Here is a 57671-nt window from a genome sequence, read left to right as displayed (position 1 = left end):
CCATTACATAGTCACCTTTTTTGGTGCCCAGGCCGCCGTGACCGCCCGCCATGACCAGCACATATTGAGTGCCGTCCTTGCCGGTGTAGGTCATCGGGGTGGTCTGGCCGCCAGCAGGCAGGCGACCTTCCCACAGTACTTTACCGTTGCTTACGTCGTAAGCACGCAGGTACTGGTCAAGGGTACCGCTCAGGAAGGCCACACCACCTGCGGTGGTGAAGGTCCCGCCCAGGCTTGGAACACCCATGGACAACGGGATCGGTACCGGCGAGCTGTCACGCACGGTGCCGTTTTTGTGTTTCCAGATCACTTCGTTGTTGGTCAGGTCGACTGCAGCAACATAACCCCACGCCGGTGCCTGGCAAGGCAGGCCCAGTGGCGACAACAGTGGCTCCAGGATCACGCCGTAAGGTGCGCCTTTGTTCGGTTGAACGCCGGAGGTTTCGCCTTTGCGCGGGCCCATTGCAGCCACGTCGGCCTGCGGAACCAGCTTGGAGGTGAACGCCATGTAGCTCGGGTTCAGGAAGGCAATCTGGCGAACCGGGTCAACCGAAATGCCACCCCAGTCAAACACGCCGAAGTTGCCTGGATACACGATCGAGCCTTGCAGCGATGGCGGGGTGTACATGCCGTCATAGCGCAGGGACTTGAAGTTGATCCGGCACAGCATCTGGTCGAATGGGGTTACGCCCCACATGTCGCGTTCGGTCAAGACCGGAGGAATCATGTTCAGGTCAGAACGTGGCTGTGTCGGTGCAGTGTGGTCACCTTCAACAGCGCCGCCCGGGGCCGGAACCTCGGTGATCGGCACAATGGCTTCGCCAGTGCGACGGTCCATCACGTAGATGCTGCCTTGTTTGGTGGAAGCCAGCAGGGCCGGTTTCACGCCATCGGCGGTTTTCAGGTCCATCAGGGTTGGTTGACCACCTACGTCCATGTCCCACAGGTCATGGTGAGTAAGCGGACGGTACCAGCGGACTTTACCGGTGTTGATGTCCAGGGCGGTGATGCCAGCGGCATAACGCTCGGAATCTTCGGTACGGTCGCCACCATATTGGTCAGGCGTCTGGTTGCCCATCGGCAGGTACAGCATGCCGAGGTCTTCGTCGACAGCGAACATCGACCACATGTTTGGCGAGTTACGGGTGTAGGTTTCGCCTTCAGCAATCGGAGTGGTTTTCTCCGGGTTGCCGCTGTCCCAGTTCCATACCAGCTTGCCGGTACGTACGTCGTACGCACGGATCACGCCCGATGGCTCGTCGTTGGAAATGTTGTCGGTCACGTGGCCGCCAATCACGACCAGATCTTTGGTCACGGCAGGTGGCGAGGTGGAGTAGTAACCACCCGGAGCAAAGGTACCGATGTTATGACGCAGGTCTACCGCGCCATTGGTGCCGAAGTCTTCGCACACTTTACCGGTGTCGGCGTTCAGGGCGATCAGACGGGTGTCGGCAGTCGGCAGGAACAGGCGGCGCGGGCACGAGTTGCTGGATGTAGCAGCAGGCTCGGCAGCGCTTTGTTCAGTGCTGACTTTGGCGTAGGCGTTTTCGTCGTGATAAGTCACGCCGCGGCAGGTCATGTGTGCCCAGCCTTTGAAGTTTTCAGCGTTCTGAGTGCTGATCTTCGGATCGTAACGCCAGATTTCCTTACCGGTATCCGGGTCAAGGGCTATGACCTGGCTGTGCGGGGTACACACATACAGCATGCCGTTGACTTTCAGCGGGGTGTTCTCGGCGGTTGTTTCGCCGGGATCGCCTTCGCCAGGGATGTCACCGGTGCGGAATGTCCAGGCTGGTACCAGCTTGTGGGCATTTTGCGGGGTGATTTCTTTCAGCGGCGAGTAACGGTCACCAAAGGCGGTACGACCGTAGGACTGCCAGTCACCATCGGGCATGGCCGGTGCAGCGTTGGTCATGCCAGGTACGGCATCACGGTCCAGTTGGCCTTTGATTTCACCCGGGCTGGTGAACTGGCTGGCCAGTGCAGCCAGACCGGCCAGCACTACGGCAACGCTCAGTGCGCCGGTGGCAACCGGTGCCGACTGACCGCGCAGGACCGGGCGACGGAACCATGGCAGCAGCAGGACGATACCGATGGCGAACCACATGGCCAGACGTGGCACCAGTTGCCACCAGTCCAGACCGACTTCCATCAGTGCCCATACGGTGCTGGCGAACAGTACCAGTGCGTACAGGGTCAGTGCTGCGCGGCGCCCGGCAATCAGCAGTGCGCCCGACAAGCCAAAACCGATCCCGGCCAGCAGGTAGTACCACGACCCGCCCAGCGTGACCAGTTTGATACCCCCGGCCAACATGGCCAGGCCCATTAGCAGCAGCAAGATACCGAGAAGGCTCGGTAGCAGGCGGCTTCGACTGAAAGCACCTTCAGTGCTCATAGTGTGGTTCTCCGTTGCGTTTGAGGTGTTCCCGCGAGGGTGGGGTCTTTAAGGGACGAACCGACGCGGGAGTGAATCAGCTAAATAGGTGTTCGATCACAACCTTCAAGGTTGTTGTCGCAGTCCGTTTGTCAGAACGCACTTTGAATTTTCAGACCGCCAATCAGTGCGTCATCCAGCTGGCTGACGCCGCCCGGGTGGCGGATGTACTGCAGGTTCGGTCGAACGGTCAGCCAGTTGGTGACGTGGATGCCGTAGTACAGCTCGGCGCTGTATTCAGTGTCCTGGGGAGGCAGGTAGTCCGGGTTGTCGAAATCGTAGATGGCGCGGGCCTGGTTAGTGGCCTGGGCGTTCTTGCGATAAGCCGGGTTGACGTGAACGCGCGCCATGGCAAAGCCGATATCGTCCTTGGGACGGGCATCGAACACGCCTTTGTAGACGACGCCAGCCTGGACGTAGTTGTCCACGGCGTTGGTTTTCTTGTCGTGCATGGTGGCATTGGCAAACACACTCAAGCCCCTCGACTGGTCGCTGGCGCGGGTAGTGAGCTGTTGTTGCACACCCAGCCACATCCCGTGTTTGCTTGAACTGCTGCGATACGCTTCACCGGTCAAGGCTGCTGGCTGGCCGTTGGCATCTTTGTAAGCATCTGTTGCCTTGGCATTACTGTAGTAGTAACCCGCGCGGTATTCCCCTGGCAGGCCATTAATTTTTGGCGTCCACACCAGTTCGATCGGCAGTACTGCGCCCTGGGTGCCGCTGCCGCTGAGCTTGAAGCCGTTGCCGCGATCCAGGTTGGACGGGTTTTGCTCATAGGCACCGACCTGTGCGTACAACTCGGGGGTCAGGTGATACTTGACCCGCAGGGCCCACTGGCTGACGGGCCAGTTGTACCAGATGCTGCCGGCCCAGTTGCCCACCTGTGAACCGCAGAACGCCAGGTTCTGGAAATCGCAAGGGAACGAGTTGAAATCTTCGCCCTGACCAAAGCGGCCGACTTTGATGTCGAGCTTCTGGTCAAAGAATTTCTGCTGGTACCACATTTGCGTCAGGCGCGTGGTCTGGCCACGGCCCCAGACTTCCTGGGCCGAAGTGAAACCGCCCACCCGTGGATCGTTGATGCGGTCATTGCTGATGTTGTTGCCGCTGCGATGGGTGATGGTCAGCTGAAATTCAGCGTCGTCCCAGCCCAGGATCTTTTGCAGGTCCAGGTGCGTGCCCAGGCCGAACTGGTCGCTGTAGCGCGCCGTGCGGTCATGGTCATAGCCGCCGTGCAGGTTGGAGCCGACTTCGCCTACATAGTCGAGGGAAAAGGAGTAACCCTGCTTTTCCAGTTCGCTACGGGTACCACCCCAATCGCCGAGCATCCACTTGGAGTCAGCGTCAAAGGCGGGGGCCGCCTGCACGCAAGTAGCCAGGCCCAGAGCGGTAATGCCGCCGATCAAAGCCAGAGCTTTTTGCCCGGCAACAGGAAGCAGCGCGCTGTGTTTGCGCATATTCAGGAATGTGGACATAGGTCGAGATGCGAGTCTTTATAGGTATGGCTGTGGCAGTGGGTAGCGCTGTCTTTGAGGGCAGGGCTGACACTTCAGAGTTAAGGGCAGAATGAATCGTTTCAGCCCTTTATGCGGAAATGATAAAGCCCCGAAACGTTTAGAAACAGCACTTTAAGTGACATGGATCATTTCTGATTCAGTAACAGTGTGCTGCGACGGTTCGTCCCAGGGCTCTTTTGTCGCGCCCCGACTTGATTGGAGGCCGTGTATTTACTGCTGTGCAGCTTAGAACGTGGTGCGCAGGCCTACCTCGATACCGCGCCCCGGTGCGGGGGCGATGTCACGTAAAATAGAACTGGCATAACGCACGGTCTGGTTGGTCAGGTTGTCGCCTTTGACAAACGCCAGCCACTGGCTGCTGCCCACATCGAAGTGATAACCGGCACTGGCGCCCAGAGTGGTGTAGCCATCAGTGCCCGATTCGTTGGCCGGCACACGGCCCTGATTGCTGGCATGTTCGACGTCAACCCGCGCTTGCCAGCGGTCCATTTCCCACAGCAAGCCGCTGCTCAGGCGCAGCGGGGCAATCCGCGGCAAGGCTTCGCCGGTGTCGAGGTTGGTGGCGCGGGTGTAGTCGCCCGACAGTTCCAGTGCAAACTTGCCATAGGCACTTTCTCCGAGCTTCCAGTGATCCTTGGCCTCAAAGCCGGTGAAACGCGCCCTAACCCCGGAATAGGTGTATTCCGGAATGCCGTCGGCGTCTGGCTCGCCTTCGTCGTTCAGTGTACGACCTGTACCCAGCAGACCGATGTAATTGGAGAAGTGGCTGTAGAACACCCCGATGCTGCCATTGTGGGTGTCATTGTCGAAGCGCAGGGCCAGGTCGCTGGATACGGCTTTTTCCTTCGACAGATTGGCGTTACCTACTTCATAGGTGCCGGTAGCGACGTGGGCGCCATTGGCGTACAGCTCGTAGAACGTTGGTGCGCGTTCGGTATAGCCCAGGGTGGCCGCCAGCGACCAGATCGGGGTGAGGGTGAACACGGCGCCTGAAGACAGGCTGCCCGCCGTGAAGCTCCTTGAACGGTCCGCCGCGGCAAAGCGCTCATTGCCCTTGGCGTCCGGGTCGACCACGGTGCGCTCAAGGCGCCCGCCGAGGCTCAGTTTGAGGCGCTCGGTGGCCTGCAGTTCTTCAAGCACAAACAGGGCGCCGCTGTTGGTGTCGGTTTGCGGTACGAAAGCTTCTTCACCAAGGGCCGAAAATTCGTTGCGATTGACCTGTGCGCCAATGACACCCTCAACCGGGCCGATCGGTACATGGCGGGCTTCAACGCGGGCTTCGTAGCCCTTGTTCTTGAACGTGGTGCCGACTTCGCCGCCCTCGATTTCGCGGTGCTCGTAATCGGTGTAGCCGGCATCTATTTTCAGCGAGCTGAACGGGCCTTGCAGGTTGCGGATTTCGGAGGCAAAGGCGTAGTGATCCTGCTTCATGCGGATGCGTACGTCCTGCTCGGCCGGTGAGCCGTAGTTGGCGTCGTAAGTGCTGTACGACAAGCCTGCGTAACCATCTTCCCAGGTGTAGGAACCGCCCACGGCACCGCCGTCCTGCCGGCCATTGCTGTTACCCAGACGGCCTTTTTTCTCGTCACCGTCTTCGCTTTCGGGGGCATGACGGCTGCGGGCATAGCCGGGGATTTTCAGGTCGTTGAACTCGCGGGCGTTGGCATCCAGATGCAGGGCGAAGGTGCCATCACCGGCTTCCAGCTTGCCCGCGCTGCTGCGGGTGGTGTCGGCACCGCCGTAGCGCAGTTCGCCTGCCCCGTGAATGCCGTCGATGGCGGTAGTGGGGATACGGTTGTCGAAGGTGTTGACCACGCCGCCGATGGCGTTGCCGCCGTACAACAGGGCGGCAGGGCCGCGAACAATTTCGATTCGTTCGACGTTGACCGGGTCCAGCGGTACCGCGTGGTCATAAGACAGCGATGAGGCATCCAGAGCGCCGACGCCGTTGCGCAAGATGCGAATACGGTCGCCATCCAGGCCGCGAATGATCGGTCGGCTAGCGCCCGGGCCGAAGTAGGACGAAGACACGCCGGGTTGTTTGTTGAGGGTTTCGCCCAGGCTGCCTTGCTGATTAAGGGTCAGGTCGTCGCCTTCCAGTACCGTTGTGGGTGAGGCCAGCTGGGTGTTGCCCAAGGGGTTGCCGGTAATGACTTGCTGGGGCAGATCGAGGGCGTAGGCCGGGGAGGCGAGCAGCAGTGCGGTGGCGAGCGGCGTTAGACGAAGGCGACGCAAGTGACGCGGGAGTGCAGGGGAGGACATTACAAGTTCCTTGGCAGGGTGACGAAAGAAAGCGGCGCTGAGCGCTCTTTGACTGGACAGGTATAGTTACAATATAACATCACTTTAATCTGTCAAAGCGGAACTTTCATTTCTGCCCCGGGACACGGCTAGACTGGTTGCTTGGCGAATGCACTTCCCCCTGAGCAGGTGCTCGGCTAAGGTGCGCGGCTTTCTCTCTTTTGCTTTAAAGGCCCGGCATGACTGAACCCAACAACAACCCATTGCACGGCGTGACGCTGGAACAGATCCTCACTGCGCTGGTGGCGCATTACCAGTGGCAGGGGCTGGCCGAGCGCATTGATATTCGCTGCTTCAAGAGCGACCCGAGTATCAAGTCGAGTTTGACGTTCCTGCGCAAAACCCCTTGGGCGCGGGAAAAGGTCGAAAAGCTCTATGTGAAATACGCCCGTACCAAGCGCGAGCTTTGATCGGCACATGAGTGCGTTGTCCAGGCACAGGCTCTGCCTGCTGCTGGCGATCCTGGGCTGGAGCGGCCTGGCGATTCAGCTTGAGCTGGTACTGTTCGCCCGCTGGCAGAGCGGTGCGAGTGTGGTGGGTGGGCTGGTGAGCTATTTCAGTTTTTTCACCATTTTGACCAACACCCTGGCCGCCAGCGTACTGACCTGTGCAGCCGATACCCCCCCGTCAAAAGGCAGGGCGTTTTTCTTGCAACCGTGGGTTAGCAGCGGCATTGCTGTCAGCATTATCGTGGTGGGAGCGGCGTATAGCCTGTTGCTGCGCCAACTCTGGCAGCCTGAAGGTCTGCAATGGCTAGCCAATGAGATATTGCATGACGTGATGCCGGTGCTGTTTACGCTGTACTGGTGGTTTTACGTGCCCAAGGGATTGTTGCGCGTGAGCCATATCGGACTCTGGATGCTGTATCCGCTGCTGTATTTCGCCTACATCCTGTTGCGTGGGCACCTGCTGGGTGTGTACCCGTATCCGTTTGTCGATGTCGAAAAACTGGGCTATTGGCAGACGTTTATCAATGCTGGCGGAATTCTGGCGGGGTTTGTGGCGGTGGCATTGGGGGTGGTGGCGGTGGATCGTCTCAGGGGGCGCAAGTACTTGTAGCAGCTGCCGAAGGAACGAGGCTGCGTTCGGCTGCGAAGCAGTCGTATACACTGAGAACCGGGGTTAACTGGCTCAGCGTGGTGTCTGATATTGCGACGACTACGTCGCCGAACCCAGCCACGTTCCTTCGGCAGCTGCTACGGGGTGTAGGAGCAATTACTCTTCGGTACTGCCATCCAGGCGCCAGTAGCCCACAGCCTTGACGAATTCTTCGTTCAGGCCGTGGGTGTCCAGCAGCACTCGGCGCACTTTGCGCGACAGCGCGCTTTCGGTGGCCACCCAGGTGTACAGCGCACCTTCGGGGATGCTCAATGCTTCGACGGTTTTAAGCAGGTCCTCGCCCGGTACATCACGGTGTACCCAGATCACGTCAACCGCTGCGGCGCTGTGCAGGGGTTGTTCTTCAAGCGCGTTTTCGACCTCGATCACCACCAGGGCACGGCGGTTGGCAGGCAGCTCTTCAAGGCGCCGGGCAATGGCCGGCAGCGCGGTTTCGTCACCGATCAGCAGGTAGCTGTCAAAGATGTCCGGTACTACCATCGAACCGCGCGGCCCGCCGATATGCAGATACTGCCCGGGCGTGGCCTGGGCGGCCCAAGTGGCTGCCGGGCCGTCACCGTGCAGGACAAAATCGATGTCCAGCTCAAAGGTGTTCAAGTCAAAACGGCGTGGGGTGTAGTCGCGCATCGGCGGCATTCCACCTTTTTGCCCGGCGCTCAGTTCCAGGGTTTCCAGCGCTGCCTGTTCTTCGGCGGTCTGCGGAAAAAACAGCTTTACATGGTCATCGCTGCCCAGGCTGACAAACCCCGTCAGCTGTGGGCCTCCCACGGTAATTCGGCGCATGCGCGGGGTCAGGTCGACCACGCGCAGCACTTCGAGTTTACGACGTTTGATTTCATGCATGACCCGGTGAATGGTCTGGGGTGTGGCAGCATTCATTCAGCGTTCTCCTGCGCAGGCTGGGCAGATACAGGGCCATCGACGATGGCTTTGGCGGTGTTGTTGAGCAAGTCGCGTACCCGCAGGATTTCTGCCGGGCTCCAGCGACCGTGGTGCATTTGCAGGGCATGGCGCAGGTTGTGCACCGCCTCGTGAATCTCGGCCGGGCGATCATGGCCGCGCAGTGAGCGCTTGCTGACGTCGATGCGCATCCGCACGCCATCGAGTGCTACCGCCTGATCGGTCAGGTACTGGCGACCGGCATCGGTCACGGTATAGCGTTTTTTTCCGCCTTCGGCGTCGCCCTGAATCAGCTCGCTCTCTTCAAGGAAGGTCAGCGTGGGGTAGATCACGCCAGGGCTGGGGCTGTAGGCACCGTCGAACAAACCTTCGATCTGGCGGATCAGGTCGTAGCCGTGGCAGGGCTGCTCGGCGATCAGCGCCAACAGCAATAATTTCAGATCGCCCGGGGCAAAAACCCGGGGGGCGCGGCCACCGCGTTCGCGACCGGGGCGTTTCTCGAAGCCGTCTTGACCCGCGCCATGTTCGCGGTGATGGGGATGATGGTCTCTCATTGTCTTTTCGCTCTCTCATTAAGTTAGACATAACTTAAGATATATCTTAAGGAATGTAAAAACCCAGTCGACGAACGGTAATGATTCTCAATGGGAGCGCTCCCACAGCTTGGCTATTTCGCTGCGGTGTGTACTGGCGCAGGTGCCAGGCACAAGGTGTTGGTGCCTGGTTGCAGATACGGCGTAAGGATCGGTGCCATGCCCTTGAGCACTTGCACCGGCAGTGCCGAGGTGAATTTGAAAGCCTCGGCCGAGCGTCCGGGAACGAACGCAGTCAAGGTGCCGAAGTGATGCTCGCCGATATAAAACACGAAGGTCGCCGTGCGATTGATCGACTTGGAGCTAAGGATACGTCCGCCAGCACCCATGCTTTCGATGCGGTTGTCGCCGGTGCCGGTCTTGCCGCCCATGGCCAGGGGTGTGCCGTCGTCGAGCTTGAAACTGCCCGATACCCGTCGCGCCGTACCGGCATCCACCACTTGCGACAGGGCTTCGCGCAGTGCCGTGGCCACTTCGCTGGGCATGACCCTTACGCCTGCGTCAGGGTCGTTGACCAGGCGGGTTTCATAGGGAGTATCTGCGGCGAAATGCAGGGTATCAATGCGTAATACCGGCAAACGTACGCCATCGTTAAGGATAATGCCCATCAGCTCGGAAAGTGCCGCCGGGCGATCCCCCGAACTGCCCAGTGCGGTGGCGAGAGACGGCACCAGGTGGTCGAAGGGGTAGCCGACTTTTTGCCAGCGCTGATGGATATCAAGGAAGGCTTCGATCTCCAGCATGGTGCGGATGCGGCTGTCGCGGGCGCTCTTGTGCCTGCTTTTAAACAGCCAGCTGTAAACTTCCTGACGCTCATGTTCGCTGGCGTCGACAGCTTGCTGGAAGGTGGCCTGCGGGTTATTGAGCAAATACCCCAGTAACCACAGATCCAGCGGATGGACTTTGGCGATATAGCCTTGGTCAGGCAGGTTGTAAGCGCCGGGGCCATAGCCTTGGTACAACTTGTCCAGACGCTCGTCGGTGATCTTGTCGTTAGTCAGATGCGAGCGCACGAAGCGGTTGAAGGTAGCCTGATCGGCATGGGGGAACAGGTAACGATGCACTGCCGACATGCGAATGGCGGTGGGGTGCATGCTGTCCAAGAAGGTATCAAGGCGGGCCTTTGAGTCTTTCCCGCGGTATTTTTTCCAGAACTTAAGCATGAAGGTGGTGCCTTCGCGGTCGGCGAAACGACTGAGGTATTCCTGGCGCATCGGGTTGCTGTCGTCACTGAGCAGGTCCGCGTTATTGCTCGGCGACTGATAGCTGGTGTAGCGCACCACGTCGCGCATCAGGCGCACAAAGGGGAGGTTGATCGACTCACGGATCGAATCGCGCAGCGTCGCGATGCGGTTGTTGTCCTGGCTGCGAAAGTTGTGGAAGTGATGCATACCGCCACCGGTAAAAAAGCCTTCGCCGGGGTTGGCCGAGTACTGACGGTTGAGTGCGGCATCCAGCATGGGTGTCAGTTGTGCACCAGGATTTTCGATCAGGTACGCCAGTGCCCAGCGGGTCAGCGGATCCTGGTGGGTGATGGGGATTTTTTTCAGCGTCGTGCCAGGCTGGCCGCCGTAACGGTCATGCAGCTCGGCAATGATCTGCAGATAGGTGGTCAACACCCGCAGTTTGGCGGTGGAGCCCAGTTCCAGTTTGCTGCCTTCATTTATATCGAAGGGCTGGTCGGTGCTGTCGGTCTGTACCCGGGCGCGGGCGCCGTCCGGCGTAAGTTCAAACAGGGTGAAGCTGTAGCGCACTTGCGCGGTACTGGTGGGCGTTAGCAGGTAGGGGCCGAGCAGGCCGATTTTGCCGGCAAATGCCGGGTTTGCCAGCTGGCGCAGGTAGTCACTGACCTGGCCCTGCAAGTCGCCCTGCAAGGTGCTGGTGGCAGACAGGTCCAGGCGGTCGAGGTCATACAGCGGGCGTTTGAGCAGCACCGAAAGGCGGCTGCGGGCTACGCTGATGCCCTTGTTGGTTTCATTCGGTTGCAGGGTTGGCGCCTGCGCCCAGTCGCGGTAAGTCACGCGGCTGGCCAGCGCGGCGGCGGTCAGGGCCGGGTCGACCACATTGTTCTGCGCCAGCAGGCGGATATGGCTGTCGGTCAGTTGCGCGAGCTCATCACGGCCCTTGGCCAGGTAGTGTGAGGGCCGACGTTGGGCGATCATCAGCGACAGCACTTCACGCAGGGCCAGGCCTCTTGATGCGAGGCTTTTTGGGTCAGTGGCGGTACTGCTCAGTTGCTGGTTGATCTGATTGAAGTCGGCGCCGTACCACACCCGCAACCCTTCGGCCATGCCGTGAACCTCGCCGTGGCCAGGCACCGCCGACAGTGGCACGCTGTTGAGGTAATCACGCACCACCTTTTGCCGGGCTGGCAGGGTTTGCGGGCCGTTCTGATAGGCACGCACGCTGGCAGAAACCATCTGGCGCAATTTTTCGCCGCCTGAGAGCGTCAGCCCATCGGGAGAGTGCCGATACTTTTCCAGTTGGGTGGCCAGGGTACTGCCGCCCGCAGATTGCCCCGGCAAGTGCAGCAGTTTTGCAGCCTGGGAGTAGGCCGCCATGGCAAAGCGCGGCCAGTCCACGGCAGGGTTGGCCTGGGGTTCATCAGGGTTGAGCAGGTTGCGGTTTTCGATAAACAGCAAACTGTGAACCACCAGCGGGGGGATGCTTGCAAAGCTGGGATACAACTGTTGCGGGTACTTGTACTGATAAAGCGAACTGCCAGCGCAGTCGGTGATCGAGAGTCCGGTCTGAATTTTTTCTGAATAGGGTACGAAAAACCCTTTCTCGCTATAGCTCAAGAGCGCTGGTGAAAAGCGGCTTTGTTGAGTAATGACGTAATCACGTTTTTGAAGGCGTGCCAGAAAGTCGCCCAGTGCGCTGTAACCCAAGCGTTTATCGAAAGGGCCTGCGCCGGGATAAAGCATCGCGTTGCTGGGCCCTTCGTGCATCGAATAGCTGAGCGACGCAGCAAAACGGCTGAACTCGCGGGCTTGCAACTTGGAACTGCGCACCTCCTGGGCCATCACAAACCACAGCACAACCAGGACGGCCAGCACCCCAAGCCCGAGCACAAACCATCCATAACGCCTGGGCTCAGGAGGTTGTGGCGCAGGTGCGGCATCGTCCGTTACAACTGATGACACCCTCGTCTTGCTGGAGTTGGAGTTCCACAGTACGCCCATAGTCGACAGATCCAGGTACGCATATTGGTTGCGCTTGATAGAAGCGTAGACGCTGGCAGATTCGGGTGAAAAATTTGTGAGGCTTATCTGGTGTTTCTATAGGCACGGTCTGCTGAATGGCTCTCATAAATCCAGGGTCGGGATGCATCCACAACTTGGCTTACCCATGTAAGTGCAGGAATAGAGCCTTTGCGGGAGGTAAATAGGTCCTAGGTAGGGGCATGACTGTGCACCAACGCTGTGCAATACTCGCCGCCGATCTCAGCAGGGCATTTCTCTTTTGACCTACCGACCTACAAGGTCCAGGCCGGTCAGGGGGGCAAGACAGGTAACCCGCCCGTCTTTTCGAACGCTCTGTTGATGGATACCCAATAACAATACGAGGTTGTACTTTTATGCCAGTCGGCAACCACCAGCCCCACGCAGATAGCGTGCAGGGCGGTCCACTCAAACGCGAACTGGGCGAGCGCCACATTCGCCTGATGGCGCTTGGTGCCTGTATCGGCGTAGGCCTGTTCCTGGGCTCGGCCAAAGCAATCGAAATGGCCGGCCCGGCCATCATGCTGTCCTACATCATCGGCGGCCTGGCCATTTTGGTGATCATGCGTGCACTGGGCGAAATGGCCGTGCACAACCCGGTAGCCGGTTCGTTCAGCCGCTACGCGCAGGACTACCTCGGCCCGTTGGCCGGGTTTCTGACCGGCTGGAACTACTGGTTCCTGTGGCTGGTGACCTGTGTCGCGGAAATCACCGCCGTGGCGGTGTACATGGGCATCTGGTTCCCCGATGTGCCGCGCTGGATCTGGGCCCTGGCGGCGCTGATCAGCATGGGCTCGATCAACCTGATCGCGGTCAAGGCGTTTGGCGAGTTCGAGTTCTGGTTTGCCCTGATCAAGATCGTCACCATCATTGCGATGGTCTTCGGCGGTATCGGCATTATCGCGTTCGGCTTCGGCAATAACGGAGTCGCTCTGGGTATTTCCAACCTCTGGGCTCACGGTGGTTTTTTGCCCAACGGGATCCAGGGCGTATTGATGTCCTTGCAGATGGTGATGTTCGCCTACCTGGGCGTCGAGATGATCGGCCTGACTGCCGGCGAAGCCAAGAACCCGCAAAAGACCATTCCGAGTGCGATTGGCTCGGTGTTCTGGCGCATTCTGCTGTTCTACGTCGGCGCACTGTTCGTGATTCTGTCCATCTACCCATGGAACGAAATCGGCACCTCGGGCAGCCCGTTTGTAATGACCTTTGAACGTCTGGGCATCAAGACGGCAGCAGGCATTATCAACTTTGTGGTGATTACCGCGGCATTGTCGTCGTGCAACGGCGGCATTTTCAGCACCGGTCGCATGCTCTACAGCCTGGCGCAAAACGGCCAGGCCCCGGCCAACTTCGCCACCACTGCGAAAAACGGTGTGCCGCGTCAGGCGTTGCTGCTGTCGATTGCCGTGCTGCTGCTGGGGGTTGTGCTCAACTATATGGCGCCGGAGAAGGTGTTTGTCTGGGTGACGGCCATTGCCACCTTTGGCGCAATCTGGACCTGGTTGATGATCCTGCTGGCGCAACTGCGCTTTCGCAAGAGTCTGAGCCCGCAGGAAGCGGCAGCCCTGAAGTACCGTATGTGGTTGTACCCGTACAGCTCTTACGCGGCATTGGGGTTCTTGTTTATGGTGGTCGGGTTGATGGCCTACTTCGAAGAAACCCGAATCGCACTGTTTGTAGGCCCAGCCTTCCTGATCCTGCTGACCGTGCTGTTCTATGTGTTCAAGCTGCAGCCTACGCAGCGCACGCAGACTCACTGACAATGTGGGAGCGGGCTTGCTCGCGATAAAAGCACCTCGGTTGGTCAGACCAACCGCGGCGTTTCCATCGCGAGCAAGCCCGCTCCCACAACAGCTTTCGCTACTTGCGGTTCAGACGCTTGTTCCAGTCCAGCCAGGCCGCCAGCACGGCCATGATCCCCACGCCCATCAGGGCGCTGAATACCTTTACGACAAACCCGTCACCGCCCAGCGCATTGAGCATGTCAGCCAACGGCGCCAGGATCACTCCCAGACAGAACACTTCCAGCGAATAGCGGCCCATGCGGCATGCCTGGCGGGCCACCCGGTTATTCAGCCAGTTGCCGTGGGGCACCACTTTGGCCGCCACATAAGCCAGGGCCAGAAAATGCAGCAGGCGTACCGGTGAAAGGTTGGTCTTGCTGATCGGGTACAGGTACTCGCCCAGCCAGAGCGGCATGAGCGCATCGTGAAACTGCGGCCATCGCCATGACAGTGCCAGCAGGCCGGTCACCAGCAGATAGAGTACTGCTCCCAAAAACACCGGTTGACGCGACAGGGGACGGTTTTGCGCAGCCTTGGGTTGCTGCCCGTGGATCGCTGCTGCACCGCCCAGAATAAACAGAAACTGCCAGGCCATAGGGTTGAAAAACCACACGCCGCCTTCCTGAGCCGCGAGGTTCCACACCGGCGCCAGCAAGTACAGGGCCAGGGACGCGGCAACCACATAGCCTGCCTTGCGCAGCAGCATCGGCAGCACCAGCGGCAAACCCAGCAACAGCACGATATACAGCGGCAGCGGGTCCATCAGGTTGGGTTTGAAGCGCAGCAGCAGTTCGTCGGTGAGGGCCTGTTGCGGATTGCTCAGGAAGTACTGCAGGCCCATTTCCTGCACCAGGTCACGGGTTTCGACATGGTTGTTGGCAAAAAACACGATGCCCATCAGCACCGCCAGCAGGAAGATATGCACCACATACAGCACCCAGGCGCGGCGCAGGATCTTCACGCTGGCGACCAACAAACCGTCACGTTGAGCGATTTTGCCGTAGGCCAGCACGGCGGCATAACCGGCCAGGAATACAAAAATCTCCGCAGCATCGCTGAAGCCGAAATTGCGCACCGTAAATTCGGCCAGCGGGTTGTGCGGGATGTGGTCCCAAAAAATAAAAATCAGCGCCAGCCCGCGAAAAAAATCGATGCGGTGGTCGCGTCCGTTCAGCGTCACGGCGAGTACTCAAACAAAGGGTTTAATTAAGACCGACGGGCGCAGCGGAGGTTGCGCGCCGCGTATCGGCGGCGCGCAGGGTGATGGTATTACGGGTTAAATGCAAAGGTTGGATATTACTGAATGTCTCGAGCTACTGCTCGAACACACCCGCCAGCGCCTTATTTCAGCGCGGCCTGCTGGTGGGCCGTCAGGCCGCCGCTATTTCGTTGGCCTCAAAGCTGTCCGAACGGGCCATTTGCCACATGCGCGAATAGAACTCGCCATTGACCTCGCCGGTGAGCAGTTCGCCGGGCTTGAGGAACACATGCAACTGTGAGAACAGTTTGATTTCGGTGGCGGACATGCGTCGTACCAGGTGCTTGGCCTTGAGCTGCGCCGGATGCTCCAGGCCAGCCGCAGCCAGCATTTCGGCCAGGGCCTTGAGGGTGTTCTGGTGGAACTGCACAACCCGTTGGGCCTTGTCCGGCACTACAAGCGCTCGCTGGCGCAAGGTGTCCTGGGTGGCCACGCCGGTGGGGCACTTGTTGGTATGGCAACTCTGCGATTGAATGCAGCCAATGGCAAACATGAAGCCTCGCGCCGAGTTGGCCCAGTCGGCACCGATGGCCAGCACGCTGGCAATATCGAATGCGCTGACAATCTTGCCGCTGGCGCCGAGCTTGATCTTGTCACGCAGGTTCAGGCCCACCAGGGTGTTGTGTACGAACAACAAGCCTTCGCGCAGCGGTGCGCCAATATGGTCGGTGAATTCTACGGGCGCCGCGCCGGTGCCGCCTTCCTTGCCATCAATCACGATAAAGTCCGGCAGGATACCGGTTTCCAGCATGGCCTTGGCAATGCCCATAAACTCCCACGGGTGACCCAGGCAAAACTTGAAGCCCACGGGCTTGCCGCCGGACAGCTCACGCAACTGCGCGATAAATTGCATCAGCTCGATAGGCGTTGAAAAGGCGCTGTGGCGCGAAGGCGAGATGCAGTCTTCACCCATGGGCACACCGCGGGTTTCGGCGATTTCCGCGGTCACTTTATGCTTGGGCAGGATACCGCCATGGCCTGGTTTGGCGCCCTGGCTCATTTTGATTTCAATCATCCGCACTTGTGGCGTGCGAGCCTGGGCGGCAAAACGCTCAGGGTCGAAACGCCCGTCCGAAGTGCGGCAACCGAAGTAGCCACTGCCCAGTTCCCACGTCAGGTCACCACCATGCTCACGGTGATAGGAGCTGATACTGCCTTCACCCGTGTCGTGGGCAAAGTTACCGAGCTTGGCACCCTGATTGAGGGCGCGGATGGCGTTGGCGCTCAGTGAGCCAAAGCTCATGGCTGAAATATTGAAGATCGACGCCGAGTACGGCTGGCTGCATTGCGGGCCGCCCACCACGATGCGAAAGCTGCTGGGGTCGGTCAACGGGGCCGGGCGCATGGAGTGGCCGATAAATTCAAAACCGGGCTGGTAAACGTCAACCAGAGTGCCGAAAGGCTTGTCGGCACTCTCATTCTTGGCTCGTGAGTACACCAGCGAACGTTGCGCCCGTGAGAAGGGCAGCGCATCGCTGTCAGATTCCAGCAGGTATTGGCGAATCTCTGGGCGGATGGCTTCCACCAGATAGCGAATATTGCCCAGGATCGGGTAGTTGCGACGCACGGCGTGGGGGCTTTGCAGCAAATCGAAAATCCCCAGCAGGCTCAAGGCCAGTGACACGGCCGTGAAGGGCCACAGCCACTCATGGTGCATAAAGGGCAGGCTGGCGAGGGTGAAGATGACGCAGAATGCAAAAAACGCATAACGGCTTAACAGTGACAGGCTCATACGGTTTCCTGTTTCAGGCTGGTCTGTTCCGCCAGGCGGCGATGCCTGGCGTGGTCAAGAACAGAAAAAGGACAATAGAACCCTCTCTTTGAGTCGGAGGTTTGCTGGGGGGAGTGTTGGTCATCTATCAAGCAAATGCCAACTCCCTGTCAGATTATTCATTGAACGGGATTTCATCTGTGGCAGCATCCCGACCAAAGTCGGGCACTTCATACAGAAGGCTCGGGTAAAAGTGACATCTGTGTATTTTCAGGGGCGTTGGGTCGTGCAATCCTTCTTGACCTTACTGTTTTGTTGGCCGAAATCCGTGACCTCATTTGAACCCGCAACCTCCAGAATCATTCGTATTGCCGCTGCCGTAGTGATTGGCCTCGATGGGCGGACCCTGCTGGTGCGCAAGCGCGGCACCCAGGCCTTTATGCAACCCGGCGGCAAGATCGATGCCGGTGAGCAGCCGGTCGACGCCCTGGCCCGTGAGCTGGAAGAGGAGCTGGCTTTGGTGATCGACCCGGCCAGCGCGACCTGGCTGGGCCATTTCGCTGCCCCTGCGGTCAACGAACCGGGTTTTGAGGTACAGGCCGAGCTGTTCCTGGTGCATATCAGTCAGCCCGTTGTGGCAGCGGCAGAAATTGAAGAAGTGCAGTGGATCGACCCCGAGGGCGATGGCGGCCTGGTACTGGCGCCGTTGACCCGGGATCTGGTCCTGCCGTTTTATCGCAATGCCTTGCAGTCCCGGACGGCCTGATGATTCCAGCCCATGAATTGCTGATTTTTGCTGCGGCCTGCCTGCTGTTGGTGCTGACGCCAGGGCCGAACATGATCTACCTGATCTCGCGCTCCATCTGCCAGGGGCGCAAGGCAGGCGTCACATCGTTGCTCGGGGTGGTGGCGGGTTTTTTCGTGCACATGTTTGCCGCCGCTGCGGGTTTGACGGCGGTATTTATGGCTGTACCGATGGCCTATGAGGCACTCAAGTGGGCGGGCGCCCTGTATCTGCTGTGGATGGCCTGGCAAGCTGTACGCCCGGGTGCCAGCTCACCGTTCGAAGCCCGGGACCTGGCGCCGGATGCCATGCCGAAGCTACTGACGATGGGCTTTATGACCAGCGTACTCAACCCCAAGGTGGCGGTGTTCTATTTGTCGGTTTTCCCGCAATTCATCAACCCGGAACACGGTTCGATGTTCACTCAGAGTATTGTATTGGGCCTGACTCAAATCAGCGTCAGCTTCACGGTTAACCTGCTGATCGCGCTGTTTGCCAGCGGTATTGCCGTGTGGTTTGTACGCAACCCGCTATGGCTGGCCGTGCAGCGCTATGTGATGGGCGGTGTGCTGGCCGCACTGGCGGTGAGGCTGATGCTGGAACAACGTAAAACCGTATGACCTGGACCCGTAATGGCTATAGAACTGCTTGAACCCGCAAACGCCAAGGCTTATCGCCAACTGATGCTTGAGGCTTATGCGCAGCACCCCGAGGCTTTTGTATCCTCCATAACCCAACGTGAGAAGTTACCGCTGAGCTGGTGGGAAGCAAAACTGGACGATGAACTGAGCGCCCTGTTCGGTGCTTTTGTCGATTCCCGACTGGTGGGCATTGTCGGCCTGGCATTCGAACCCTGGGAAGATGCCCGGCACAAGACCACGTTGTTTGGTTTGTATGTGTCGCAGGCTTTTCGTGGGCAAGGGCTGGGGGAGCATCTGGTGCAGGCGGTGGTTTCACTGGCTGAGCAAGAGCCCGAAACCAAGGTGATCGAACTGACGGTCAGCGTTAACAGCGATGCTGCACTGGCGTTGTACCAGCGCTGCGGTTTTGCACAGTCAGGGCTGGAAGACTGCGCAATTCGGGTGGGGGAGGCCTATTACGACCGGGTGCATATGCGCCGGTTGGTCAATATAGAAGAGAGCTGACCGGGCTCTGGGTGGGAGCGGGCAAGCCCGCTCCCAAACTGCCTTGCCGTTGTCAGCGAACCGCACTCACGCCATCCAGCGTCGAAAATGACGTGTCCTTGGCTGTCAGCAAAAAGTCGCGCATATAAGGTGCATCCAGCATGTCGGCGCGAATCGCGGCGTAGAGTGTCGCAAACAGGCCTTTCTCGCCCAGGCGTTTGGCCTTCACATAACCCCGTGAGCTGTATTCATGCAGCGCCCAGTGCGGCATCCCGCAGACTCCCCGGCCGCTGGCTACCAGCTGCATCATCATCACTGTCAGCTCCGAGGTGCGAACCTGCGCAGGTTCTACATCGGCCGGCTCCAGGAAGCGGGTAAAGATGTCGAGGCGATCGCGCTCCACCGGGTAAGTGATCAGAATTTCGCTGCTCAAATCCTCAGGCACGATAAATGGCTTGCTGGCCAATGGATGCTGATTGGCCACTGCTAGCATGGCTTCATAGGTAAATAGCGGCACATAGGTCAGCCCGGCGATTTCCTGCGGGTCGGACGTGACCACCAGATCCAGATCGCCCCGGGCCAGTGCCGGCAAGGGTGCGAAGGCAAAACCGGATGCCAGATCCAGCTCGACCTCGGGCCAGGCATCGCGGAACTGGTCAATGGTCGGCATCAACCACTGGAAGCAGCTGTGGCATTCAATCGCCATATGCAGACGACCGGCCGTTCCGCCAACCAGACGTGCGATATCGCGCTCGGCACCGCGCAGCAGGGGCAGCATGGCATCGGCCAGTTGCAGCAGGCGCAAGCCGCCGCTGGTGAAGCGAACCGGTTTGGTTTTGCGCACAAAGAGGGGCATGCCCATGCGCTCTTCAAGCTCTTTGAACTGGTGGGATAAAGCGGACTGGGTCAGGTGCAGGCGTTCGGCTGCTTCGACCAGACTGTCTGACTCGCGCAACGCGTGCAGGGTTTTGAGGTGACGAATTTCCAGCACAGTGGCTCCATGAGTAACTTTGATGATCAACACGAAAACGTTGAGTTTGTCTCATGTTGTGGCGGGTGTCGATAATAGTGCCATTACTTACACGAAGGAATGTTGTTATGGCCCTGGCACACAATCTTGGTTTCCCCCGCATCGGCGCAGACCGCGAGCTGAAAAAAGCACTCGAAGCCTACTGGAAGGGTGATATTGACCAGGCCGCGCTGAAAGACGTTGGCCGCCAATTGCGTGCCACCCACTGGCAGTTGCAAAAAGACGCAGGCATCGATTTGTTGCCGGTCGGTGACTTTGCCTGGTACGACCAGGTGCTGACCCACTCATTGACGTTCGGCGTGATCCCCCCGCGTTTTTCCAGCACCCTGGACGAGCAGCGCCAGCCAACCCTGGATACCCTGTTTGGCATGGCTCGCGGTGCCAGTCAGAGCTGCTGCGGTGCTGAGCACGGCAAAGGCCAGTATGCCCAGGAACTGACCAAATGGTTCGATACCAACTACCACTATCTGGTACCGGAATTCAGTCAGGACCAGCGCTTTGATCTGAGCTGGAACGAGCTGTTTGAAGAAACGGCAGAAGCACAGGCGCTGGGCCATAAGGTCAAACCCGTGATCATTGGCCCGTTGACCTACTTGTGGCTGGGCAAGGCCAAAGGCAACGAATTCAACAAGCTCGACCTGCTGGAAAACCTGCTGCCGGTTTACGCTCAAATCCTGTCCCGCCTGGCTGAGCAGGGCGTGGAATGGGTACAGATCGACGAGCCGATCCTGTCGCTCGACCTGCCACAGGAATGGAAAAACGCCTTTGAACGCGCGTATCACATTCTTCAATACTCGCCACTCAAGAAGCTGGTTGCCACCTACTTCAGCGGCCTGGAAGACAACCTCGGCCTGGCGGTCGGCCTGCCGGTGGATGGCCTGCACGTGGATCTGGTGCGTGCTCCCGACCAGTTGCATGCCATTCTGGACCGTCTGCCGACTTACAAAGTGTTGTCCCTGGGCCTGGTCAATGGCCGCAACGTGTGGCGCTGCGATCTGGAAAACGCCCTGGCGCAACTGCAGGAAGCCGAAGAGCGTTTTGGCGATAACCTGTGGGTAGCCGGTTCCTGCTCGCTGTTGCACAGCCCGGTGGATCTGGACCGCGAAACCAAACTGGATGCCGAACTGAAAAGCTGGTTGGCCTTCGCCAAGCAAAAGTGCGCTGAAATTGCAGTGCTGCGTGATGCGCTGAATATCCCGCAAGACCCCAAGGTACAAGAAGCCCTGGCCCAAAGTCGCGCCGTACAACAAAGCCGGGCCAGCTCGCCACGTATTCACAAGGCCGCCGTACAAGCCCGTATTGCAGCGATCACCGACGCCGACAGCCAGCGCCAGTCACCCTTTGCTGCACGGATCGAAGTGCAGCGTGCCCGCTTGAATCTGCCGGCATTCCCGACCACCACCATCGGCTCGTTCCCGCAGACTGCTTCGATTCGTCTGGCGCGTCAGTCTTACAAACAAGGCAAGTTGTCGACCAGCGAATACACCGACGCGATGCACAGCGAAATCCGCAACGCTGTACTGGTCCAGGAACGTTTGGGTCTGGACGTACTGGTACACGGCGAGGCCGAGCGCAATGACATGGTCGAGTATTTCGCCGAGCAACTGGACGGCTATGTGTTCACCCAATACGGCTGGGTACAGAGCTACGGTTCACGTTGCGTAAAACCGGCCATCATCTTCGGCGACCTGAGCCGCCCGCAGGCCATGACCGTTGAGTGGATCAAGTACGCTCAGGGCCTGACCGACAAGGTGATGAAAGGCATGCTGACAGGCCCGGTGACCATGCTGATGTGGTCCTTCCCCCGCGAAGACGTATCGCGCAAAGTACAGGCGCAACAACTGGCTCTGGCGATCCGCGATGAAGTGGTGGATCTGGAACAGGCAGGGATCAAAATCGTGCAGATCGACGAAGCCGCGTTCCGTGAAGGTTTGCCGTTGCGCCGTGCACAGTGGCAGGAATACCTGGACTGGGCGGTGGAAGCCTTCCGTCTGTGTGCCTCGGGTGTGGGGGATGAAACCCAGATCCACACCCATATGTGCTACAGCGAGTTCAATGATGTGATCAAGTCGATTGCCGCGATGGACGCGGACGTGATCACCATCGAAACCTCGCGCTCGGACATGGAACTGCTTGATGCATTTGAAGCGTTCGACTATCCGAACGACATCGGCCCGGGTGTGTATGACATCCACTCGCCACGGGTGCCGGAAACGGCCGAGATGATCAAGTTACTGAGCAAGGCAGCGCAGCGTATTCCCGCTGAGCGGCTATGGGTCAACCCCGACTGCGGCCTTAAAACCCGGGCCTGGGCCGAGACTGAGGCGGCACTGATCAACATGGTCGCGGCAGCACGGCAACTACGCTTGCAAGCCGCTTGAGATCAATAGCCCCTCTCCCTCCGGGTGAGGGGCTTTGAGGTGTTACCTGACAATTTTATCGACATGAATATCCAGCTTTTTCAGGCGGTACCAGAAACTGCGCTCGGATATGCCGATTAACTGCGCCGCCGCAGCCTGTACGCCATTGGCCTGTTGCAGGGCACTTAGAATGTAGGCTTTTTCGACTTCGGCCAAGGCGGCTTCCAGGTCGGGGGGCACGCTTGGTCCGGGGGCAAGCAAGGCACTGCTCTGGCCGGGTTGGGCACTGAACAGGTAGGGCGGCAGGTCACTGTCCTGGATAGTGCTGCTATTGGCCACAATGGTGGCGCGCTCCACGCAGTTTTGCAGTTCGCGAATATTGCCCGGCCAACTGTACTGGGCCATCGCCTGCAAGGCGCTGGGGCTGAAACCGGTGATGCGTTTGCCTGCGGTAGCACCCAGGTTATGGGCAAAGTGCCGCGCCAGCGAGGCGATGTCTTCAACGCGTTCGCGCAACGCGGGCAGCGGAATCGGGAAGACGTTCAGGCGGTAATACAAGTCTTCGCGAAACTCCTTGTCGGCTACGGCTTGCAGCAGGTTTTTGTTGGTCGCGGCGATGACCCGCACATCCACCTTGCGCTCTCGCGGATCCCCCACTGGCTCGATCACCCGTTCTTGCAGCGCCCGCAGGATTTTTGCCTGCAAGGCCAGGGGCATATCGCCCACTTCATCGAGAAACAGGGTGCCCTTGTCGGCCTGCATAAAGCGCCCGACCCTGTCTGCTACGGCGCCGGTAAACGCGCCTTTGCGGTGGCCGAACATCTCGCTTTCAAGCAGCCCCTCAGGAATCGCCGCACAGTTGACCGCGACAAAGGGTTTGTCGGCGCGGCTGCCGTGTTTGTGGATGGCGCGGGCGACCATCTCTTTGCCGGTACCGCTTTCGCCAGTCAGCAGGATCGTGGCGTTGCTCTCGCGTACCGAGTCGATGGCCTGCAGCACCCGGCGAAAGCTTGGGCTGTCGCCAATCAGGCTGTCGATGTGCTGGTGCTCGTCCAGCTCGGCGCGCATGCGCGCGTTGTCGCGCAAAATGTCGCGAAACTGCAGGGCTTTGCTGACCGTAATATCCAGCTCGTCGATATCAAAGGGCTTGGCGATGTAATCGTAGGCGCCGTTACGTATGGACTGTACGGCGTTTTTTACCGTGCTGTAGGCGGTCATTACAATCACTGGCAGGTTCGGGTAACGCTGTTTGATCTCGGCCAGTAACTGCGGGCCGTCCATGCCGGGCATGCGCCAGTCGCTGATCACCAGGTCGATATCTTCCTGTTCCAGAACTTCAAGTGCCTGCAGGCCGTTGCTGGCAGTGAAGACCTGAATCCGGTTCTGGCTCAGTGCCGAGCTGAGCAAGTCGCAGAGTTTGGGCTCATCGTCGACCACCAGCACGTTATGACTCATGTTTCATCCCCTCCGTGGGCCGGAATGTACAGGTTGAAGGTGGCACCGACGTCTTTCTCGCTGATGCATTCTATGCGTCCGTCGTGGCTGTCCATGATGGAGAACACTTTGGCCAGGCCCAGCCCCGTGCCTGAGGCTTTGGTCGTCACAAAGGGCGTGAAAATACGCTCAAGCATATCGGGTGCGATTCCTTCTCCGGTATCAGCAATGCCTATTACTGTGTAGTCCTCTTCGCGGGAAATGCGTACGGTCAGGCATCCGCCCTCAGGCATGGCGTCGATGGCGTTGATGATCAGGTTCAGGCACGCCTGTTTGAGTTGTCCGGCATCGGCGTACAGGGTCGCACCGGGCGCCTGATCGTCGATGTGGGCATCAATAGTGTGGCTTTCCAGCTCCGGTTTGCAGAAACCCAGAATGTCTTCGACCAGAGGCCGCGCCAGCTGCGGCGCACGCACGGGGGCGCTGGGCTTGGCGAATTCGAGAAACTCGGTGATCAGGTCATTGATGCGGGTCACTTCGCTGACCACGTACTCCAGATGGCGCTTGTCGGTTTCACCCAGATCGGCCCGGCGGTGCAACAGTTGGGTCGCGGTTTTGATAATGCCCAGCGGATTGCGGATTTCGTGGGCCAGGCCCATGGCCACCTCGCCCAGGGCATGCAGGCGGTCGCGGCGACGCAATTGGGCTTCGAGATGATGCAGCTCGCCCAGTCGTGCGGTCATATGGTTGAAGGTGCTGCTCAGCTCGGCCAGTTCGTCGTTGCCCGACACCGCCACGCGTTGGTTGTAGTCCCCGGCAGTGACGGCGCGTACCCCTTCGGAGAGGTCGCGCAACGGCCGGGTAAGGCGTTCGGAAACCAGCCAGCCGACGGTCAGCGACAGTACCGAGCCGACCAGGAAGATCAACGCGAACAGGTTGCTCTGGTTGACCAGCCCCACCAGGCTGCTATGGCGCAGCAGGCCACTGTAGATCACCCCTTGCAGCTCACCGGTGTCGTTGAGGATGGGCCAGTACAAGCCGCTGTAGCGGCTGGTGAATTGTTCGCTGGGCTGACGGGTTTCCCGCAGGGTTTGTTCGATGGCGCCGGGCACCATCAGCTGGCGGTCTTCGAAACGCTGGCTGGAGAATATCTCGGCAAAGCCTGCCGTATTGGACAGGTACAAACGCAAGTCGAGGGAGTGCACGTCGGCCACGCTGGTCAGAAAGCTGCTGTCCATAAAGGTAGCCACCAGCAGCTGATAGTTCACTCCATCCTGGCTGGTGGCAAAGGTCGAGACTACGGTGCCGGTTGGCACACCGCCGACATTGATAGTTTGCAGTACAGCGTTGGGGCTCAGGCTGATCTGGTCGACAATGGTGTCGCTGGCGGTACTGAAAATCACTTTGTGGTCGCTGTCACGGATCAGCGCGACCACGTCTATGCCCATGGCTTCGGCGATGTCGGCAGTCAGCCGGTCATGGCGGATGGCCTTGCTGGAGGACGGCGGGTGGGCGTGTTGCAGAAGCAGCTTGGCGGCGCGGGCGTTGTCCGCGAGGATTTCGCTGATCTCGTCCTTGACGATTTTGGTCGACTCCTGCAGCCAGACCCGTACGTTACTGTCGAAAATCTGCGACAGGGTGGTCGCTGCCAGTTCGGCAGCAATCATGGTCGGGATCACGCTGACCAGCCAGAACGCCAGCACCAGTTTGCGCTGTACGGTCCAGCGCGACACTTTGAAGGGTTGTGGCTGGCGCGGTGTTTTGGGCGTGGAGGGCATTAGTACTCGCTTATCGCAGCCGCCAGTGCCGGGTCGTGGCGGTCAGGGCGAATGAACAGTTTGACCAGTTTGAGTGCGTTATTGATCAGCCAGTTGCGATGCCGGAAAAACAGCGTATTGCTCTGAAAGGTGCAGCCCAGACGAATCTTGCTCGCGTAGCCGGCCTGACCGCATTCGTACAGGGCAATATTGTGACGTATGCAGTAATCGACATTCACCAGCCAACTCCTGAAGTACAGATTGTAGTCACGGGTGAGCTCAAGGTCGTGACCAAAAAACTTGTCGATCAGACGGTGTTCGTCAATCAACACCAGATTGAACGCCACCAGTTGATCGTCGAGCCAGTACAAAACGCACACTGCCCGGTCGCCGAGTTGTTGGAGGATACCGGTGAAATAGGTCGCTGGTAAGCGCTCCAGTTGCAGATCACTGCGCGCCAGGCTGGCCTCGTACAGGCGCATGATTTCAGGCAAGACGTCGTCAATTGCGTTGCGCCATTCCACCCGTGGGCCAGGCGTACGCAGTTTGCGGCGCATGTCTTTGCGGGTGGACTTGCCCAGCGAGCCAAGGTAGCCGTCCACTGACCCAAAGGGCACGGGCAGCGTCGCACTGGGCAAGCCGGGCATGGCCTGAAAGTCCGCCGCCTTGCAACTGTGCGCCCAGTCAGCGTCATGGCTGGGGACGTCCTTGACGGCAATCAGGCCGATACCCAGGCGGGCCGCATCGGTCTGGGCCAGGGTCAGCAACCGGGCGAGCAGGGCAGGGCGCTGCGCCGCCTGTACATGACTGGCCGTTCCCGCACTGCATTGTTCGGTCACCGGTGAGCCGATGGCGTAAAGCTTTAGCTGCACCAACCCCGGGAGTGCGCGATTGAGTTTTTCGGTAAAGCGTTTGCCGATGCCCTGGACCGTGGTGTCGAGGCGATAGCACGTGGTGAACGCAGTCGCTGCGGCAATCAGGGTGGAACCTTCGAACAGCGTCAGGTAACGCCATGCAAAGCCTTCAATCCCGGCTTTTTCGACGGCCATAATGTAATCCCAATCCTCCAGGGCATCTGGAAAACAGTCATTCCAGGCTTCACGGTCGATTGCCTGAATGGATGAAAAGACTTGGGCTGTAATCATGGGGCGTCCTTGGGCTCAGGCCTGCTTGAGGTACTCGACAGGGACCGGTGCCGTGCGGCTGTTTTTCTTGATAAAGGCGTCACTCAGTTCGATCACGCGGCGGTATTGCAGGTCGACGGTGATCATGTGATAGCAGTTGTCGAGCAGCACCTTGGTCACCGGCCCGCCCAGATGGCGTTCGACGTAATCGGCGTTCCAGCGGCTGGTGATATCGTCTTCAATGGAGTGCAGCACCAGGGCTTTGGTGGTGATCGAAGGCATGCGTTTTTTCACCACGGCATTCATCCGGTGCAGTTCACGCACGGTGATCCCTTCCATCGTCAACAACCCGGCATTGCTGCTCTCGCCGGCTTTCATCTGGCGCTCGACAATGGCCCTCAGGCGCTGGTTTTTAATACCGTAGGGCGGCTTTTCCTCAAAGCTGCACAGGTGCACACCAAAGGGGATCTTCATCAGCAGCGGGGTCATAAAGGCCAGCTTGTTGATGCTCCAGCCGTCATAGCGCAAGGTCGTGGAGTACATCAACAGCCCGGCGACCTGGCCCGGGTGTTCGGAGGCCAGGTACATCGACATTACCGCACCCATCGACAGCCCGCCGACGAACACCTGCTGGTGGCGCTGCCGGATCCCGGCAAAGGTCTTGCGCACGCCTTCATACCAGTCCAGCCAGCCGGTGGCCTGCAGGTCGCTGTTGTCACCGCAGTGCCCGGCCAGGGTGGGGACGTACACCGTGCACGTCCCGTCTTTTGCCAGCCCCTGGGCAACCCGACGCAACTCCGTCGGGGTGCCGGTAAGGCCGTGGATCAACAAGACCCCGACCTCACCCGTGCCGAGAACGAAACCGGTGTTGCCTTCGCCCAGATCGATCTCTGCCCCGTTCACCGTTTCATGGCCCGAGCCAGCAGGCGATCGAGCAGGGCGATGCCCAGGTCGATTTCGGCGTAGCTGATTTCCAGCGACGGCGCCAGGGTGATAACGTTCTTGTAGTAGCCGCCCACGTCGAGAATCAGACCCAGACGTTTGCCGTCGATTTCGATATCCCCCTTCATGCCTTCCTCAACCATGAAGTCGAGAGTGGCCTTGTCCGGGGTAAAACCGTCCGGGCCGCAGATTTCGCAGCGCAGGGCCAGGCCCAGGCCGTCGACGTCACCGATGATCGGGTAGCGTTTTTGCAGATCTTGCAGGCCGTCGAGGAAGTACTTGCCCTTGGCCATGACCATCGCGCCATAGTCGACTTCGCTGGTCATCTTGAACATTTCCAGGCCCACCGCAGTACCCAGCGGGTTGGAGGCGAAGGTGGAGTGGGTCGAGCCCGGCGGGAATACCTTGGGGTTGATCAGCTCTTCACGGGCCCAGATGCCGCCCAGCGGGTTGAGGCCGTTGGTCAGTGCCTTGCCGAACACGATGACGTCGGGTTTGACGTCGAAGTGTTCGATCGACCACAGCTTGCCAGTGCGCCAAAAGCCCATCTGGATTTCGTCAACCACCATGAGAATGCCGTGCTGATCCAGTACGTGCTTGAGCTCGCTGTAGAAGTTCATCGGCGGGATTACATAGCCGCCGGTGCCCTGGATCGGCTCGACGTAGAACGCGGCATATTCGCTCTGGCCGACTTTCGGGTCCCACACGCCGTTGTATTCGGTCTCGAAAAGACGGGCGAACTGTTGCACGCAGTGGCTGCCGTACTCTTCCTTGGTCATGCCTTTTGGCCCGCGGAAGTGGTACGGGAACGGGATGAAGTTGGCGCGTTCGCCAAAGTGGCCGTAACGGCGACGGTAGCGGTAGCTCGAGGTGATCGATGAGGCGCCCAGGGTGCGGCCGTGGTAACCGCCCTCGAAGGCGAACATCAGGCTTTTGCCGTTGCTGGCGTTACGCACCACCTTCAGCGAGTCTTCGATGGATTGCGAGCCGCCGACGTTGAAGTGCACACGACCGTCGAGGCCGAACTTGTTTTTGGCGTCGACTGCAATGCGCTCCGACAGCTCGATCTTGCCCTTGTGCAGATACTGGCTGGCGATCTGCGGCAGGGTGTCGATCTGTTGCTTGAGGGCGTTGTTCAGGCGCGGGTTGGAATAACCGAAGTTGACTGCCGAGTACCACATTTGCAGGTCGAGGTAGGCCTGGTCTTCGGTGTCCCACACGTAGGAGCCTTCGCAGCGGCTAAAAATGCGCGGTGGTTCGATGTAGTGAACGGTGTCGCCGTACGAGCAGTACTTGGCTTCTTTTTCCAGAAGAATCTGGTCTTCAGGGGTAGCGATTCGAATATCAGACATGATTGAAGAGTTCCTGCTGTTCACGAGAATAGTGGGGCGCGTTGGCGGCATGGCTCGGCAGTTTGGCGAGCAGGGCCGGGAGTTCGGCAAAGGAGTCAAATTGTGCGTACGGGATACCGTTGCGCTCGCAGTGTTCGGCCAGGCCGTCCCTGGCAAAGACGAAATCGGCGCCAGAGGCCACGCACATGTCGGAGCGGCCATCGCCAATCACCAGCACGCGTTTGCCGTCGGGGGCGGATTTGCACTTGCAGTTGCCCGAGGCGGCACGGCAGGCGTCGCTGGAATAAGGGAAGTCGATGCGCCAGCTGTTCTGGTCGACCTGACGCAGGCGGTTGGCCAGGATCGGCAACAGGCTTACGTAGTTACGGGCCAGAATGCGGGCGATGGCTTGTTCGATGCCGTCACTGACGACCTCGATGGAGGCGCCAAGACCGATGACGTGGTCGACGAAGTCGGGGAAGTCAGGGTCAATCTCAACGCTGTCGAAATAGGCCAGCAGCTCGGCAGGCGTGGCTTTGACCAGCGACAGCTGGCGGCTGAGGCATTCACGCGAACCGATGTCACCCTGCAACCATTGGTCTTCGATCGCTTCCCAGCTGGGGTCGGCGAAACGTTGAAGAATGTTGTCGATGACGTCGGTACGGGTAATGGTCCCGTCGAAATCACACACGATATGCCATTGCATCATCTGCATTGTCCTGTCGAAAAGGCGCGCTTTTTGCGCTTGCCAGAGGACATAGCATTGACTGTGCCAACTATTGAAAGCCCCGTGGGCTGGGGGTTTGCGCGGATTTGACGGTGACTTTCGGGTTTGGAACTACAATTTTTGTAGCTTGCTACAAACAACATGAGTGCTTGCGCAGGCCGCGCTAAAAAGGGATTGATGCGCGCATAGAACCTCTATGGAACCCTCGTGATGAAAACTCCGGTCTGTGCTTTTTTGCTGCTCACTTTGTTGGGCGTCAGCGCGGCTGCCCATGCCGCAGACGGCCCCAGTGGGGAAGTGGGCATGGGGATTGGCTATCAGCCGTATGATCCAAGCGCCAGCCGCTACCAGACAGTGCCATTGCCGTATTTTGATGTGGACTGGGGCGATGTCAGCCTCAATACCGATGACGGCCTGACCTGGAGTGCTTTCAAGGCCAACGGCTGGAGCGCCGGGCCCGTGCTCAACTATGTGTCGGGACGCAATGCCAATGGTTCGCTGCGGGGCCTGCGCGATGTTTCAGACATGGCCATGTTCGGCGGCTTTGTGCAGTACAGCCCGGCTGACTTCTGGCGTGTCTACGCACAGCTCGGGCAGGCGGTGGGTGGTGCAGGCGGTCAAGGCGGGGTGCTGGGTCAGGTCGGGGGCGAGTTGGGTTACCCGCTGGGGCTGGGGATTATCGGCAGCAGCCAGTTGGCGGTGCACTTTGCTGATGGTCGGCAGATGTCGACCTTTTTTGGCGTAAGTGACAGCGAGGCGCAGGCGTCAGGGATTTCCGCGTACAAGGCCAGTGGCGGCCTCCAGAATGTTACCTTGACCCAGAATTTCGAGTTTCCGCTGACCGCGAACTGGTCGCTGGTGACCAGTGCCAGCTGGACACGCCTGCTGAGGGCGGCGGCGGACAGCAGCATCGTACGCGAGCAGGGCAATGTGAATCAGGGCGCAGTGCAGACGGCGGTCAGTTACAAATTCTGAAGCGGCCCTCCCAACCCTCTCCCGGAAAGAGAGGGTTGGGCTAAGGGAAAGCAGGCTGTGACTCAATGTTCCGGTTCACCATCGGCCAGCAGCGCAATCCCGCCGACAATCACCGCCACGCCTGCCCAGTGCAGTGCGCTGATTTGCTCGCCAAGGCCCAGCCAGGAGCCCATCAGCACCCCGACAAATACCAGTGAACTCAGGGGAAACGCCAGCGACAGGCTGCTGCGACGCAATATCAGCATCCAGACAAAAAACGCGCCGAAATAACAGGCAATGGCCACCCATACTCCCGGGTTGAGCAGCACGGCCTGGAGCCACTGCAGGGTGAAGTCCATCTGTCCCAATTGATCGCCACCGATTTTGGTGGCTATTTGCCCTGCGCTCTCGAGGGCAATCAACAAGGCCCACAGCACAATCGTGCCCAAACGCCCGTGCAGCCAGCCGTTATCCGGGACTTTTAACCCGTCAGTGTTTGCCATTGCTCAACTCCTCAAGCTGCGGTGATGCAGACCAGCATCACTCCAAGGGTAATAACCAGGGTGCCCATCCAGCGCCGACGGCTGACGTGTTCGCCCAGGAACACCTTGCCGGCGAATACCACACCGCAATACGCCAGCGCTGCGGCCGGGAATAGCAAGCTCAAGGGTGCCCTCGACAGGGCCTCCAGCCAGACGAAGAACTCAATCACGTAAGCGCCGACCCCAGCCCACAGCATCGGTGCACTAAATACCTGACCCCAGAAGGCATTCAGGCGAAAACCACCCTCCAGTTCCGGCAAGCGGTCCAGTCCGATTTTGAAACACAGCTGGCCGATAACATCGAGCACAATGGAAAACGCCACCAGCGCAATTACGATCAAGGACATGGGAACAGCTCCTCGAATAAGTGGATCAGCGCTTCATTGGTGGTTGAGTTGCGCAGCAGATCGCTTTCACTCCAGCGCCCAGGTGCTGGCTGGTCCGATCGGGCCTCCCAGCGTTTGAGCACATTGCGGTGCGCAGCCTTGGCAAATTCACCGCAAACATCAATACCCAATACCCGCTTGCTGGTGGCCAGGGCACGAAGGGCCTGAAGCAAGTGGGTCAGGCGCATACCGCCCTGGTCCCAGTTGGTGGCGGCGTCTTCGCTGGCGAGTACGTCTTTGTCCACGGTAATCCAGATCGCTTCGGTGGGCAGGCTGAGGATCAGCTCCTGGAGAAAGGCCGGCCAGTCCTGGTCGGCCAGGTTGCGCCAGTGCAACAGGTTCTCGTGCTGCTCGTGCCCTGCGCCGTCGCCGATTCGGCCCCAGACCTTGGTGGGAGCATGCTGCCAGGGGAATAGTTGCAAATCGCCACGGCACAGGGCCCCGAGATTTGCGCCCTTGAACTGCGGGTTTTGCAGGTCATCACTGCAGGGGCCGAGGGTGACTATGCGTTTGATGTTCGGCAGCTTCAAGGCGCGGTTGACCCACGAACCGCAATGGCGGCGGGGGGCAAAGCGCACCCAGTCAGGATGGTTGTCGAAGTGGATCAGGGTGATCGGTTCGGGCAAGTCCGCGAGCAAGGCCGGGGTCAGGTGGTGATAGTCGCCGGAGCCTATAAAAAAGATTTCTGGCCGCTGCGTGGAGCGTTTCGGCCGTTGTTGCAGGCGTTCAGCGAAGCGCCGGTAATTGCGTTCGGTGGACCACAGACGCAGTTGCGGCCCCAGTTCCAGCAAGTCCAGGCGTGTGGCACGACCGTCGGTCAGACGTTGCTTAATCGGTGCTTGTGAGGTCAGGCTGTGATCAAGATCGAGAATATTCAAAGTGTGATTTACCCCATGTCATCGCCGCCGATCCAGGCAGGGCGGGCTTTATAGGGTAAATGCAAGGGGCGGGCCAAACGACTTGGCCTGTGGGGGTCGGGGTTGCCAGCGAGGATGTCACTGCTGTTTATCTGGCAAACCGCGTCATGTGTATTGCGAGCAAGCCCGCTCCCATCGTTTCAGTGCAGGCGTACCCAAACGCTGACCAGCACGGTCGCGGCCATCAGCCAGGCTACGGCGGCCAGCGCCAGCGAGGCTTCAAGGCGCATGCGATCGACCAGCACGTACAGGGCAGCGAGGTACACGAAGTAAGGAATGATCGACCACATGCCGAACACAATGGTGATTTTCAGGTCGTCCACCGAGCGGCCTTTGCCGACGATGTAGTGGGCGATAAGGGCAAATGTTGGAAACAGCGGCACAAGCCCTGCGATGTAGTAGTTTTTGGTTTTGGCCAGCATGGCCAGAATGATCACCACTCCAGCGCCCAGTGCAGCTTTGAGAATCAGATCCATCAGTGCGCGAGCCCGTATTTTTTGACTTTATCAAAGAGGGTGGTCTTGGCCATGCCCAGTTCCTGGCTGGCCTGGGTCAGGTTGCCGCCGCTGCGTTGCAGGGCATCGTTGAGCAGGTTGCGTTCGAACGCTTCCACCGCCTCGGAAAACCCCAGCCCCTGTGCTGCATTGCTCCCCGGCTTTTTGAACGCCGGCAGGCCCAGGGCAAAACGTTCGGCCACGTTGCGCAGTTCCCGCACATTGCCCGGCCAGTCATGACTCATCAGGCTGGACAGGGTCTGGTTATCCAGCTCCGGGGCCGCACGGTCGAAACGCAATGATGATTGCTGCAGAAAGTATTCAAACAGTTGCAGGATGTCTTCGCGGCGTTCGCGCAAAGGTGGCAGCTCAAGTGTGACCACGTTCAGGCGGTAGTACAGGTCGCTGCGAAACTGGCTGGCCTTGCTCAGTTGGTCGAGGTCGGATTTGGTCGCCGCAATAACCCGGCAGTCCACATCGATGCTCTGGTTGGAGCCCAGGCGCTCCAGAGTGCGCTCCTGCAAAACCCGCAGCAGTTTGATCTGCAGGTTGAGCGGCATGCTTTCCACTTCGTCGAGAAACAGCGTGCCGCCATGGGCGTGTTCGATTTTGCCGATGCGGCGTTTGCCTGCCCCGGTAAAGGCGTTGGCTTCGTGGCCGAAAATTTCGCTTTCAAACAGGTTTTCCGGCAGACCACCGCAGTTGAGGGCGACAAATTGCTGGGGCTGGCGGCGGCTGAAGTCGTGCAGGCAGCGGGCGACCAGCTCCTTGCCGGTACCGGTTTCACCTTCAATCAGCACGTTGGCTGAAGTATCGGCGACGTTGGCTATCAGTTCGCGCAACTGCTGCATGGCCGGCGAGCGGCCGATGATGCGTCCTTCAAGTGAATCACGCTCGGCAAGCTGACGGCGCAGCGACCAGACTTCCCGCGCCAGGCTGCGCTGCTCCAGCGCACGACGGGCCACATCAACCAGGCGTTCGGGGGAGAAGGGTTTCTCCATAAAGTCATAGGCACCGTCACGCATGGCGCCCACGGCCATGGAAATATCGCCATGCCCGGTAATCAATACCACCGGCAGGGTGCGGTCGCGGGCCTTGAGGTGCTTGAGCAGTTCAAGACCATCCATTCCGGGCAGGCGGATATCACTGATGACGATACCCGGGAAGTTGTCGCCTACCAGCGCCAGCGCCTGTTCGGCACTGCTGACGCCTTCGCTGCGAATATCTTCGAGCGCCAGCGCCTGCTGGCAGCCGAGCAGAACATGGGGATCGTCTTCAACAATCAGGACCGTCAGGTCGTTATTCATGGCGTGTCGGCCTTAGCAGGTTGTACCAGCGGCAAAAGAAGGACAAATGCGACACCACCGGTGACCGGGAACTCGACACTGAGGCTGCCGCCGGCAGCAGCGGCCAGGCTGGCCGACAGGGTCAGGCCAAGGCCTAGACCCTGTTCGCCGGGTTTGGTGGTGAAGAAGGGTTCAAAGAGATGTTTGCGTGCTTCTGGCTCGATCCCGGGACCGTTATCGCGCACGCACAGACGGTATTTGGCGTCGTTGGGCTCGCCCGTCAGCCACAGTTGCGGTTGTGTCGCCTGACCTTGCATGGCGTCCAGGGCATTGCCAATCAGGTTGACCAGAATTTGCTCAAGTCGGGTTTGATCAATCTTGAGCGCCACCTCCGTGAAGTCTCGATGCAGTTGCACCCCTGATTCTTCCATGCGGCTGGCGAGCAGTTGCAGGGCGGCGTCAACGGCCTTGCCCAGGCAGGCCTGGCCATGATCGTCACCGCGGCGGGCGAAGGAGCGCAGGTTAGCGGTGATGCGGCCCATTCGGTCGACCAGATTGTTGATGGTGCCGAGGTTGTCCGCGGCGACCTTGAGATCACCGCGTTCAAGAAAGCGCACGGTATTGCCCGACAGCGTGCGCAAGGCCGCCAGCGGCTGGTTCAGTTCATGGGCGATGCTGGTGGACATCTGCCCGATGGCCGCCAGCTTGCCCGCCTGTACCAGTTCATCCTGGGCGCGGCGCAGGGTGTCTTCGGCCTGGCGCCGCTCGCGTATCTGGCCTTTGAGCCGTTCGTTGCTGGCCCGCAGGTGGGTGGTGCGCTCGGTGATCTTGCGCTCCAGCTGGTTGTTGGCCTCTTGCAGGGCTTCCCGTGCAGCCAGTCGGGTGGCTATCACTTTGCGTCGCTCATTCCAGGCAATCAGCAAAAAGGCCAGCAAGGCAAATGCCACCGCCACCAGCATTCCCTGGTTCGCCGCTTCACGGCGCAGGTCTTGCAATGGCGTGAGCAGGGTGATGTCCCAGGGGGTGTCGTTAAGCCTGCGGGTTTGCGCCAGGTAGCTGACTTCCTGGTGGTCGGTCACCACATCGTTACTGCTGGCGAAGGTGACTTTTTCTACGCCTTCGGCGAGGTTTTCCCGCTCCAGCGGTTCCAGCTCGTTGAGCGGCCACCAGTAGTACTGCAGGCTGCGGGCCAGGCGCTCCTTGGTGTCGGCACTGAGCGGGTGGATGGACTTGAGCCGCCGGGTAGGGTCGCTGGACAGGATGATAATGCCGTTCTCGTCGCTGACGTAGGCTTCGAGGCGGGCGCGTTGCCAGCGCTCCTCAAGGGCTTCGAGGCGAACTTTGATCACGGCCACGCCAATGATCTTGCCCTGCTCTTCCAGGCCGTGGGCGAGGTAGTAGCCGGGTTCACCCGAGGTACTGCCAATGCCGTAGAAGCGGCCGGGCTGGCCGCGTACGGCATCCTGAAAGTAGGCGCGAAATGACAGGTCCTCGCCCAGATAACTGTCGGTATCCCGCCAGTTGCTGGTAGCCATCACGCGGCCGGTGGTGTCGAGCACATAGATGGCCCGGCTGCGGCTGCGGCGGTTCAGGCCTTCGAGGTATTGATTGACGGTGACCCGGTTCTGCACGGAGGGGTCGGCGAGCAATCGCGAAACGCTGGACTCCAGCTCCAGCAGGCTGGGCAGGTAAGTGTATTTGCCCAGCTCACTTTCGACGGTACGGGCATGCAGTTCCAGTTGGCGTTCGCCGGTTTCGCTCAGGGTACGAATACCGAAGTGTTCACTGATGCGATAGCCCGCGTAGCCCAGGCCGATCGTCAACAGGATGATCAGCAGAGGCAGCAGGAAATGACGGAGCAGGCGAGGTTTCACGGCAAGTGAGGGCGGAGCACCGCGATAAAGAGTGGGGTCGCATTTCATCACAGATGCCTTGGGTCAACCACTGTGCAGTGGTTGACCGTTCACGTAGATCCACTGTGGGAGCGGGCTTGCTCGCGATGGGAGCGGCGCGGTTCATCAGTTAACCAGGATCGCTGCCATCGCGAGCAAGCCCGCTCCCACCCAAGCCGGTGGGAGCTGAACGGGTGTTTAGTGCTGCAGGATCTTGGCGAGGAAGTGCTGGGCACGCTCGGAGCGGGCCGATACATCACCGAAAAACTCTTCTTTCTCACAGTCTTCGACGATTTTGCCCTGATCCATAAAGATCACCCGGTTGGCGACCTTGCGGGCAAAACCCATTTCGTGGGTCACGCACATCATGGTCATGCCTTCGTTGGCCAACTGCACCATGACATCGAGCACTTCGTTGACCATTTCCGGGTCAAGGGCCGAGGTCGGTTCATCAAACAGCATGACGATCGGGTCCATGGCCAGGGCGCGGGCAATCGCCACACGTTGTTGTTGCCCGCCGGAAAGCTGGCCGGGGTGCTTGTGGGCATGGGCCGACAGGCCGACGCGTTCCAGAAGCTCAAGGCCTTTTTTGGTGGCTTCAGCCTTGCTGCGGCCCAATACCTTGACCTGGGCAATGGTCAGGTTTTCGGTGATGGTCATGTGCGGGAACAGTTCGAAGTGCTGGAACACCATGCCAACCCGCGAACGCAGCTTCGGCAGGTTGGTCTTCGGGTCGGCAATGGAGGTGCCGTCAACCACGATGTCGCCTTTCTGGAACGGTTCAAGGGCGTTGACGCACTTGATCAGGGTCGACTTGCCCGAGCCCGACGGGCCACAGACAACGACCACTTCGCCTTTTTTGACTTCAGTACTGCAATCGGTCAGTACCTGGAAGTCCCCGTACCACTTGTTGATGTTCTTGATCGAGATCATACGGCAAACCTTTTTTGCAGACGCTTGACCAGCAGCGAGGCGGAAAAGCTGATGATGAAATACACCAGACCGGCGAAGATCAGGAACTCATTGGAGCGGCCGATGATGTCGCCACTGGAACGCGAGGCATTGAGGAAATCCACCAGGCCAACCGTGTAGACCAGAGAGGTGTCCTGGAACAGGATAATGCTCTGTTGCAGCAGCAGCGGGGTCATTTTACGAAAGGCCTGGGGCAGGATGATCAGGCGCATGGCCTGGCCGTAGCTCATGCCCAGGGCCTTGGCTGCACCCATTTGCCCCTTGGGGATGGCCTGCACGCCTGCTCGCACGATTTCGCAGAAGTAGGCTGCTTCGAACATGACGAAGGCTACCAGGCACGACTCGAACGCCCCGATCGGGGTGTCCTTGCCGGTGATCCAGCGCAGCACGAACGGCACCGCCAGGTAGAACCAGGTAATCACCAGCAGCAGCGGGATGGAGCGGAAGTAGTTCACGTAAGCGCCGGCCAGGTTGGCCATCCACTTGCTTGACGATAAACGCATCAGGGCCAGCACGGTGCCCAGGGCCACACCACCGACAACGCCCATGACCATCAGCTTGAGGGTCATGATCATGCCGTTCCACAGGCCCGGCAGGGCGGGGACAATCCCGCTGAAATCGAAGAAGTCCATTATTTGCCCCCCAGAGACATGAGACCGGGTACGGCTACTTTTTTCTCGATCAGGCGCATCAACAGCATCAGGCTCATGTTCAGGGTGAAGTAGATCAACGTGGCCAGGGTGAAGGCTTCAAACAGGTTGGCGGAAAACTCGGCCGTCTGTTTGGTTTGTGCCAGCAGTTCCATCAAACCGATCAGCGAGGCCACGGACGAGTTCTTGAACACGTTGAGGAATTCGGAGGTGAGCGGTGGAATGATGATTCGGTAGGCCTGTGGCAGCAGCACGTTCCAGTAGATCTGCGCCATGCTGAAACCCATGGCGCGGGCCGCTGCTTCCTGGCCCCGTGGCAGGGCTTCGATACCGGTACGTACCTGTTCGCAAACACGTGCGGCGGTAAACAGGCCCAGACACACGACAACGCTCAGATAAGCCGAAGTGGTCGGGTTGAGGTCCTGCTTGTACCATTCCTGCAGGTTGGGCGGCAGTAGATCGGGCACCAGGAAGTACCAGATAAACAGCTGCACCAGCAGCGGAACGTTACGGAAGATTTCTACGTATACCGTGGCAATGCCCGCGATAAAGCGGTTCGGCAGGGTGCGCATCACGCCCAGCAGCGAACCCAGGATCAGCGCGACAATCCAGGCGACAACAGCGATAGCGATGGTCCAGCCCAGGCCGGAAATAAACCAGTCGAGATATGTCTCGCTGCCTACGCCGGTGGACTTGAAGAACACGCTCCAGTCCCAATTGTAATTCATGCAGGGTCTCCCCTCAGATGGGTCTATAAACAAGCACTTGCTTCAGGGAATCCGTTCTCACCCGGCAGGGTCGCCGGGCACACTTAGCCCGCTCGATAACCGGCGGGTCGAGTGCTCTCTAATGCAATAAGAAGCTTAGTCCAAAGGTGGTCGACACCCCCGGGCGCAATGGCTTGCGCCCGGGGGTTTCAGCCGGCTGAAATCAGGATTTCTTTTCTTCAGCCGGTTTGTCGTCTGCTGCCTTGTCGGTAGGGGTGGCAATCAACGCTTTGAGCTCATCGCTCATCGGGAACATCAGGTTCAGGCCTTTTGGTGGAATCGGCGACTCGAACCAGGTTTTGTAGGTGTCGTTGATCTTGCCCGACTTGTAGTAGGCAACGATGGCGTCATCCACGGCCTTTTTGAATTCCGGATCGCCTTTACGCAGCATGCAGCCGTAGATTTCGTAAGACTGTGGAGTGCCGGTCACGGCCCAGTCTGTAGGCTTCTTGGCTTTGGCCATTTCACCGGCCAGCAGGGCGTCGTCCATCATGAAAGCAACAGCACGGCCCGACTCCAGCATGTTGAAGGCTTCGCCGTGGTCTTTTGCCGAGATCACGTTCATGCCCATCTGCTTGTCGGCGTTCATCGCCTTGAGGATGCGCTCGGAGGTGGTACCAGCAGTGGTCACGACGTTTTTGCCTTTCAGGTCAGCGAAGTCCTTGTAAGGCGAGTCCTTTTTGGACAGCAGGCGCGTACCGATTTCGAAGATGCCGACCGAGAAGTCGACCTGCTGTTGGCGTTCAACGTTGTTGGTGGTGGAACCACACTCAACGTCAACGGTGCCGTTCTGCACCAGCGGGATACGGGTCTGGGAGGTAACGAGGTTGTACTTGACCTTCAGGTCCGGCATGTCGAGCTGTTTTTTCAGCCCTTCAACGATAGCCAGTTGCACATCATGGGAGTAGCCAACCGGTTTGCCGGAAGCGTCCGCGATGTAGGAGAACGGAATGGAGGAGTCACGATGCCCAAGGGTGATGGTGCCGGATTCTTTGATTTTCTTCAGTGTGCCGGTCAATTCGGCTGCAAAAACTGGAGTGCTAATCAGAGCTGCAGCAATTGCTGCGCCCAAAAGTTGCGGAACGATGCGCATCGATGTTTCCTCGACATTGTTTTTTTTATTGAGCCCGTTTGCAGGCCCTTTTTTACTCAGAACGTCTCAACAGGCTAAACGCTCTGTTTAAGCATTCGGCATAGAGTGTAGAGCATGAGTCGTGCCAGCCCTGGCATTAAAGTCTAACCTGCTGATTTATAACGAATTAAAGTTTTATGTCGGGACTTCGGTGGCATGCAGATGCCCGGAAAGCCGAATCATTGGGGGGGAGTGCGTTCGGAAAACCGAATGAAAGGCAGGCAGTGCGGGGGGGGAGGAGCGAAGGCCCGTGCAAGCGGACTCGCTCCCACGGGCCATCTAAACGCGAATTAAGCGGCCTGAACCTTGCGGTGTTTCAGGCCAAGGGTGGTCATGTACTGGCTCAGGTGGGCCTGTTCCTCGGCCGTGGTGAACAACCCAAGCTTGGTGCGGCGCCACAGGATGTCCTGTGCCTCCAGTGCCCATTCCTGGTTGCACAGGTAATCAACCTCACGGCTGTAAAGGCCGCTGCCGATATGCTCGCCCATGTCGCTCAGGCCTTGTGCACCTTCGAGCAAGCTCCAGGAGCGGTTGCCATAGGTGATTGCCCAGCGCTTGGCAATTGCGGCATCCAGCCAGCTGTATTTGCTGACCAGGGCCTCGCTCAGGGCTTTTGGCGTGGTCATGCCTTCGCCGCCGGGTAATGTCGCGCTGGCGGTCCAGCTCGGCTTGATCTGGGTGAAGTAGGGTGTCAGCTGTGCCATGGCCGATTCGGCCAGCTTGCGATAGGTGGTCAGTTTGCCGCCAAATACCGATAGAAGCGGGGCCTCGCCCGCTGCGCCAGACAATGCCAGGGTGTAGTCGCGGGTCACGGCAGAAGGGTTGTCGGACTCGTCATTGCACAGCGGGCGCACGCCGGAGTAGGTGCGCAGAATGTCGCTGCGGCTTACTTGCTGCTTGAAGTGGGCGTTAACCACATTAAGCAGGTAGTCGGTTTCTTCTTCGGTAATGCTGACCTTGGCCGGATCGCCGGTGTATTCGCGGTCAGTGGTGCCGATGATGGTGAACTGGTCCATGTACGGAATGGTGAACACAATCCGCTGGTCTTCGTTCTGCAGGATGAAGGCATTTGGCGCGTCATACAGCTTGGGCACAATCAGGTGGCTACCCTGGATCAGGCGGATGCCGTAAGGCGAGTCCAGCTTGAGGTCGTCCTTGATGAATTTGGCGACCCAGGGGCCGGCGGCGTTGACCAGGGCCTTGCTGCGGATCGAAAACAGGCTGCCATCTGCACGTTCCAGGTTCAACTCCCACAAGCCCTTGTTACGGCGCGCGCCGACGCAACGGGTCTGGGTGTGAACATGGGCGCCTTTTTCCCGCGCGGCCATGGCGTTGAGCACTACCAGGCGCGCGTCGTCGACCCAGCAATCGGAGTATTCAAAGCCTTTGGTGATTTCTGCTTTAAGGGGGCTGTTGGCACCGAACTTGAGGCTGGTTGAACCAGCCAGTTTTTCACGCTTGCCCAAGTGGTCATACAGGAACAGGCCGGCACGGATCATCCACGCCGGGCGCAGGTGCGGTCGGTGCGGCAATACGAAACGCATCGGTTTAACGATATGCGGGGCTTTGGCCAGCAGCACTTCGCGTTCGGCCAGCGCTTCGCGCACCAGGCGGAACTCGTAATGTTCGAGGTAGCGCAGGCCACCGTGGATCAGCTTGCTGCTGGCAGAGGACGTGTGGCTGGCCAGATCGTCCTTTTCGCAAAGGAACACCGAGAGGCCGCGCCCGGCTGCATCTGCCGCAATCCCGACACCATTGATTCCACCACCAATAACGGCGACGTCGTAAACCTCAGCGAGGGGAGTGGCAGGCAAGGTGGTCAGGGGCATGGGTTGGCCTCGCGTTCTTTACGCATATTTGAATTCGAACATTAATGTTCATTTGCGAAAATATTAGCGGATAAAGGCGCGGGCAGCCAGCACCCTTCGATTGAAAAAACTCATCGAAGGGCGTCGAAAGGAAGAATTTCGAACATTTTAGTGTAGGGCAATGATTCTGCGGGAGCAGGCATTGCTCGCAATGCAGGCGCTGCGGCTCACCTGTCAGGTTGCGGTGATGCCATCGCGAGCAAGCCCGCCCCACAGCATCTGAACCCGCATCACTATCTGAGTGCGGTTACACCACTTCCAGACGAATTTTGTTCTGGGCCAGCAGTTGCGCCAGCTCCGGCACGGGCGGCTGGTCGGTGACCAGGCAATCGATCAAGGTGATCGGGCCCAGGCGGACCATTGCATTGCGGCCGAACTTGCTGGAGTCCGCTGCCAGGATAGTTTGTCGGGCATTGGCGATAATCGCCTGGGATACGCGTACTTCCTGATAGTCAAAGTCCAGCAAGCTGCCGTCAGAATCGATACCGCTGATACCAACCAAGGCGAAGTCGAACTTGAACTGGTTGATAAAGTCGACGCTGGCCTGACCGACGATGCCACCATCGCGGCGCACATTGCCGCCGGCGATCAGTACTTCGAAGTCGTCTTTTGCGCTCAGGATCGACGCAACATGCAGGTTGTTGGTGATGATTTTCAGGTGATTGTGGTTGAGCAGCGCCCGGGCAATCGACTCGGTGGTGGTGCCGATATTGATGAAAATCGAGGCGTGATCGGGAATCTGGGCGGCAATGGCTTCGCCAATGCGGCGCTTTTCATCGCGCATCTGGTCGGCCCGCATGGCGTAGGCGGTGTTCTCTACACTGGAGTCATAGGCGGCGCCACCGTGGTAGCGGCGCAACAGGTCGGCTTCTGCCAACTGGTTGATGTCACGGCGAATGGTCTGCGGCGTGACGACGAACAACTGAGCCATTTCCTCGATGCTGACATAACCGCGCTCGCGTACGAGTTCGAGGATCTGCTGTTGGCGTGGAGGCAGATTCATGGAGTTTCCTTTGGGCGGCGAAGCAAATTCACCCATGATGCCGCAGGAAAGCGTCGTCTGCTACTCGCAGGTGCCTCAAGCAACTGCGGGCGCCATAGGCGCCCGCAGATGTAATTGCCCGTACTTAGTTGCTTTCTTCGTGAGGTTCCCAGTCGCGGGTACGGCTTACGGCTTTTTTCCAGCCGGCATAGAGCTTCTCTTTGCAGCTTTCGTCCAGTGCAGGTTCGAACTCGCGCTCGATCACCGCCTTGCCGCGCAGTTCATCCAGGCTGCCCCAGAAGCCGCAAGCCAGACCCGCCAGGTAGGCAGCGCCCAAGGCCGTGGTTTCACGCATTTGCGGGCGTTCAACCTGGGTGCCGAGGATGTCTGCCTGAAACTGCATCAGGAAGTTGTTGGCTACGGCACCACCGTCTACACGCAGGGCTTTGAGGCGTTCGCCGGAGTCCTGTTGCATAGCGTCCAGTACGTCCCGTGTCTGGTAGGCAATCGACTCCAGCGCAGCACGAATGATGTGGTCTACGCGTACACCGCGAGTAAGGCCGAACAGTGCGCCACGGGCATACGGGTCCCAGTAGGGGGCACCGAGGCCGGTGAAGGCAGGCACCAGATACACGCCATTGCTGTCTTTGACTTTATTGGCGAAGTATTCGGTGTCGTGGGCGTCGTTGATGATCTTCAGTTCGTCACGCAGCCATTGCACGGTGGAACCACCGTTGAACACGGCGCCTTCCAGGGCGTAGGCCACTTCGCCGCGGGGGCCGCAGGCGATGGTGGTCAGCATGCCGTGGGTCGACTTCACGGCGTTGGCGCCGGTGTTCATCAGCAGGAAGCAGCCGGTGCCGTAGGTGTTCTTGGCCTGGCCGGGCTCGACGCACATCTGGCCAAACAGCGCGGCCTGTTGGTCGCCGGCAATGCCGCCGATGGCGATACCGCTTTTGGTGCGGCCGTAGATTTCTGAAGACGACTTCACTTCAGGCAACATTTCGCGCGGGATATCCAGCACCTCCAGCATCTTGGCATCCCACTCCAGAGTGTGGATGTTAAAGAGCATGGTGCGCGAGGCGTTGGTGTAATCGGTAACGTGGGTTTTGCCGCCGGTAAATTTCCAGATCAGCCAGCTGTCGATGGTGCCAAACAGCAGTTCGCCTTTGCGCGCCCGTTCGCGGCTGCCTTCGACGTTGTCGAGGATCCACTTCAGTTTGGTGCCGGAGAAGTACGGGTCGGTCACCAGGCCGGTGGTGTCGCTGATGTATTGCTCGTGACCGTCGCGTTTGAGCTGCTCGCAGATCTCGGTGCTGCGACGGCATTGCCAGACGATGGCGTTGTAGATCGGGCGGCCGCTTTCTTTGTCCCAGACCACCGTGGTTTCGCGCTGGTTGGTAATGCCGATGGCGGCAACCTGGTCATGATGCAGGCCGGCCTGGGCCAGGGCCTCAACCATCACGGCGCTCTGGGTGGCAAAAATCTCCATTGGGTCGTGTTCGACCCAGCCCGGTTGCGGGTAATGCTGTTGGAACTCACGTTGTGCTGTGCACACCACGTTGGCGTCACGATCGAAGATGATCGCTCGCGAACTGGTGGTGCCTTGGTCCAGCGCAATGATGTAGTTCTTATTCTGAGTGTCGGTCATTTGTTAGTGCCTTGCAGAATGAGGGAGGTGGCGGGCGCGAGACAGGTAACGGGCAGTAGGTCTCGTGCGCCCCGTTTCATCAGTCGGTATCAGGATGCCTGGGTCTTTGCAGGCGCAGCGGCTTGGGTAACCGCATCTGCCGGGGCAATGTCAGGCAAGTGCCGGGCAATCATCCCGCGATAAATGGCAGCGCCCAGACAGGCACCTACGATGGGTGCAAAAATGGGAATCAGGAAATACGGGATATCGCGCCCGCCGGTGAACGAGACGTCCCCCCAGCCAGCGAAGAAAGTCATCAGCTTGGGCCCGAAATCACGCGCAGGGTTCATCGCAAAACCGGTCAATGGGCCCATCGAGCTGCCAATGACGGCGATCAGCAAGCCGATCAGCAGGGGGGCCAATGGGCCACGGGGCAAGCCGTTTTTGTCGTCGGTCAGGGCCATGATTACGCCCATAAGGATAGCGGTTATCACAAGCTCGACGAGGAAGGCCTGCAGCGTTGTCAGCGAAGGGTGCGGGTAGGTCGAGAATACCGAGGCCAATTCCAGGCTGGCCTGGCTGCCACGTACCATCTGGTGGGCTTGTTCGTAATCGAAGAACAGGTTGCTGTAGAGCGTGTAAACCAACGCCGCTGCGCAAAAGGCCCCTGCGATCTGGGCGAGGATATAGAAAGGCAGTTTACGTTTTTCAAAATCGGTGAACAGGCACAGCGCAATGCTGACCGCCGGGTTCAGGTGTGCGCCGGAAACGCCCGCTGTCAGATAAATCGCCATGCTGACGCCAATGCCCCAGATGATGCTGATTTCCCATAGGCCAAAACTTGCGCCCGCGACCTTGAGAGCCGCAACACAGCCGGTACCGAAGAATATCAAAAGTGCGGTGCCGAGAAACTCGGCCAGGCACTGGCCTGAAAGTGTGGGGTGCTGCGATGCAGTCGACATGTAAAACCTCGTTATTGTTGTTTTTTGACGTCGTCAATCAGGGTGGCAGTGCGCCTGAGCCTGGACCGGGAACTGCGTATTTGTGTTTTACGCTGTCAGGCTGAGTCGTGTGAGTATATTCAGATTCGAAAAAATATAGACAAGAAACACTGCTGTCAAAGGTCGAAAGTGAACGGGTATTCACATTCTGACTTCAGATGAGTGCTTTGGTATTGGTTTTTATGTAAACAAAGACTACGAATTGAGAGGGGTAAAGGTAACTTTTTAGCTACATGCTGGGTCTGTAACCTCGGTTTCAGCGCCTTTTTACGGGGTAATAGCCTAAAATCGGCCATCGTATTTCTTTCTCCTCTGCAAAACTGGAGCTGTCATGACGCCTGCACTGGACCTGCTGAAAAAAGTTCGCGCCGAACATCGGGTACACAGCTATGAACACGACCCCAAGGCGGCATCCTACGGCCTGGAGGCCGCAGAAAAGCTTGGCCTGGAGCCTGCGCAAGTGTTCAAGACGCTGTTGGCCAGCAGTGAAAAGGGCGAGTTGCTGGTTGCCGTCGTACCGGTCGTCGGAAGTCTTGATTTGAAAGCGCTGGCTCAGGCAGCGGGGGTGAAGAAAGTCGAAATGGCGGACCCGGCGGCGGCTCAGCGCTCCACAGGTTATCTGCTTGGCGGGATCAGCCCGTTGGGGCAAAAGAAGCGCCTGCGTACTTTTATTGATAAAAGTGCCGAGGGTTTTTCGACTATTTTTGTCAGCGCCGGACGACGCGGGCTGGAGGTGGAACTGGCGCCTGCGGTGCTGGCAGAGCACACGCAAGCGAAGTTCGCAGAAGTAGGCAGGGCGTAAGCGCTGCCACAGGTTTTTAGTGCGCTGTGCTGAAACGCCTTACACCTGATTCGGATTGCGGGATTTGCGCCGCTATGCTGCCGCTGGTTTGAAACATCACCAGGTGTTCGGCGGCAACGCGAATGCCCACTTCAGCGCCAGGCAAGTGGTCGGCATGACTCGGGAAGATCGACTCCAGCTGGCTGCCTGTCGGCAGTTGCAGGCGATAAAGGGTCGATGCGCCGAGGAATGTCTTGCCGATGATCCGCGCCTTCAAATCGCTGTCCGGTGCGTAGACGATATCGTCCGGGCGCAGCAATACATCCACTGCACCGCCCGTTGGCCAGGTATACGCACGGTTGCCACGCAAGACACCCAGCTCGGTTTGTACCGATTCAGGTGTCAGCAACTGGCCGCGAATAAAGTATCCCTGACCGATAAAGCTCGCCACAAAGGGCGTCTGAGGTTCGTGGTAGAGGTTGTAAGGGGTGTCCCACTGTTCAAGGCGGCCTTCCTTGAACACACCCACATGATCGCTGACAGCGAAGGCTTCTTCCTGATCGTGTGTCACCAAAATCGCACTTGTGCCACGGGCTTTCAGGATATCGCGCACTTCGTGGCTGAGCTTGCGGCGCAGCTCGCCATCCAGGTTGGAGAATGGCTCATCCAGCAACAGCAGTTGCGGCTCGGGTGCCAGGGCGCGGGCCAGGGCAACGCGTTGCTGCTGACCACCTGATAACTCGTGCGCAAAGCGTTTGCCCAGGTTTTTAAGGTTGACCAGCTCAAGCAGCTCTTCGGTCACACGGTCTTTGTTCGGGTGCTTGCGAATGCCGAAGGCAATGTTGTCGGCCACGCTCAGGTGCGGGAACAGAGCGTAGTCCTGAAACACCATACCAATACGACGTTTCTCGGGTGCCAAGGTGAAGCCGGCGCTGGAGATCACTTCGCCTGCCAGCCTGATTTCACCCTGGTGTACCGGTTCGAACCCGGCAATAGCACGCAATGTCGTGGTTTTGCCGCACCCCGAAGAGCCCAGCAAGCAGCCGATATCACCGGCATTGAGATGCAGGTTGAGGTTTTGCACCACGCTCTGGCCCTGATACCCACAGGCCAGATCACGAAGGTTTAGCAATAGCGGCTGACTCATGCGGATTGGTACGCCGGTTGGACAAGGAATTCGAGCAGCGCTTTTTGCGCATGCAGGCGGTTTTCGGCCTGATCCCAGGCCACGGAGCGAGGGTCGTCCAGCAGGTCGACGCTGATCTCTTCGCCGCGATGAGCAGGCAGGCAGTGCATGAACAGCACGTCATCGGCCGCCAGGTCGAGCAGGGCACGGTTGACCTGATACGGGGCAAACAGTTCGAGGCGCTTGGCCGTTTCGTCTTCCTGACCCATTGATGTCCATACGTCGGTGCTCACCAGGTGGGCGCCAATCACGGCATCACGCGGGTCGCGAACGATGGTAACGCGTTCGCCTGCCAGCGCCACGAACTCGGGGTTGGGCTCATAGCCTTCGGGGCAGGCAACACGCAGGTTGAAGTCAAACTGGATGGCCGCTTCTATATAGCTGTTGCACATGTTGTTGCCGTCACCAATCCAGGCCACGGTCTTGCCCTTGATCGATCCGCGATGCTCAAGGAAGGTCTGCATGTCAGCCAGCAGCTGGCATGGGTGCAGGTCGTCCGACAGGCCATTGATAACCGGTACGCGGGAATTGGCCGCAAACTCGGTCAGGGTGCTGTGGGCGAAGGTGCGGATCATGACGGCGTCAAGCATGCGTGACATGACGATGGCGCAGTCGCCTATCGGTTCGCCACGACCCAGTTGGGTATCTCGTGGTGACAGAAAAATGGCCTGGCCACCGAGCTGGATCATGCCAGCTTCAAATGACAGGCGGGTGCGGGTCGATGATTTTTCGAAAATCATGCCCAGTACGCGACCTTTCAAGGGTTCGAACAGAACGCTGCGCTGGCGCAGGTCCTTAAGCTCGATGCCGCGGCGAATCACGCTGACTAGCTCTTCGGGAGTGCAATCCATCAGGGAGAGAAAGTGCCTTGCGCTCATCATTAACTACCTTTTTTTGCAACGATCGCAGATGCTCAAGGCCGGGGTTTTCGGAAAAACGGGCGAGACCTGCGGCGAAAGCCGCACGGGGCGACGAAATAGGGGAAGGCGCGATCTTATAAGGAAATGTCGCGTCTTGCCAATAAGGGTCATATGTATAGAGGTTTGAGCGGGTCTTGCGCTGCATGAGCCACATCAGGCGGTTTGCCTCACCTCAGCTGCCCATTTGTACACTGCCGTGGCGTAGCTTGGCAATTGCGAGGGGGGGCGAGGTCGTCGTATTTGTCATCGCTGGCGAGGAGCGACGGCTGCGATGGCGTTGGCAACATTCCTGTCATGAGGCGGGGTTTAACTGCTCGCAGCCATCGTTTCTCGGCAGGGACAACAAGCTTTGTGGAGGGAGCAGGGGCATACTATTGTCTGTCGGGGAGACCGAGCGTCGCGCTCGGCTTTCCGTTACAATGCGCCACCGTGCCGACATCTGCGTCGGAAAGTTCAGCCGAGGTGCTCCATGGATATCATCGAAACTATTAAAGACCAGATTGCCAACAACACCATTCTGCTCTACATGAAAGGCTCCCCGAATGCCCCGCAGTGCGGCTTTTCGGCTAAAGCTGCTCAGGCAGTCATGGGGTGTGGCGAGAAGTTCGCTTACGTGGACATCCTCCAGAATCCTGAAATTCGTGCCAATCTGCCAAAGTACGCCAACTGGCCAACTTTCCCGCAATTGTGGGTAGGTGGCGAGCTGGTTGGCGGTAGCGACATCATGGCTGAAATGGCCGCTGATGGTTCTTTGCAGGCTTTGATCAAAGAAGCTGTCGAGAAAGCCGCAGCAAACAAGACTGAAGCCTGATATCAGTCGCGTCGTGACAGTTGTTTTGTCGCACGCATAAAAAAGCCCCGCCTCTGTGATAAACAAGGCGGGGCTTTTTAATGGGTGTTAGTTACTCACCCATTTGCGATTGCAGGTAATTCTCAATACCCACTTTGTCGATCAGGCCCAACTGAGTTTCCAGCCAGTCGATATGTTCTTCTTCCGACTCAAGAATATCTTCGAGCATTTCCCGGCTGCCAAAGTCACCAACTACTTCACAATGCGCAATGGCGGCCTTGAGGTCGGCGTGGCCAGTCTTCTCGATGCGCAGGTCACACTCCAGCATTTCCTTGGTGTGCTCGCCGATATGCAGCTTGCCCAAGTCCTGTACGTTTGGCAGGCCTTCCAGGAACAGGATGCGTTTAATCAGTTTATCCGCGTGTTTCATCTCGTCGATGGACTCGTGGTACTCATGCGCGCCCAACTTCTCCAGGCCCCAATCCTGATACATGCGTGCATGCAGGAAGTATTGGTTGATTGCGACCAGTTCGTTGCCGAGAATTTTGTTGAGGTGCTGAATAACCGAAATGTCGCCTTTCATGGCTGGGGCCTGCCTTAATTAACTGTATATAGGGCAGAGTTTGATCTGCACCTTGCAGACTGTCAAACCTAAGTATTTGAATAATAAATGAAAATTAATCGGAATAAGAATGTTTGTGTTCCGCGTCTTGGGCCTAAGCACTTGAATTCTGGGCATAAAAAAACCGGACGCTATGTCCGGTTCTTTGGAATTGGTTAATCAGGCGACTGAAAATTCTGCCGGGAAACTCATGACAGCCTGGCTGGCTTGCAGCGAGGAAAGGGTTTCGCGAACCACTTGCTTGGCCAGACAGGCACATTTGCCACATTGGCTGGCAACACCTGTCGCTTCACGCACTTCACGGTAACTGCAGCAACCGTCGTAGATTGCGTCGCGGATTTTTCCATCGGTGACGCCAGTGCAAAGGCAAACGTACATAAATAAGAACCATCGCTGGTTGGGATTCAATGCCAAGGATCTTAATGTTAACGAGAATGATTGTCAAAGTACCTTGAGTCTCAATTGAGGGTCTCAGGCACTGTGCTGACGAACGGTTCTTTTGAGCGCTTTCGGGCGGGTGAAAAAGGGTGCCTGCCAGTTCCGACGAGCGGTGTATGATGACCGGTCTTTTTACCCGGGAGCTGATTGCCTGGCGTCGTTTTCAACGGCTGCCCAATCAGGTTCTGTTTTTCACGCTGCACACCAGGAGATATCCAATGAGCGTACTCGTAGGCAAACAAGCCCCTGACTTCACCGTCGCCGCCGTACTTGGCACTGGCGAAATCGTTGACAGCTTCACGCTGTCCTCCGCCATCAAAGGCAAATATGGCCTGGTGTTCTTCTACCCACTGGACTTCACTTTCGTATGCCCGTCCGAGCTGATCGCACTGGATCACCGTATTCCTGAGTTCCAGGCGCGCAATGTTGAAGTGGTTGCGGTGTCCATTGACTCCCATTTCACCCACAACGCATGGCGCAACACGCCAGTGAACAATGGCGGCATCGGCCAGGTGAAATACACCATGGCTGCCGACATCAATCACGCCATCTGCAAGGCCTACGACGTTGAAACCGAAGGCGGCGTGGCTCTGCGCGGCGCGTTCCTGATCGACGACAAAGGCGTTGTGCGCTCGCAGATCGTCAACGACCTGCCACTGGGCCGCAACATGGACGAGCTGCTGCGTCTGGTTGACGCCCTGCAATTCCACGAAGAGCACGGCGAAGTTTGCCCGGCCAACTGGAAAAAAGGCGACAAGGGCATGACCGCTTCGACTGCAGGTGTTGCGGCTTACCTGACTGAAAATGCTGACCAGCTGTAATCGTCAGTTTCAGGCATAAAAAAACCGGACCCAGTGTCCGGTTTTTTTATGGTGCGCTGTAAGCCTTTACGACAGGATCAGTCGTTGAAGTCTTTCCAGCCGCCCATTTGTTTCCAGCTGTTTACGATGCCACAGAACAACTCGGCGGTTTTCTCGGTGTCGTAACGGGCCGAGTGTGCTTCACGCCCATCAAAGTCGATGTCGGCGGCCTGGCAGGCTTTTGCCAGGACGGTCTGGCCATAGGCCAGGCCAGCAAGGGTCGCGGTGTCAAAGCTCGAGAACGGGTGGAAAGGGTTGCGCTTCATGTCCAGGCGCGCGACAGCGGCGTTGAGGAAGCCCAGGTCGAAGCTGCTGTTATGCCCCACCAGAATGGCGCGTTTGCAGCCATTGGCCTTCAGGGCCTTGCGCACACCGCGGAAGATATCGGTCAGGGCTGTCTCTTCACTGACGGCCATGCGCAGTGGGTGATCGAGCTTGATACCGGTGAATTCCAGTGCAGCGGCTTCGATATTGGCGCCTTCAAACGGCTCGACACGGTGGAAATAGGTGTGTTCGGGGAACACAAAGCCTCTTTCGTCCATGCCGATCGTTACGGCAGCAATTTCCAGCAATGCATCAGTAGCACTGTTGAAACCGCCGGTTTCAACATCGATTACGACCGGCAGATAACCGCGAAAGCGCTCTGCCATCGGGTGGCGTGGACCGCCGCCATGGCCGCCTTCGTGTTCGTCATCATAATGGTCGTCACTCACAGCTGTTCCTCCAGCAGGCGCCAGCGCAGTGTTTCACCGGCGCGCAGCGGAATTACGGTCAGCTCGCCGAAAGGCAGGCTGGTTGGGGCGGTCCACTCCTGGCGAACCAGGGTGATCTGTTCGTTGCTGGCGGGCAAGCCGTAGAAGCGCGGGCCGTTAAGGCTGGCAAAGGCTTCCAGCTTGTCGAGCGCATTGCGCTGTTCGAACGCTTCGGCGTACATCTCGATGGCCGCATAGGCGGTATAACACCCGGCGCAACCGCACGCCGCTTCCTTGGCGTGCTGGGCGTGAGGTGCCGAGTCAGTGCCCAGGAAAAACTTCTCGCTGCCGCTGGTGGCCGCATCCAGCAGGGCTTCCTGATGGGTGTTGCGCTTGAGGATCGGCAGGCAATAAAAGTGCGGGCGAATGCCGCCAACCAGCATGTGATTGCGGTTGTACAGCAGGTGATGAGCGGTAATGGTTGCGCCGACGTTGGCCGAAGCCTCGTTGACGAACTGCACCGCGTCGGCGGTGGTGATGTGCTCAAACACGACTTTCAGCGTCGGGAAACGATCTACGACGCGGCGCATATGCTCGTCGATGAAGATCTTTTCGCGGTCAAACACGTCTACGCCGGCTCGGGTGACTTCACCGTGGATCAGCAAAGGCATGCCGACTTCGCCCATGACTTCCAGAACCGGGAAGATCGCGTCGATACTGGTTACACCGGAGTCGGAGTTGGTCGTTGCCCCGGCCGGATACAGCTTGGCTGCATGGACGAATCCGCTGGCCATGGCCGTGCGAATGTCTTCTGGCTGGGTACGATCGGTGAGGTACAGCACCATCAGCGGCTCGAAGCGGCTGCCAGCGGGGCGTGCAGCCAGGATGCGCTGGCGATAGGCGTCGGCCTCGGCGGCATTGCGCACCGGGGGTACCAGGTTGGGCATGATGATGGCGCGGCCAAAAGTGCGCGCTACATCCGCGACAGTGTGAGGCAACACAGCACCATCGCGAAGATGTATATGCCAGTCGTCGGGACGCAGCAGGGTCAGGCGGTCAGACATTGGGGATTCCAGGCGGGTCGAACTGAGGTGAATGCTACCGGAAAAGACTCTGGCAGGCACTCGCTATCAAGTTTTGTGATTGCTGACCGATATCTGATGAGCATGCCGTAAATCTGTGGCCTGTTTTTTTGCTGTACAAGCCTGTGGAGCCTCCCGTGCGCCAGCGTTATTTCATCCTGCTCAGTATGTTTGCCAGCCTGCCAGCCATGGCTCTGACTTTTCAGACGCGGCTGGAGAATATCGAGTGGAAAGTGGAAGGTGACAAATTCGAATGCCGTCTGATTCAGCCGATTACCGATTTTGGTTCGGGTGCTTTTGTAAGGCGTGCAGGAGAACAGGCTGTATTTCGTCTTAATGCCTACAACTCAATGTTGGGCGAGGGCTCTGCCAAGCTGTTGGCCGCCGCTGCGCCCTGGCAACCGGGCCGTGGTGATATTGACCTGGGCTCGGTGCGTATTGGCCGTGGGCAGGTGCTTTTCAACAGTTCCCAGGCGCAGGCCGCCAACTTGTTTCGAGGCTTGATTGAGGGGCGCAGCCCCTTGATAAGGCATTATTCTCGTGAGGGCAATGTCTCGGAAGTACGCCTGCTCCCTGTCAGGTTTCGCCAGGCTTACGGCGACTACGAGGCCTGTACCGCAAAGCTTTTACCGAAAAACTTTGAGCAGGTCAGACAAAGCCAGATCGGTTTCCCTGGCGGGGGGACCGAACTGGACGCGGTGGCCCGGGTCAACTTGCAAGTCATGGTCGAATACTTGAAGGCAGACCCTACAGTCAATCACGTCATCCTCGACGGTTATTCCGATAATCAGGGCAATCGCTTGACCAATCGTGAGCTGTCGCGGCGCCGGGCATTGGCGGTAATGGAGTATTTCAAGCAGAACGGCCTGCAGGAGTCGCAGATCACGGTGCGATTCCATGGTGAGCAATACCCCTTGGCGGCGAATACCAGTCGGGTAAACCGGGCGAAAAATCGCCGGGTAAGCGTCCGCCTGGAACGGCTCCCTGTGCCTGAAAAAGCTGCGCCATCTGTAGGTCCCAGCAATCCAGCGGCTATTTCCTGAAGCAACGGTCTCGTCGCGTCTTTGATATAAACTGTCGCTTTGTCGTCTTAAGCTGTCGCGCCTCTGTAAATTCATGGCTGTGGGCGGTAGACTGTTCGGCTTTTCGAACAACCCGTGGAGTGATGGCATGGCGGACGTAAACAAGGTCGTTCTGGCTTATTCGGGCGGCCTGGACACTTCGGTGATCCTGAAGTGGCTGCAGGATACTTATAACTGTGAAGTCGTAACCTTTACCGCTGACCTGGGTCAGGGTGAAGAGGTCGAACCTGCACGTGCCAAGGCGCAAGCCATGGGCGTCAAGGAAATCTACATTGATGACCTGCGCGAAGAGTTTGTTCGTGACTTCGTTTTCCCGATGTTCCGCGCCAACACCGTTTACGAAGGCGAGTACCTGCTGGGTACATCCATTGCTCGTCCGCTGATTGCCAAACGCCTGATTGAAATCGCCAATGAAACGGGCGCCGATGCCATTTCCCACGGTGCAACGGGTAAAGGTAATGACCAGGTTCGCTTTGAACTGGGTGCCTATGCCTTGAAGCCAGGGGTGAAGGTTATTGCTCCTTGGCGTGAGTGGGACTTGCTCTCCCGTGAAAAGCTGATGGATTACGCTGAAAAGCATGCAATCCCGATCGAGCGTCACGGCAAGAAAAAATCCCCGTACTCGATGGATGCCAACTTGCTGCATATCTCCTACGAAGGTGGTGTGCTCGAAGATACCTGGACTGAGCACGAAGAAGACATGTGGAAGTGGACCGTCTCTCCGGAGAACGCTCCTGACAAGCCGCAGTACCTGGAACTGACCTACCGTAATGGCGACATCGTTGCGCTGGACGGTGTTGAGATGACACCTGCGACTGTTCTGGCAACGTTGAACCGTATTGGTGGCGAACACGGTATCGGCCGTCTGGATATCGTCGAAAACCGTTATGTTGGCATGAAGTCCCGTGGTTGCTATGAAACCCCGGGCGGCACCATCATGTTGCGTGCTCACCGCGCCATTGAGTCGATTACTCTGGATCGTGAAGTCGCTCACTTGAAAGACGAGTTGATGCCAAAGTACGCCAGCCTGATCTACACCGGCTACTGGTGGAGCCCTGAGCGCATCATGCTGCAACAGATGATTGATGCTTCGCAGGTTCACGTTAACGGTGTTGTTCGCCTCAAACTGTACAAAGGCAACGTGATTGTTACCGGTCGCAAGTCTGACGAGTCGTTGTTTGATGCCAACATCGCAACCTTTGAAGAGGATGGCGGTGCTTACAATCAGGCCGATGCTGCCGGCTTCATCAAGTTGAATGCATTGCGCATGCGTATTGCTGCAAATAAAGGGCGCAAGTTGTTCTGATACAGCTCGCCTGGTAAAGCCCCAGCCAATTGGCTGGGGCTTTTTTTTTCCTGCAATTCAGGTATTTGTTTGGGGGCGGGGTGAGTTAAGCAGGGTGAATCTGTGTGCGTCGGTGTTGTAGCTGATAATGGTTGTATGGTTGATGGATGACGTATGTTTGAAGTTGTCGATGGCCAGTCGAAGAGTTTCCTGAGGGATACTGGAGTGCTGGTTGGTAAGCAGTAGCAGTACAGCATGTCTGGGGGGCGTGTTTTTATATTTGCGGGTTGCTTTGTAATAGATATGTAATACCTCTTCGGCAGTGCCTTTATGAGGGGAGAGCAAGTGCAGGTAGTTCAGGTCCATAAGATAAAGTGTTTTTAACTCTGAGCCCTCTCTCCATGCATGACTCTTGGCAAAGAATGTTGCGTGCGCTCTTTCGGGGGGTGGAAACGGGGGAGGGTCTACGTGGTGGACTCTTTGGCCTTGAAGGAAGATGTTATGGGGTCTGTATAAGCTGTACGGGGAGCCTGAAGGGCAGGCGGGTATAAATAGTTGTGCGGATGTACTTGTGCTTGCAAATGAATTGCCTTGCTTCAGGCAAGGGCCAGTCGGCTGAGAGAACCCTTCCGGAGTATTCTCGGCTTTGGATAAGTCAGCGGGGGTATAAAGTGTTTTGTTATTGAAGTTTAAGGTCAGGAAAAACAACGTGATCAGAAGTGATGGGAACACAATCAGGAACCATACGTATATTTTTTGATGCTCACTGTCGATATAAGGGAGAGAGACTGCAGCGGACGCTTCCGTCAGCATTGAAAAAACAGCGATAACGGTAAGTGGGTGGTTGATTTTTATGGTGTTTTTTATCATGAAAGTGCCTTTTGGTAAAAGTCGGAATGATAAGGAAGAAGGCGCTTCTTGGCGGTGTATGGCCAGCTTGGAGTATCTGTGCAGGGTCAATGTAAGTCGGGTGATTGGTTCAGCGCTTTCTTCAGGGAGTTGCTAGCGTTTTTTAAAATTAGTCGTGTTTTTTTTAAGGCGCAAATCAATTGCATGAGATTGTGTCGCGCCCGGCTGGCGGAATTTATCGATTTCTTGAATAAGAGGTTTGTTTTTGTAGGGGGGCTGTCGTTATCAGATCGGACCTTGTTAAAGGGCGTTAAGTGTTTTTTGTAAAGGGTGTAAGGTTTTTAGTCAGTGACTGATTTGAATGATAAGTCTGAGAGGGAGTTGTAGGTGGATGAACGTATCTATCGGATATTTATTTTTATCTTGGTTGGGTTTGCCTGGGCGAACGTCTTGCCGTTATTTTAGCGTGATTTAATGCTTTAGGTGTTTTCCTAATGATTTGTAGTCCGATTCTGTAAGCATGAAATTGTAATATTTTCCCTTGGAAAAATAGTAGATTTAATTTGAATGAACATTGAGATTTGTCACTGTGTTTTTTGTGGTTTTTAATGGGGGTGGGGCATTTTATTTGGGCGGCAGGCCATGGGGGTGGGGTATGTAGTTGAGTTGTCAGGCTGTTTGGTCAGATTTTTGAATGTGTTTTATATCTGGTTTTTTGAATGTGTCTTAAGTGGGTACGATTTCGTTATCTGTGTGAAAGTGTTGCAGTTCTATGTTGGGTTTTTATTTTAATTCTCGGCGCTTTCTTGAGTTTCGGTCTTCCCATGTCTGGCAGCTTGTGACGAAAGTGTGTGGGGGGCGTTTCAATGGGCGATATCTGTAGGGTTGATCTCCAATATTTGTAGGAAATGTCTTTGGTTGTTGATGCTTGAGGGGGTGCTATGCCCAGTTTGTTGCGACTAGGCTATGGTGCTGGTTCTGAAAATTCGAACAGCGATAAATTGGAATGGCCCATGAATAAAGTGCTGATCGTGGATGATCATCCTGTAATTCGTCTTGCTGTGCGTATGCTCATGGAACGACATGGCTACGAGGTTATTGCAGAGACGGATAATGGTGTGGATGCTTTGCAGCTTACGCGTGAATATGCGCCTGATATCGTAATTCTGGATATTGGAATACCTAGGCTTGACGGGCTTGAAGTTATAGCGCGGTTGTCCACACCGGCAGTGCCTATCAAGGTGCTGGTGTTGACTTCACAAGCCCCGGGTCACTTTTCCATGCGTTGCATGCAAGCCGGTGCAGCCGGTTATGTATGCAAGCAGCAGGACTTGACTGAACTGTTGAGTGCAATCAAGGCCGTACTGTCTGGCTACAGTTATTTCCCGAATCAAGCCTTGCACTCAGTACGTTCAAGCTTGGGGAATGCCAGTGAGGCAGATATGGTCAATCGCCTTTCTGGGCGAGAAATGATGGTGTTGCAGCAGTTGGCACGTGGAAAGAGTAACAAGGAAATTGCGGATGGCATGTTTTTGAGCAATAAAACGGTGAGCACCTACAAAACGCGCCTTTTATTGAAGCTTAATGCCCGTTCACTTGTAGATTTGATTGAGCTGGCACAGCGCAATGGCCTGGTGTGAAGAGAGGGGCTTGAAGATGTAATACCCCAAGCCCCCTGAGCAAAAGCCTCCACAACAGGAGGCTTTTGATGCCGTATCTCCGGGATTACAGGTCGTATCCATAATCTTCCAGCTCTTTTCTGAGCCGTTTTTCTTCCAGCAGTGCGTCAATGGTGCGGCGTTTGGCCAGATTGGTTTTAGCGACCTCGACAACAGGCTCTACGACTTCGTCCGAATCGACGACTGCGAAATCTTCCTCTACTTCCAGTTCTTCTTTGCCAGTGCTCATTCAATTCACTCCAGGCTAAGACAGCTAATGGCGCCCCTTATAGCGATAATCGTTCGTTGGGTAAAAAAGATTTTCTCAATCGATCAGCCCATAGAACGCCTATCACTCAATCATCAGAGTGTAGTGGTCTAATGAAACCGGACACCCTTTTAGGCGAGAATACTCGCCAGATCGAGGTGTCAGATGACCAAACAACGCCGTACCTTTTCCGCTGAATTCAAACGCGAGGCTGCCGACCTCGTGCTC

At 57.9% G+C, this 57671-nt stretch carries 51 protein-coding genes (1 of these 51 running past the window's edge); 14 read left to right on the top strand and 37 right to left on the bottom strand.

Annotated elements, in window-relative coordinates; translation table 11 throughout:
- The 3 genes from HBN79_RS21475 to HBN79_RS21465 all read right to left on the bottom strand — a co-directional run.
- On the bottom strand, positions 1-2395 hold the 5' portion of the coding sequence (locus HBN79_RS21475) for a glucose/quinate/shikimate family membrane-bound PQQ-dependent dehydrogenase (RefSeq protein ID WP_169917156.1). It extends 20 nt beyond the left edge of the window; the window shows 2395 of its 2415 coding nt (coding positions 1-2395); its start codon is at positions 2393-2395; the stop codon falls past the left edge of the window.
- A 131-nt stretch (positions 2396-2526) separates the two neighbouring features.
- Entirely contained in the window at positions 2527-3891 is a 1365-nt protein-coding gene (locus tag HBN79_RS21470; RefSeq protein WP_095001628.1) for a carbohydrate porin, read from the bottom strand.
- A 285-nt stretch (positions 3892-4176) separates the two neighbouring features.
- Positions 4177-6213: a TonB-dependent receptor gene (locus tag HBN79_RS21465; protein WP_169917155.1), complete on the bottom strand. Its 2037-nt coding sequence runs from the start codon at positions 6211-6213 to the stop codon at positions 4177-4179.
- Between the two features lie 218 nt (positions 6214-6431).
- Here HBN79_RS21465 and HBN79_RS21460 point away from each other — a divergent pair, with 218 nt between their 5' ends.
- Both HBN79_RS21460 and HBN79_RS21455 read left to right on the top strand, forming a co-directional pair.
- Positions 6432-6662 carry a VF530 family protein gene (locus tag HBN79_RS21460; RefSeq protein ID WP_095001433.1) on the top strand — a complete coding sequence of 77 codons (231 nt, stop codon included), beginning with the start codon at positions 6432-6434 and terminating at the stop codon, positions 6660-6662.
- Positions 6663-6669: 7 nt separating this feature from the next.
- Positions 6670-7311 (top strand): Pr6Pr family membrane protein, encoded by a 642-nt coding sequence (locus HBN79_RS21455; RefSeq protein ID WP_095024187.1) that lies wholly within the window; start codon positions 6670-6672, stop codon positions 7309-7311.
- Positions 7312-7467: 156 nt separating this feature from the next.
- On the opposite strand, the gene HBN79_RS21450 is transcribed toward HBN79_RS21455, so the two are convergent.
- From HBN79_RS21450 to HBN79_RS21440, 3 genes are all read right to left on the bottom strand, one after another.
- Entirely contained in the window at positions 7468-8250 is a 783-nt protein-coding gene (locus HBN79_RS21450) for a siderophore-interacting protein (RefSeq protein ID WP_095031951.1), read from the bottom strand.
- Complete coding sequence (locus tag HBN79_RS21445; protein WP_169917154.1) at positions 8247-8825, bottom strand: PadR family transcriptional regulator; 579 nt, start codon at positions 8823-8825, stop codon at positions 8247-8249. Before HBN79_RS21445 ends, HBN79_RS21450 begins: the two co-directional genes overlap by 4 nt.
- Positions 8826-8938: 113 nt before the next feature.
- Positions 8939-12049 carry a transglycosylase domain-containing protein gene (locus tag HBN79_RS21440; RefSeq protein ID WP_169917153.1) on the bottom strand — a complete coding sequence of 1037 codons (3111 nt, stop codon included), beginning with the start codon at positions 12047-12049 and terminating at the stop codon, positions 8939-8941.
- A 395-nt stretch (positions 12050-12444) separates the two neighbouring features.
- On the opposite strand from HBN79_RS21440, the gene HBN79_RS21435 reads away from it, so the two are divergent.
- Positions 12445-13851: an amino acid permease gene (locus tag HBN79_RS21435; RefSeq protein WP_095001428.1), complete on the top strand. Its 1407-nt coding sequence runs from the start codon at positions 12445-12447 to the stop codon at positions 13849-13851.
- A gap of 100 nt (positions 13852-13951) precedes the next feature.
- On the opposite strand, the gene HBN79_RS21430 is transcribed toward HBN79_RS21435, so the two are convergent.
- Positions 13952-15055, bottom strand: coding sequence for an OpgC domain-containing protein (locus HBN79_RS21430; RefSeq protein WP_095001427.1), 1104 nt, complete (start codon positions 15053-15055; stop codon positions 13952-13954).
- A gap of 190 nt (positions 15056-15245) precedes the next feature.
- Positions 15246-16865: an FMN-binding glutamate synthase family protein gene (locus HBN79_RS21425; RefSeq protein ID WP_095020390.1), complete on the bottom strand. Its 1620-nt coding sequence runs from the start codon at positions 16863-16865 to the stop codon at positions 15246-15248.
- A gap of 307 nt (positions 16866-17172) precedes the next feature.
- On the opposite strand from HBN79_RS21425, the gene HBN79_RS21420 reads away from it, so the two are divergent.
- The 3 genes from HBN79_RS21420 to HBN79_RS21410 are packed head-to-tail and all read left to right on the top strand — an operon-like array spanning position 17173 to position 18773.
- A complete protein-coding gene (locus tag HBN79_RS21420; protein WP_095001627.1) occupies positions 17173-17610 on the top strand; it encodes an NUDIX domain-containing protein in 438 nt (145 codons plus the stop codon).
- Entirely contained in the window at positions 17610-18248 is a 639-nt protein-coding gene (locus tag HBN79_RS21415) for a LysE family translocator (RefSeq protein ID WP_095001425.1), read from the top strand. Before HBN79_RS21420 ends, HBN79_RS21415 begins: the two co-directional genes overlap by 1 nt.
- A gap of 12 nt (positions 18249-18260) precedes the next feature.
- A complete protein-coding gene (locus HBN79_RS21410; protein WP_169917152.1) occupies positions 18261-18773 on the top strand; it encodes a GNAT family N-acetyltransferase in 513 nt (170 codons plus the stop codon).
- Between the two features lie 52 nt (positions 18774-18825).
- Here HBN79_RS21410 and metR read toward each other — a convergent pair whose 3' ends face one another.
- Positions 18826-19743, bottom strand: coding sequence for a transcriptional regulator MetR (gene metR, locus HBN79_RS21405; RefSeq protein WP_095001423.1), 918 nt, complete (start codon positions 19741-19743; stop codon positions 18826-18828).
- A gap of 107 nt (positions 19744-19850) precedes the next feature.
- Between metR and metE the strand changes: the two genes are divergently transcribed.
- A complete protein-coding gene (gene metE, locus HBN79_RS21400) occupies positions 19851-22163 on the top strand; it encodes a 5-methyltetrahydropteroyltriglutamate--homocysteine S-methyltransferase (protein ID WP_095001422.1) in 2313 nt (770 codons plus the stop codon).
- A 42-nt stretch (positions 22164-22205) separates the two neighbouring features.
- On the opposite strand, the gene HBN79_RS21395 is transcribed toward metE, so the two are convergent.
- From HBN79_RS21395 to HBN79_RS21370, 6 genes are read right to left on the bottom strand one after another with little or no spacing between them, the layout of a single operon-like run.
- Positions 22206-23597, bottom strand: a complete 1392-nt coding sequence (locus HBN79_RS21395; protein ID WP_095019471.1) for a sigma-54 dependent transcriptional regulator — start codon at positions 23595-23597, stop codon at positions 22206-22208.
- A complete protein-coding gene (locus tag HBN79_RS21390; RefSeq protein ID WP_169917151.1) occupies positions 23594-25354 on the bottom strand; it encodes an ATP-binding protein in 1761 nt (586 codons plus the stop codon). The genes HBN79_RS21395 and HBN79_RS21390 overlap by 4 nt, the downstream gene beginning before the upstream one ends.
- The gene (locus HBN79_RS21385; RefSeq protein WP_095019470.1) at positions 25354-26478 is read right to left on the bottom strand and encodes a GNAT family N-acetyltransferase; all 1125 of its coding nucleotides are present in this window, start codon (positions 26476-26478) and stop codon (positions 25354-25356) included. Before HBN79_RS21385 ends, HBN79_RS21390 begins: the two co-directional genes overlap by 1 nt.
- A 15-nt stretch (positions 26479-26493) precedes the next feature.
- Complete coding sequence (locus HBN79_RS21380; protein WP_095001418.1) at positions 26494-27360, bottom strand: alpha/beta fold hydrolase; 867 nt, start codon at positions 27358-27360, stop codon at positions 26494-26496.
- Entirely contained in the window at positions 27357-28751 is a 1395-nt protein-coding gene (locus tag HBN79_RS21375) for an aminotransferase class III-fold pyridoxal phosphate-dependent enzyme (RefSeq protein ID WP_095001417.1), read from the bottom strand. Before HBN79_RS21375 ends, HBN79_RS21380 begins: the two co-directional genes overlap by 4 nt.
- Positions 28744-29439, bottom strand: a complete 696-nt coding sequence (locus HBN79_RS21370; RefSeq protein ID WP_095001416.1) for an MtnX-like HAD-IB family phosphatase — start codon at positions 29437-29439, stop codon at positions 28744-28746. The genes HBN79_RS21375 and HBN79_RS21370 overlap by 8 nt, the downstream gene beginning before the upstream one ends.
- A gap of 228 nt (positions 29440-29667) precedes the next feature.
- On the opposite strand from HBN79_RS21370, the gene HBN79_RS21365 reads away from it, so the two are divergent.
- Positions 29668-30432 carry a MipA/OmpV family protein gene (locus HBN79_RS21365; protein WP_169917150.1) on the top strand — a complete coding sequence of 255 codons (765 nt, stop codon included), beginning with the start codon at positions 29668-29670 and terminating at the stop codon, positions 30430-30432.
- Between the two features lie 62 nt (positions 30433-30494).
- Here the strand turns inward: HBN79_RS21365 and HBN79_RS21360 are convergent, their stop codons facing one another.
- From HBN79_RS21360 to HBN79_RS21295, 14 genes are all read right to left on the bottom strand, one after another.
- Positions 30495-30914, bottom strand: a complete 420-nt coding sequence (locus HBN79_RS21360) for a transporter (protein ID WP_095024197.1) — start codon at positions 30912-30914, stop codon at positions 30495-30497.
- 11 nt (positions 30915-30925) lie between these two features.
- Positions 30926-31300: an EamA family transporter gene (locus HBN79_RS21355; RefSeq protein WP_095001413.1), complete on the bottom strand. Its 375-nt coding sequence runs from the start codon at positions 31298-31300 to the stop codon at positions 30926-30928.
- Complete coding sequence (locus tag HBN79_RS21350; RefSeq protein WP_169917149.1) at positions 31291-32217, bottom strand: arginase; 927 nt, start codon at positions 32215-32217, stop codon at positions 31291-31293. The genes HBN79_RS21355 and HBN79_RS21350 overlap by 10 nt, the downstream gene beginning before the upstream one ends.
- A gap of 179 nt (positions 32218-32396) precedes the next feature.
- Positions 32397-32723: a GlpM family protein gene (locus tag HBN79_RS21345; protein ID WP_169917161.1), complete on the bottom strand. Its 327-nt coding sequence runs from the start codon at positions 32721-32723 to the stop codon at positions 32397-32399.
- A gap of 8 nt (positions 32724-32731) precedes the next feature.
- Positions 32732-34057: a sigma-54 dependent transcriptional regulator gene (locus HBN79_RS21340; RefSeq protein WP_095001411.1), complete on the bottom strand. Its 1326-nt coding sequence runs from the start codon at positions 34055-34057 to the stop codon at positions 32732-32734.
- Positions 34054-35958 carry an ATP-binding protein gene (locus tag HBN79_RS21335; protein WP_095001410.1) on the bottom strand — a complete coding sequence of 635 codons (1905 nt, stop codon included), beginning with the start codon at positions 35956-35958 and terminating at the stop codon, positions 34054-34056. The genes HBN79_RS21340 and HBN79_RS21335 overlap by 4 nt, the downstream gene beginning before the upstream one ends.
- A 168-nt stretch (positions 35959-36126) precedes the next feature.
- Positions 36127-36861, bottom strand: coding sequence for an amino acid ABC transporter ATP-binding protein (locus tag HBN79_RS21330; protein WP_016779681.1), 735 nt, complete (start codon positions 36859-36861; stop codon positions 36127-36129).
- A complete protein-coding gene (locus tag HBN79_RS21325) occupies positions 36858-37532 on the bottom strand; it encodes an ABC transporter permease subunit (protein WP_019823564.1) in 675 nt (224 codons plus the stop codon). The genes HBN79_RS21330 and HBN79_RS21325 overlap by 4 nt, the downstream gene beginning before the upstream one ends.
- Positions 37532-38278 carry an amino acid ABC transporter permease gene (locus HBN79_RS21320; protein WP_016779683.1) on the bottom strand — a complete coding sequence of 249 codons (747 nt, stop codon included), beginning with the start codon at positions 38276-38278 and terminating at the stop codon, positions 37532-37534. Before HBN79_RS21320 ends, HBN79_RS21325 begins: the two co-directional genes overlap by 1 nt.
- A gap of 202 nt (positions 38279-38480) precedes the next feature.
- A complete protein-coding gene (locus HBN79_RS21315; protein WP_095001409.1) occupies positions 38481-39410 on the bottom strand; it encodes a glutamate/aspartate ABC transporter substrate-binding protein in 930 nt (309 codons plus the stop codon).
- A 329-nt stretch (positions 39411-39739) separates the two neighbouring features.
- The gene (glpD, locus tag HBN79_RS21310) at positions 39740-41278 is read right to left on the bottom strand and encodes a glycerol-3-phosphate dehydrogenase (RefSeq protein ID WP_095001408.1); all 1539 of its coding nucleotides are present in this window, start codon (positions 41276-41278) and stop codon (positions 39740-39742) included.
- A 286-nt stretch (positions 41279-41564) separates the two neighbouring features.
- Complete coding sequence (locus tag HBN79_RS21305; RefSeq protein ID WP_019823558.1) at positions 41565-42320, bottom strand: DeoR family transcriptional regulator; 756 nt, start codon at positions 42318-42320, stop codon at positions 41565-41567.
- Between the two features lie 124 nt (positions 42321-42444).
- On the bottom strand, positions 42445-43950 hold the full coding sequence (gene glpK / locus HBN79_RS21300; RefSeq protein ID WP_095001407.1) for a glycerol kinase GlpK: 1506 nt from the start codon (positions 43948-43950) through the stop codon (positions 42445-42447).
- Between the two features lie 89 nt (positions 43951-44039).
- The gene (locus tag HBN79_RS21295; RefSeq protein ID WP_095001406.1) at positions 44040-44891 is read right to left on the bottom strand and encodes an MIP/aquaporin family protein; all 852 of its coding nucleotides are present in this window, start codon (positions 44889-44891) and stop codon (positions 44040-44042) included.
- A gap of 370 nt (positions 44892-45261) precedes the next feature.
- Between HBN79_RS21295 and ybaK the strand changes: the two genes are divergently transcribed.
- Positions 45262-45732, top strand: coding sequence for a Cys-tRNA(Pro) deacylase (gene ybaK / locus HBN79_RS21290; protein WP_095001405.1), 471 nt, complete (start codon positions 45262-45264; stop codon positions 45730-45732).
- A 16-nt stretch (positions 45733-45748) separates the two neighbouring features.
- On the opposite strand, the gene HBN79_RS21285 is transcribed toward ybaK, so the two are convergent.
- Positions 45749-46858, bottom strand: a complete 1110-nt coding sequence (locus HBN79_RS21285; RefSeq protein WP_095001404.1) for an ABC transporter ATP-binding protein — start codon at positions 46856-46858, stop codon at positions 45749-45751.
- Positions 46855-47775 (bottom strand): ornithine carbamoyltransferase, encoded by a 921-nt coding sequence (argF, locus tag HBN79_RS21280; protein ID WP_095019465.1) that lies wholly within the window; start codon positions 47773-47775, stop codon positions 46855-46857. The genes HBN79_RS21285 and argF overlap by 4 nt, the downstream gene beginning before the upstream one ends.
- 511 nt (positions 47776-48286) lie before the next feature.
- Between argF and grxD the strand changes: the two genes are divergently transcribed.
- Entirely contained in the window at positions 48287-48628 is a 342-nt protein-coding gene (gene grxD, locus HBN79_RS21275) for a Grx4 family monothiol glutaredoxin (protein ID WP_016779691.1), read from the top strand.
- A 91-nt stretch (positions 48629-48719) separates the two neighbouring features.
- Here grxD and bfr read toward each other — a convergent pair whose 3' ends face one another.
- The gene (bfr, locus tag HBN79_RS21270) at positions 48720-49190 is read right to left on the bottom strand and encodes a bacterioferritin (protein WP_016779692.1); all 471 of its coding nucleotides are present in this window, start codon (positions 49188-49190) and stop codon (positions 48720-48722) included.
- A gap of 198 nt (positions 49191-49388) precedes the next feature.
- The gene (locus HBN79_RS21265; protein ID WP_016779693.1) at positions 49389-49607 is read right to left on the bottom strand and encodes a bacterioferritin-associated ferredoxin; all 219 of its coding nucleotides are present in this window, start codon (positions 49605-49607) and stop codon (positions 49389-49391) included.
- Positions 49608-49885: 278 nt separating this feature from the next.
- On the opposite strand from HBN79_RS21265, the gene HBN79_RS21260 reads away from it, so the two are divergent.
- Positions 49886-50488, top strand: coding sequence for a peroxiredoxin (locus tag HBN79_RS21260; RefSeq protein WP_095001402.1), 603 nt, complete (start codon positions 49886-49888; stop codon positions 50486-50488).
- Between the two features lie 77 nt (positions 50489-50565).
- Here HBN79_RS21260 and rnt read toward each other — a convergent pair whose 3' ends face one another.
- Together rnt and pyrC are read right to left on the bottom strand one after the other, a co-directional pair.
- Entirely contained in the window at positions 50566-51240 is a 675-nt protein-coding gene (gene rnt, locus HBN79_RS21255) for a ribonuclease T (protein WP_016779695.1), read from the bottom strand.
- Positions 51237-52283, bottom strand: a complete 1047-nt coding sequence (pyrC, locus tag HBN79_RS21250; RefSeq protein WP_169917148.1) for a dihydroorotase — start codon at positions 52281-52283, stop codon at positions 51237-51239. The genes rnt and pyrC overlap by 4 nt, the downstream gene beginning before the upstream one ends.
- Positions 52284-52438: 155 nt before the next feature.
- On the opposite strand from pyrC, the gene HBN79_RS21245 reads away from it, so the two are divergent.
- Positions 52439-53344, top strand: coding sequence for an OmpA family protein (locus tag HBN79_RS21245; RefSeq protein WP_095024200.1), 906 nt, complete (start codon positions 52439-52441; stop codon positions 53342-53344).
- A gap of 127 nt (positions 53345-53471) precedes the next feature.
- The gene (locus HBN79_RS21240) at positions 53472-54689 is read left to right on the top strand and encodes an argininosuccinate synthase (protein ID WP_016779698.1); all 1218 of its coding nucleotides are present in this window, start codon (positions 53472-53474) and stop codon (positions 54687-54689) included.
- Between the two features lie 57 nt (positions 54690-54746).
- Here HBN79_RS21240 and HBN79_RS21235 read toward each other — a convergent pair whose 3' ends face one another.
- Positions 54747-55538, bottom strand: coding sequence for a hypothetical protein (locus HBN79_RS21235; protein WP_143518880.1), 792 nt, complete (start codon positions 55536-55538; stop codon positions 54747-54749).
- Between the two features lie 992 nt (positions 55539-56530).
- Here HBN79_RS21235 and HBN79_RS21230 point away from each other — a divergent pair.
- Positions 56531-57157: a response regulator transcription factor gene (locus HBN79_RS21230; protein ID WP_095002959.1), complete on the top strand. Its 627-nt coding sequence runs from the start codon at positions 56531-56533 to the stop codon at positions 57155-57157.
- Positions 57158-57242: 85 nt separating this feature from the next.
- On the opposite strand, the gene HBN79_RS21225 is transcribed toward HBN79_RS21230, so the two are convergent.
- Positions 57243-57425: a hypothetical protein gene (locus HBN79_RS21225; protein ID WP_016779702.1), complete on the bottom strand. Its 183-nt coding sequence runs from the start codon at positions 57423-57425 to the stop codon at positions 57243-57245.
- Positions 57426-57671: the final 246 nt, after the last annotated feature.

Origin of the sequence: Pseudomonas sp. WS 5051 (assembly GCF_012985715.1) — a bacterium.
GTDB lineage: Bacteria > Pseudomonadota > Gammaproteobacteria > Pseudomonadales > Pseudomonadaceae > Aquipseudomonas > Aquipseudomonas bubulae.
The sequence above is the reverse complement of the archived record's forward strand: the minus strand, read 5'-3'. Positions and strand labels throughout refer to the sequence as shown.

Coding starts and splice junctions, on each gene's coding strand:
- HBN79_RS21470 (WP_095001628.1), bottom strand. CDS start 3,891: ATGCGCAAACACAGCGCGCTGCTTCCTGTTGCCGGGCAAAAAGCTCTG.
- HBN79_RS21465 (WP_169917155.1), bottom strand. CDS start 6,213: ATGTCCTCCCCTGCACTCCCGCGTCACTTGCGTCGCCTTCGTCTAACG.
- HBN79_RS21460 (WP_095001433.1), top strand. CDS start 6,432: ATGACTGAACCCAACAACAACCCATTGCACGGCGTGACGCTGGAACAG.
- HBN79_RS21455 (WP_095024187.1), top strand. CDS start 6,670: ATGAGTGCGTTGTCCAGGCACAGGCTCTGCCTGCTGCTGGCGATCCTG.
- HBN79_RS21450 (WP_095031951.1), bottom strand. CDS start 8,250: ATGAATGCTGCCACACCCCAGACCATTCACCGGGTCATGCATGAAATC.
- HBN79_RS21445 (WP_169917154.1), bottom strand. CDS start 8,825: ATGAGAGACCATCATCCCCATCACCGCGAACATGGCGCGGGTCAAGAC.
- HBN79_RS21440 (WP_169917153.1), bottom strand. CDS start 12,049: ATGGGCGTACTGTGGAACTCCAACTCCAGCAAGACGAGGGTGTCATCA.
- HBN79_RS21435 (WP_095001428.1), top strand. CDS start 12,445: ATGCCAGTCGGCAACCACCAGCCCCACGCAGATAGCGTGCAGGGCGGT.
- HBN79_RS21425 (WP_095020390.1), bottom strand. CDS start 16,865: ATGAGCCTGTCACTGTTAAGCCGTTATGCGTTTTTTGCATTCTGCGTC.
- HBN79_RS21415 (WP_095001425.1), top strand. CDS start 17,610: ATGATTCCAGCCCATGAATTGCTGATTTTTGCTGCGGCCTGCCTGCTG.
- HBN79_RS21410 (WP_169917152.1), top strand. CDS start 18,261: ATGGCTATAGAACTGCTTGAACCCGCAAACGCCAAGGCTTATCGCCAA.
- metE (WP_095001422.1), top strand. CDS start 19,851: ATGGCCCTGGCACACAATCTTGGTTTCCCCCGCATCGGCGCAGACCGC.
- HBN79_RS21395 (WP_095019471.1), bottom strand. CDS start 23,597: ATGAGTCATAACGTGCTGGTGGTCGACGATGAGCCCAAACTCTGCGAC.
- HBN79_RS21390 (WP_169917151.1), bottom strand. CDS start 25,354: ATGCCCTCCACGCCCAAAACACCGCGCCAGCCACAACCCTTCAAAGTG.
- HBN79_RS21385 (WP_095019470.1), bottom strand. CDS start 26,478: ATGATTACAGCCCAAGTCTTTTCATCCATTCAGGCAATCGACCGTGAA.
- HBN79_RS21375 (WP_095001417.1), bottom strand. CDS start 28,751: ATGTCTGATATTCGAATCGCTACCCCTGAAGACCAGATTCTTCTGGAA.
- HBN79_RS21370 (WP_095001416.1), bottom strand. CDS start 29,439: ATGATGCAATGGCATATCGTGTGTGATTTCGACGGGACCATTACCCGT.
- HBN79_RS21365 (WP_169917150.1), top strand. CDS start 29,668: ATGAAAACTCCGGTCTGTGCTTTTTTGCTGCTCACTTTGTTGGGCGTC.
- HBN79_RS21360 (WP_095024197.1), bottom strand. CDS start 30,914: ATGGCAAACACTGACGGGTTAAAAGTCCCGGATAACGGCTGGCTGCAC.
- HBN79_RS21355 (WP_095001413.1), bottom strand. CDS start 31,300: ATGTCCTTGATCGTAATTGCGCTGGTGGCGTTTTCCATTGTGCTCGAT.
- HBN79_RS21340 (WP_095001411.1), bottom strand. CDS start 34,057: ATGAATAACGACCTGACGGTCCTGATTGTTGAAGACGATCCCCATGTT.
- HBN79_RS21335 (WP_095001410.1), bottom strand. CDS start 35,958: ATGAAATGCGACCCCACTCTTTATCGCGGTGCTCCGCCCTCACTTGCC.
- HBN79_RS21330 (WP_016779681.1), bottom strand. CDS start 36,861: ATGATCTCGATCAAGAACATCAACAAGTGGTACGGGGACTTCCAGGTA.
- HBN79_RS21325 (WP_019823564.1), bottom strand. CDS start 37,532: ATGGACTTCTTCGATTTCAGCGGGATTGTCCCCGCCCTGCCGGGCCTG.
- HBN79_RS21320 (WP_016779683.1), bottom strand. CDS start 38,278: ATGAATTACAATTGGGACTGGAGCGTGTTCTTCAAGTCCACCGGCGTA.
- HBN79_RS21315 (WP_095001409.1), bottom strand. CDS start 39,410: ATGCGCATCGTTCCGCAACTTTTGGGCGCAGCAATTGCTGCAGCTCTG.
- glpD (WP_095001408.1), bottom strand. CDS start 41,278: ATGCCCCTGACCACCTTGCCTGCCACTCCCCTCGCTGAGGTTTACGAC.
- HBN79_RS21305 (WP_019823558.1), bottom strand. CDS start 42,320: ATGAATCTGCCTCCACGCCAACAGCAGATCCTCGAACTCGTACGCGAG.
- glpK (WP_095001407.1), bottom strand. CDS start 43,950: ATGACCGACACTCAGAATAAGAACTACATCATTGCGCTGGACCAAGGC.
- HBN79_RS21295 (WP_095001406.1), bottom strand. CDS start 44,891: ATGTCGACTGCATCGCAGCACCCCACACTTTCAGGCCAGTGCCTGGCC.
- ybaK (WP_095001405.1), top strand. CDS start 45,262: ATGACGCCTGCACTGGACCTGCTGAAAAAAGTTCGCGCCGAACATCGG.
- HBN79_RS21285 (WP_095001404.1), bottom strand. CDS start 46,858: ATGAGTCAGCCGCTATTGCTAAACCTTCGTGATCTGGCCTGTGGGTAT.
- argF (WP_095019465.1), bottom strand. CDS start 47,775: ATGAGCGCAAGGCACTTTCTCTCCCTGATGGATTGCACTCCCGAAGAG.
- grxD (WP_016779691.1), top strand. CDS start 48,287: ATGGATATCATCGAAACTATTAAAGACCAGATTGCCAACAACACCATT.
- bfr (WP_016779692.1), bottom strand. CDS start 49,190: ATGAAAGGCGACATTTCGGTTATTCAGCACCTCAACAAAATTCTCGGC.
- HBN79_RS21265 (WP_016779693.1), bottom strand. CDS start 49,607: ATGTACGTTTGCCTTTGCACTGGCGTCACCGATGGAAAAATCCGCGAC.
- HBN79_RS21260 (WP_095001402.1), top strand. CDS start 49,886: ATGAGCGTACTCGTAGGCAAACAAGCCCCTGACTTCACCGTCGCCGCC.
- pyrC (WP_169917148.1), bottom strand. CDS start 52,283: ATGTCTGACCGCCTGACCCTGCTGCGTCCCGACGACTGGCATATACAT.
- HBN79_RS21240 (WP_016779698.1), top strand. CDS start 53,472: ATGGCGGACGTAAACAAGGTCGTTCTGGCTTATTCGGGCGGCCTGGAC.
- HBN79_RS21235 (WP_143518880.1), bottom strand. CDS start 55,538: ATGATAAAAAACACCATAAAAATCAACCACCCACTTACCGTTATCGCT.
- HBN79_RS21230 (WP_095002959.1), top strand. CDS start 56,531: ATGAATAAAGTGCTGATCGTGGATGATCATCCTGTAATTCGTCTTGCT.
- HBN79_RS21225 (WP_016779702.1), bottom strand. CDS start 57,425: ATGAGCACTGGCAAAGAAGAACTGGAAGTAGAGGAAGATTTCGCAGTC.